General features: G+C 66.5%; 46 protein-coding genes, 2 tRNA genes and 1 pseudogene. 26 read left to right on the top strand and 23 right to left on the bottom strand.

The annotated features are described in order from the left end of the window. The 11 genes from P24_RS16105 to P24_RS16055 all read right to left on the bottom strand — a co-directional run. Positions 1-621: outer membrane protein (locus P24_RS16105; protein WP_008945805.1), on the bottom strand; the 621-nt coding region annotated here is incomplete at its 3' end. 190 nt (positions 622-811) lie between these two features. After that, positions 812-1,327, bottom strand: a complete 516-nt coding sequence (locus tag P24_RS19435) for a periplasmic heavy metal sensor (protein ID WP_192813257.1) — start codon at positions 1,325-1,327, stop codon at positions 812-814. Then, positions 1,320-1,817, bottom strand: a complete 498-nt coding sequence (locus P24_RS20315) for a hypothetical protein (protein WP_008945803.1) — start codon at positions 1,815-1,817, stop codon at positions 1,320-1,322. Before P24_RS20315 ends, P24_RS19435 begins: the two co-directional genes overlap by 8 nt. Then, positions 1,814-2,422: an RNA polymerase sigma factor gene (locus P24_RS16090; RefSeq protein WP_083859832.1), complete on the bottom strand. Its 609-nt coding sequence runs from the start codon at positions 2,420-2,422 to the stop codon at positions 1,814-1,816. Before P24_RS16090 ends, P24_RS20315 begins: the two co-directional genes overlap by 4 nt. A 32-nt stretch (positions 2,423-2,454) precedes the next feature. After that, entirely contained in the window at positions 2,455-3,045 is a 591-nt protein-coding gene (locus P24_RS16085; RefSeq protein ID WP_008945801.1) for an EF-hand domain-containing protein, read from the bottom strand. Positions 3,046-3,149: 104 nt separating this feature from the next. Next, on the bottom strand, positions 3,150-4,970 hold the full coding sequence (gene mutL / locus P24_RS16080) for a DNA mismatch repair endonuclease MutL (RefSeq protein ID WP_008945800.1): 1,821 nt from the start codon (positions 4,968-4,970) through the stop codon (positions 3,150-3,152). A 7-nt stretch (positions 4,971-4,977) separates the two neighbouring features. Next, entirely contained in the window at positions 4,978-6,279 is a 1,302-nt protein-coding gene (locus P24_RS16075) for a hypothetical protein (protein WP_008945799.1), read from the bottom strand. A gap of 270 nt (positions 6,280-6,549) precedes the next feature. Beyond that, complete coding sequence (locus P24_RS16070) at positions 6,550-7,902, bottom strand: M16 family metallopeptidase (protein WP_008945798.1); 1,353 nt, start codon at positions 7,900-7,902, stop codon at positions 6,550-6,552. A 33-nt stretch (positions 7,903-7,935) separates the two neighbouring features. Continuing rightward, the gene (locus tag P24_RS16065) at positions 7,936-9,294 is read right to left on the bottom strand and encodes a M16 family metallopeptidase (RefSeq protein WP_008945797.1); all 1,359 of its coding nucleotides are present in this window, start codon (positions 9,292-9,294) and stop codon (positions 7,936-7,938) included. A gap of 258 nt (positions 9,295-9,552) precedes the next feature. Then, on the bottom strand, positions 9,553-11,130 hold the full coding sequence (serA, locus tag P24_RS16060; RefSeq protein ID WP_008945796.1) for a phosphoglycerate dehydrogenase: 1,578 nt from the start codon (positions 11,128-11,130) through the stop codon (positions 9,553-9,555). Between the two features lie 30 nt (positions 11,131-11,160). After that, positions 11,161-12,324, bottom strand: coding sequence for a phosphoserine transaminase (locus P24_RS16055; RefSeq protein ID WP_008945795.1), 1,164 nt, complete (start codon positions 12,322-12,324; stop codon positions 11,161-11,163). 447 nt (positions 12,325-12,771) lie between these two features. Here P24_RS16055 and P24_RS16050 point away from each other — a divergent pair, with 447 nt between their 5' ends. Next, entirely contained in the window at positions 12,772-14,013 is a 1,242-nt protein-coding gene (locus P24_RS16050; protein ID WP_008945794.1) for an MFS transporter, read from the top strand. A gap of 2 nt (positions 14,014-14,015) precedes the next feature. Here the strand turns inward: P24_RS16050 and P24_RS16045 are convergent, their stop codons facing one another. From P24_RS16045 to P24_RS16025, 5 genes are all read right to left on the bottom strand, one after another. Then, a complete protein-coding gene (locus P24_RS16045) occupies positions 14,016-14,492 on the bottom strand; it encodes a universal stress protein (RefSeq protein ID WP_202802408.1) in 477 nt (158 codons plus the stop codon). Positions 14,493-14,539: 47 nt separating this feature from the next. Then, complete coding sequence (locus P24_RS16040) at positions 14,540-15,313, bottom strand: TIGR02186 family protein (protein WP_008945792.1); 774 nt, start codon at positions 15,311-15,313, stop codon at positions 14,540-14,542. Between the two features lie 10 nt (positions 15,314-15,323). After that, a complete protein-coding gene (locus tag P24_RS16035) occupies positions 15,324-16,244 on the bottom strand; it encodes a sulfite exporter TauE/SafE family protein (protein WP_008945791.1) in 921 nt (306 codons plus the stop codon). Between the two features lie 122 nt (positions 16,245-16,366). Beyond that, positions 16,367-16,705 carry a rhodanese-like domain-containing protein gene (locus tag P24_RS16030; RefSeq protein ID WP_008945790.1) on the bottom strand — a complete coding sequence of 113 codons (339 nt, stop codon included), beginning with the start codon at positions 16,703-16,705 and terminating at the stop codon, positions 16,367-16,369. Between the two features lie 20 nt (positions 16,706-16,725). Continuing rightward, positions 16,726-17,037 (bottom strand): ArsR/SmtB family transcription factor, encoded by a 312-nt coding sequence (locus P24_RS16025; protein WP_008945789.1) that lies wholly within the window; start codon positions 17,035-17,037, stop codon positions 16,726-16,728. A 139-nt stretch (positions 17,038-17,176) separates the two neighbouring features. Here P24_RS16025 and P24_RS16020 point away from each other — a divergent pair, with 139 nt between their 5' ends. From P24_RS16020 to P24_RS16010, 3 genes are all read left to right on the top strand, one after another. Continuing rightward, complete coding sequence (locus P24_RS16020) at positions 17,177-17,431, top strand: sulfurtransferase TusA family protein (RefSeq protein ID WP_008945788.1); 255 nt, start codon at positions 17,177-17,179, stop codon at positions 17,429-17,431. A 144-nt stretch (positions 17,432-17,575) separates the two neighbouring features. Then, positions 17,576-18,640, top strand: a complete 1,065-nt coding sequence (locus tag P24_RS16015) for a tartrate dehydrogenase (RefSeq protein ID WP_008945787.1) — start codon at positions 17,576-17,578, stop codon at positions 18,638-18,640. Beyond that, a complete protein-coding gene (locus tag P24_RS16010; protein WP_008945786.1) occupies positions 18,637-19,083 on the top strand; it encodes a MaoC family dehydratase in 447 nt (148 codons plus the stop codon). Before P24_RS16015 ends, P24_RS16010 begins: the two co-directional genes overlap by 4 nt. A 348-nt stretch (positions 19,084-19,431) precedes the next feature. Here P24_RS16010 and dusA read toward each other — a convergent pair whose 3' ends face one another. Continuing rightward, on the bottom strand, positions 19,432-20,433 hold the full coding sequence (gene dusA, locus P24_RS16005; RefSeq protein WP_008945785.1) for a tRNA dihydrouridine(20/20a) synthase DusA: 1,002 nt from the start codon (positions 20,431-20,433) through the stop codon (positions 19,432-19,434). A 129-nt stretch (positions 20,434-20,562) separates the two neighbouring features. On the opposite strand from dusA, the gene P24_RS19885 reads away from it, so the two are divergent. After that, positions 20,563-21,165 carry a hypothetical protein gene (locus P24_RS19885; RefSeq protein ID WP_083859828.1) on the top strand — a complete coding sequence of 201 codons (603 nt, stop codon included), beginning with the start codon at positions 20,563-20,565 and terminating at the stop codon, positions 21,163-21,165. A 48-nt stretch (positions 21,166-21,213) separates the two neighbouring features. Here the strand turns inward: P24_RS19885 and P24_RS16000 are convergent, their stop codons facing one another. Beyond that, on the bottom strand, positions 21,214-21,870 hold the full coding sequence (locus P24_RS16000; RefSeq protein ID WP_008945784.1) for a DUF2971 domain-containing protein: 657 nt from the start codon (positions 21,868-21,870) through the stop codon (positions 21,214-21,216). Between the two features lie 232 nt (positions 21,871-22,102). Here P24_RS16000 and P24_RS15995 point away from each other — a divergent pair, with 232 nt between their 5' ends. Continuing rightward, positions 22,103-23,518 (top strand): ABC transporter ATP-binding protein, encoded by a 1,416-nt coding sequence (locus P24_RS15995; RefSeq protein ID WP_008945783.1) that lies wholly within the window; start codon positions 22,103-22,105, stop codon positions 23,516-23,518. Here P24_RS15995 and P24_RS15990 read toward each other — a convergent pair. Beyond that, a tRNA-Leu gene (locus P24_RS15990) sits at positions 23,519-23,603 on the bottom strand. Positions 23,604-23,678: 75 nt separating this feature from the next. On the opposite strand from P24_RS15990, the gene P24_RS15985 reads away from it, so the two are divergent. The 5 genes from P24_RS15985 to P24_RS15965 are packed head-to-tail and all read left to right on the top strand — an operon-like array spanning position 23,679 to position 26,022. After that, positions 23,679-24,290, top strand: a complete 612-nt coding sequence (locus P24_RS15985) for a YqaA family protein (RefSeq protein WP_008945782.1) — start codon at positions 23,679-23,681, stop codon at positions 24,288-24,290. A 17-nt stretch (positions 24,291-24,307) separates the two neighbouring features. Then, on the top strand, positions 24,308-24,796 hold the full coding sequence (locus tag P24_RS15980) for a disulfide bond formation protein B (RefSeq protein ID WP_008945781.1): 489 nt from the start codon (positions 24,308-24,310) through the stop codon (positions 24,794-24,796). 14 nt (positions 24,797-24,810) lie between these two features. Beyond that, positions 24,811-25,374, top strand: coding sequence for a demethoxyubiquinone hydroxylase family protein (locus tag P24_RS15975; RefSeq protein WP_008945780.1), 564 nt, complete (start codon positions 24,811-24,813; stop codon positions 25,372-25,374). 43 nt (positions 25,375-25,417) lie between these two features. Continuing rightward, on the top strand, positions 25,418-25,717 hold the full coding sequence (locus P24_RS15970) for a type II toxin-antitoxin system RelE/ParE family toxin (RefSeq protein WP_322095730.1): 300 nt from the start codon (positions 25,418-25,420) through the stop codon (positions 25,715-25,717). Between the two features lie 14 nt (positions 25,718-25,731). Beyond that, the gene (locus tag P24_RS15965) at positions 25,732-26,022 is read left to right on the top strand and encodes a HigA family addiction module antitoxin (protein ID WP_008945778.1); all 291 of its coding nucleotides are present in this window, start codon (positions 25,732-25,734) and stop codon (positions 26,020-26,022) included. 21 nt (positions 26,023-26,043) lie between these two features. Here P24_RS15965 and P24_RS15960 read toward each other — a convergent pair whose 3' ends face one another. Together P24_RS15960 and P24_RS15955 are read right to left on the bottom strand one after the other, a co-directional pair. Then, entirely contained in the window at positions 26,044-26,964 is a 921-nt protein-coding gene (locus tag P24_RS15960) for a cobalamin-binding protein (RefSeq protein WP_008945777.1), read from the bottom strand. Between the two features lie 4 nt (positions 26,965-26,968). Continuing rightward, positions 26,969-27,598: a LysE family translocator gene (locus P24_RS15955; RefSeq protein WP_008945776.1), complete on the bottom strand. Its 630-nt coding sequence runs from the start codon at positions 27,596-27,598 to the stop codon at positions 26,969-26,971. 222 nt (positions 27,599-27,820) lie between these two features. Here P24_RS15955 and P24_RS15950 point away from each other — a divergent pair, with 222 nt between their 5' ends. Beyond that, positions 27,821-28,498: a sulfite oxidase-like oxidoreductase gene (locus P24_RS15950; RefSeq protein WP_008945775.1), complete on the top strand. Its 678-nt coding sequence runs from the start codon at positions 27,821-27,823 to the stop codon at positions 28,496-28,498. Continuing rightward, on the top strand, positions 28,491-29,063 hold the full coding sequence (locus P24_RS15945; protein ID WP_008945774.1) for a glutathione peroxidase: 573 nt from the start codon (positions 28,491-28,493) through the stop codon (positions 29,061-29,063). The genes P24_RS15950 and P24_RS15945 overlap by 8 nt, the downstream gene beginning before the upstream one ends. A 181-nt stretch (positions 29,064-29,244) precedes the next feature. Here P24_RS15945 and P24_RS15940 read toward each other — a convergent pair whose 3' ends face one another. Next, a complete protein-coding gene (locus tag P24_RS15940; protein ID WP_008945773.1) occupies positions 29,245-30,966 on the bottom strand; it encodes an adenylate/guanylate cyclase domain-containing protein in 1,722 nt (573 codons plus the stop codon). A gap of 205 nt (positions 30,967-31,171) precedes the next feature. Here P24_RS15940 and P24_RS15935 point away from each other — a divergent pair, with 205 nt between their 5' ends. From P24_RS15935 to P24_RS15880, 12 genes are all read left to right on the top strand, one after another. Continuing rightward, positions 31,172-32,110, top strand: a complete 939-nt coding sequence (locus P24_RS15935) for an ATP-binding cassette domain-containing protein (protein ID WP_040708097.1) — start codon at positions 31,172-31,174, stop codon at positions 32,108-32,110. 4 nt (positions 32,111-32,114) lie between these two features. Then, complete coding sequence (locus tag P24_RS15930) at positions 32,115-32,846, top strand: ABC transporter permease (RefSeq protein ID WP_008945771.1); 732 nt, start codon at positions 32,115-32,117, stop codon at positions 32,844-32,846. A gap of 3 nt (positions 32,847-32,849) precedes the next feature. Next, positions 32,850-34,811: a GldG family protein gene (locus P24_RS15925; RefSeq protein ID WP_008945770.1), complete on the top strand. Its 1,962-nt coding sequence runs from the start codon at positions 32,850-32,852 to the stop codon at positions 34,809-34,811. After that, positions 34,808-35,842 (top strand): DUF4340 domain-containing protein, encoded by a 1,035-nt coding sequence (locus tag P24_RS15920; protein WP_008945769.1) that lies wholly within the window; start codon positions 34,808-34,810, stop codon positions 35,840-35,842. Before P24_RS15925 ends, P24_RS15920 begins: the two co-directional genes overlap by 4 nt. After that, entirely contained in the window at positions 35,839-36,516 is a 678-nt protein-coding gene (locus tag P24_RS15915) for a glutathione S-transferase family protein (protein ID WP_008945768.1), read from the top strand. Before P24_RS15920 ends, P24_RS15915 begins: the two co-directional genes overlap by 4 nt. A 132-nt stretch (positions 36,517-36,648) precedes the next feature. After that, complete coding sequence (locus P24_RS15910) at positions 36,649-37,425, top strand: hypothetical protein (RefSeq protein WP_008945767.1); 777 nt, start codon at positions 36,649-36,651, stop codon at positions 37,423-37,425. Between the two features lie 103 nt (positions 37,426-37,528). Further along, positions 37,529-38,659 (top strand): efflux RND transporter periplasmic adaptor subunit, encoded by a 1,131-nt coding sequence (locus tag P24_RS15905; RefSeq protein WP_008945766.1) that lies wholly within the window; start codon positions 37,529-37,531, stop codon positions 38,657-38,659. Between the two features lie 12 nt (positions 38,660-38,671). Further along, entirely contained in the window at positions 38,672-41,755 is a 3,084-nt protein-coding gene (locus tag P24_RS15900; protein ID WP_008945765.1) for an efflux RND transporter permease subunit, read from the top strand. 115 nt (positions 41,756-41,870) lie between these two features. Then, on the top strand, positions 41,871-43,001 hold the full coding sequence (locus P24_RS15895; protein ID WP_008945764.1) for an ABC transporter permease: 1,131 nt from the start codon (positions 41,871-41,873) through the stop codon (positions 42,999-43,001). Continuing rightward, positions 42,985-43,740 carry an ABC transporter ATP-binding protein gene (locus tag P24_RS15890; RefSeq protein ID WP_008945763.1) on the top strand — a complete coding sequence of 252 codons (756 nt, stop codon included), beginning with the start codon at positions 42,985-42,987 and terminating at the stop codon, positions 43,738-43,740. Before P24_RS15895 ends, P24_RS15890 begins: the two co-directional genes overlap by 17 nt. Positions 43,741-43,750: 10 nt before the next feature. Further along, positions 43,751-44,731, top strand: coding sequence for an MlaD family protein (locus P24_RS15885; RefSeq protein ID WP_008945762.1), 981 nt, complete (start codon positions 43,751-43,753; stop codon positions 44,729-44,731). A gap of 5 nt (positions 44,732-44,736) precedes the next feature. Then, positions 44,737-45,285, top strand: a complete 549-nt coding sequence (locus P24_RS15880; RefSeq protein ID WP_156816347.1) for a PqiC family protein — start codon at positions 44,737-44,739, stop codon at positions 45,283-45,285. 71 nt (positions 45,286-45,356) lie between these two features. On the opposite strand, the gene P24_RS15875 is transcribed toward P24_RS15880, so the two are convergent. Further along, positions 45,357-45,433 (bottom strand) — tRNA-Arg (locus P24_RS15875). A 497-nt stretch (positions 45,434-45,930) separates the two neighbouring features. Between P24_RS15875 and P24_RS15870 the strand changes: the two are divergent. Further along, positions 45,931-46,687 (top strand): annotated as a pseudogene (locus P24_RS15870) (hypothetical protein); the annotation flags it as partial.

Raw genomic sequence — 46,687 nt, 5'->3', positions numbered from 1 at the left:
CGGCGGGTTGAAGGCCCAGCGCAGGCCGACCAGCACGGTGTGCGCGGCATACTCGCCATCGACGCTGGCACCGGTCGAGGTGGTGTAGCTCGGATCGCGGGTGGCGAAATAGCGGTAGTCGGCGAACAGGCTCAGCTGCTCGCTGACGTCATAGCCCACACCGGCGATGCCCTGATAGGCCAGCACGATGTCGGAGTCGTTGAGGCTGCCCGCACCGATCGGGGCGATGCCGTCATACTTCACGGCCGCGCCGCCGATACCGACGCCGAGATAGGGGGTGAAGCCGCCCATATCGAAATCGTACAGCAGGTTCAGCATCAGCGCCTGGGCGCGGGTGTTGCCGGCGCCGTTCACGCCGCCAACGGTGTCCGCATCGTTGCCGCGGTAGGAGAACTCAAGCTCCAGGCGCGGGGCGCCAAACTTGTAGCCCAGCGCGGCGGCACCCAGCGCGCCGGTGTCGAAATCGGCCTCGCTGCTGATGCCGGAGCCGCTGATGTCGGCGTCTTCCTGCAGGTTGACGCCGGCGCCCAGGCCCAGATACCAGCCATCCGGCTGCGCCAGGGCGGCGGTCGGGAGGCCGACCAGCAGCGCCGCGGCAATGATTGGCGCATTGAACTTCATGGTGTGTACCCTCTTCTTTTTGCAGAAGGAATTATTCGGCGGCCGCGAAGTCCCGTCCGGTACCGCGATGGCCAGCTCCTGTTAAGCAATAACAAAAAACTGTGCCGGCTTCACGGGATTCACAGGGACTGTTGCTAGAAGGCTAGGGTTGTGGCCAAAAAGTCACGAAATCCTATTGAAATACCGCGAATCAGCGCTCCGGGCCGCGTTCGGGACTCCGTTCGGGGCCGGGGCCGGGCTTCTTCAGCGGGCGTTCCAGCGCTTCCAGGAACTGCCGGCGCTCCTCCGGCGTCAGCTTTTCGTTGATCGACAGCAGCAGATTATGCAGCACATCCTGCATCGCCGCCGACCGGTCGCGCACCTCTTCCAGCGCCCGCGCTGCCGCATCGGGATCGTAGGGCTGCTTCAGCATCGCCTCGTGCATGCTGCCACGGGCACGGCGCAGGTCGCGGAAGGCATCGCGCATATTGGCGCGCTCGCGCTCGAACACAGGCTCCAGCTTCTGCCGCGCCTGCTGCGGGACGGCATATTCCAGCGGACCGAAGCCGAAGCGGCGCTCCTTCGGGCCGCGATCACCATGCCAGTGCGACAGCGCGCTGCCGGCGATGATGCCGGCCAGCAGCAGGTTCAGCACCAGCGAGGCCGGCAGCAGCCAGCGGCGCAACCGGGATTTCCCCGAAGACCGGTTTTCCGGGGCGTCAGTCATAGCTCGTGTCTCCCGTTCCGTTCTGGCCGGCCAGCGGGCCGAACGCCAGGGCGGCGACATCCTGTTGATCGATGGCGGCAAGATCGATGGTGGTACTGCCGCCGGAGGTGAAGGGGCTGGTGACCGGGGCAGCGGCGAAGCCCAGCCAAAGGCCGATGACAGCGGAGGCGGCCAGTGCTGCCGTGAAGCGCCAGGGCGAATTCGTATTGGCCGGTGCCGGCACGGTAATGGCCGGCGCTACCGGCTGCCGTGCCGCATTCCGGATGCGCGCCGCGAGATCGCCGGCCGGGGCCGGGGCGGGCGGCAGCGCGTCCAGCGCGCGGTCCAGAAGGCGCGCCTGTTCCAGCCGGGCCTGCGCCGCCGGGTCCGACGCCAGCAGGGCCTGCGCTGCGTTGCGTTCCGCCGCCGGCCAGCGCGCCGGGTCGGCGCCATAGGCGTCGAGCAGCGCGTCCAGCCGCCGCTTATCCATATCCTTGTGTCCTTCGGTCATGACAAGCCCTCCAGCAGATCGCGCCCTTGCGCGCCCAGCAGTTCCCGCAATTTGCGCCGGCCCCGCGCCAGCAGCGATTCCAGCGCTTCCTCGCTGATCTCCAGCAAGGCGGATGCCTCGGCCTGGCTCAGCCCTTCGTAGTAGCTCAGCACCAGCGCCGCGCGCTGGCGTTCCGGCAGGCTGTCGAGGGCGTGGCGCACGGCCAGCCCGCGTTCGTCCTCCTCCATCGCCTCGCCGGGGCGGGGGGCCGGGTCGATGCTCTCCGGCGGTTCGTCCATCAGTACCAGCCGGCGGCGGCGCAGCCTGTCGTGGGAAAGGTTGAAGGCGACGCGGTAGAGCCAGCTCTTCAGCCCGGCCTCACCGGGCCGCCAGGATGACGCGTTGTTCCACAGCCGCAGGAAGCTTTCCTGCGCCACATCCTCGGCCTCCGCCCGGTCGCCCAGCAGACGCCAGGCGAGCCGGTGGATCATGCCGAGATGGCGGTCGAGCAGCAGGGCGAAGGCGGCATCGTCACCGGCGGCGAGACGCAGGATGAGGTTGTCGTCTGAAGGTTCGGACTCGTCCGTCTTCTGCACACGCCATCCCCATTCCGTCGTTCGCCGCACGGCGCCGTTCCTGCCTGATGCCTTGGAAGGGATCAGTCGCGCGTGCCGGGCGCTTCGCCCTGCGGGCCCTTCATGAAGCGCCCGGCACGGAACTTACCATGATGCGGCAGCCCGTCATGCTTGTGCTCGAACCGGGCCTGGCGCAGTTCCTCCGTGGTCACCACGCCGTCCCAGTTGGCGTCGAGACGCCCGAACATCGGGGCGGGGGAATGGCGCTGCTCGTCCGGCCCGATCTTGCCGTCCTTGTTGCGGTCCATCCGCGCGAAGCCGCGCTTGGCCATCTCGTCCAGCCGCGCGGCCATCATCGAGCGGAACTCGTCGGGCGACAAGGCGCCATCCTTGTCGGTATCGAACTTGGCGAGCCGGGCCGCGTGTGCGGCCTCGACCTCCGCGCGGGTGATCTGGCCGTCCTTGTTCGCATCGAAGCGTTCCAGCATGTGCTGGACGCGCTGCTCCCGCTGCTCGGCGCTCATCCTGGGGGCGCGCATGTCGTTCACCGCATGGGCGATGCCGGGCAGGGCGGCGAAGCCGCCGAGCGTGATGCCCAGTGCTGCCGCGCCCAGCAGGGCGACTCGCAGGGTGGGGGGCAGGTTCCGCTTGCGGCTGTTGGTTTGTGTGGTCATGGGGGTCATCCTTTCGTGTAAGGGGCGGTCCGTTTCTTCCGGACCTGCCCTATACACGCAGGGGCGGCGGATTTCCGTCGCGGCGCTTTTTTAGCGCCTTAATCTCAACGCCTGCCGAACAGCCTTTCGATATCGGCCAGCTTCAGCTCGACATAGGTGGGGCGGCCATGGTTGCACTGGCCGGAATGCGGCGTCGCCTCCATCTGGCGCAGCAGCGCGCTCATCTCCTCGGCGTTCAGCCGGCGCCCGGCGCGCACTGATCCGTGGCAGGCCATGGTGCCGCAGACATGCGCCAGCCGGTCCTCCAGCGTCAGCGCCTGATCCCATTCGGCGAGGTCGTCGGCAAGGTCGCGGACCAGCCCGGCGGCGTCGGTCTGGCCGAGCAGCACGGGCACCTCGCGCACCACCACGGCGCCGGGCCCGAAGGCCTCGATGACGAGGCCGAGCCTCGCCAGATCCTCGGCGCGCGCGGTTAGCCGCTCGACGGCGGCCTCCTCCAGCTCCACCACCTCGGGCAGCAGCAGCGCCTGGCGCTTCACCCCGTCCCGGGCCAGCGCCTCCTTCATGCGCTCATAGACCAGCCGCTCATGCGCCGCGTGCTGATCGACGATGACGATGCCGTCGGCGGTCTGCGCGACGATATAGGTGCCGTGCAGCTGCGCGGTCGGCACGCCCAAAGGCAGGTTGGCGGGCGGCGGCGCGTCCGGCACGGGCATCGGCCTTGCGGCGGGCTGGGCCTCCAATCCCGGAAGCGAGGAAGAGGGAAGAGGCGCATGATAATCATGCAGCGCTTCCGCCAAAGCCCCGCCCTGCGCGGGATAGGCATAGGCAGGACCGGGCCTGTATTGCGGGCGGAAGCCCGATGCCGGCCCGTCATTCCGGAAGGCGCCCAGCGCGGCCACCGAGACGGTGGTGGAGGCACGGTGCCCGGCCTCGGCCAGCGCATGCTTCAGCGCCGAGACGATGAGGCCGCGTACCAGCCCGGATTCGCGGAACCGCACCTCCGCCTTGGCCGGGTGCACGTTCACATCCACCGCTTCCGGCGGGATGACCAGGAACAGTGCCAGCAGCGGATGCCGGTCATGCGACAGGAAATCCTGATAGGCCCCGCGCACCGCGCCGAGCAGCAGCCGGTCCTTTACCGGGCGGCCATTCACGAACAGGAACTGCATCTGCGCATTGCCGCGATTCAGCGTCGGCAGCCCGGCATAGCCGGTGAGATGCAGCCCCTCGCGCATGGCATCGATGCGCAGCGCATTCTCCGAGAAGGAGTCGCCCATGATCGCGGCCAGCCGGCGCAGCCTGATATCGAACAGCTCGCCCTGTCCGGCGGCCAGCTTCACCGAGGTCCGCGCGCCGTCGCCCAGCGTGAATCCCACATGCGGATGCGCCATTGCCAGCCGGTTGATGGTGTCGATCGCCTGGCTGTATTCGGCGCGCGGCGTCTTCAGGAATTTCAGCCGCGCGGGCGTGGCGTAGAACAGGTCGCGCACCTCGACCCGTGTGCCCGGCGGATGGGCGGCGGGTTCGACCGGCAGCTTGCGTCCGCCCTCGATGGATATCTTCCACGCACTGTCCGAGTCCCGCTTGCGCGAGGTGATCGAAAGCCGGCTGACCGCGCCGATGGAGGGCAGCGCCTCGCCCCGGAACCCCAGCGAGGATATCCGCACCAGATCATCGTCCGGCAGCTTGGAGGTGGCATGGCGTTCGACCGCCAGCTCCAGCTCGTCCGGCGTCATACCGAAACCGTCATCGCTGACCGAGATCAGCGACTGCCCGCCATCGCGCAGGATCACGTCGATGCGCGTCGCCCCGGCATCCAGCGCGTTCTCGACCAGCTCCTTCACGGCGCTGGCCGGACGCTCCACCACCTCGCCGGCGGCGATCTGGTTGACCAGTATGTCGGGCAGGCGGCGGATGGCCATGGCGGCGTCAGCCCATCGCGCCGAGATAGTCGCGGGTGAGCACCTTTCCCTCCTCGACGGCGGGCTGGTCGAACGGGTCGATGTTCAGCAGATGCGCGGCGATGATGGTCTCCAGCATGAAATGCATCATCAGCGCGCCCAGCGTGCCCTCATCCACCGTGTCGATATGGATCAGCCGGGTCGGGCGCTGGTTGCGGATCAGCGTCTCGGCGGTGGCGCGCTGCTCGGCATCCAGCAGATCGCCCATGGTGCGGCCGCGCAGATAGGCGGGTGTTGCCTCCCCGGCCACGCCATCGGCGATGCGCGGGCCGGTGCCCGCCACCTTACCCAGGATCACGGTGAACATCTTGTCGGCCGGGCCGGCGAGATAGAGCTGCAGCTGGCTGTGCTGATCAACCGTTCCCAGCGCGTTCACCGGCGTCGTGCCATTGCCGTCCTTGCCCAGGCTTTCCGCCCAGAGCTGCCGGTACCAGAAGCTGAGGTCGTTCAGCTGGTCGAGATAGGGCATCAGCACGGTCTGGCCTGCCCCCCGGCTGTCGGCCAGCAGCAGCGACAGGGCGGCACCCACCGCCGGCGGGCAGTCCATCGGGTCTTTTGCGGCGAAGGCGGTATCCAGCACCGACTGCGCGCCCCGGCGCAGCGCGCGTACATCCAGCCCGGCGATCAGCGCCGGCAGCGCGCCGACACAGGACAGCACGGAATAGCGCCCGCCGACCTTCGGATCATGGGTGACCGTCGGGATGCCATAGCGCTTTGCCAGCTTGCGCAGCGGGTTGTCGGTCTGCTCGGTGATCGCGGTCACATGGGCGGCGACATTCTCCTCGCCGACTGCCAGCACCAGCGGTTCCAGGCAGGTGAGGAACTGCATCAGCGTTTCCGCCGTGCCGCCCGACTTGGAAATGACGATGATGCCGGCGCGCTTGAAATCCACGGCGGCGAACAGCGCCTGGAAGGTGGCCGGATCGACATTGTCCATGAAATGCAGGCGCGGCGTGCCCTCGGGCGGGCCGAAGCCCTTGTCGGTGAGGCGGTAGAGCGTGCGCCCGCCAAGGCTGGAGCCGCCGGTGCCCAGCACGATCACATCGTCGAACCGCGCGCGGTAATCGGCGGCGATGGCCTCCAGCTCCGGCAGGTCATCCTCGCGCGCCGGCAGGCGCAGCAAGGGCAGGCTGCCCTCCTTGTGCCACTGGCGCAGCGCCGCCAGTGCCGGGGCCGCCAGCGCCACGCGGCGCGCCAGCTCGCTCTCGCGCGGACCCGCCGCGCCGATCCGGCCTGACAGGCAGCCCGCTATATCTTGTGTATAATACATAAACAAACACCATTAATGGGTAAGCTTCAGGGTAGCAAGCCGCCGCCCCTCCGCCAAGGGGGCTGGGGCGGCGGAGGGGGTACTCGATCATGGGCTACCCCACCTTACGTCATTCCCGGCCTTGTCCCCCATGGGCGTCCGGGGAATCCAGGGTTCAGCTTACTCGACCGACGATCCAGTAAGCGGAAGCCTGGACCCCCGCAATAAATGCGGGGGTGACGGTTACAGGAACCCGCCTATAACGCCGCTGACGCTCTGAAAGCTCCCGGCTCAGGAATCCTGGCCCGGTGCCGGCTTTGTCGCGGTAACGCCCTCGGGCTGGCCGACGATGACGAAGGTCAGGGCCTTCGGGTCGAACAGGCTGGCGGAGAGGCGCTTCAGATCGTCCATCGTCACCGCTTCGATCAGGCCGGCGCGGCGGTCCAGATAGTCGATGCCGAGATTCTCGCGCTGGATCGCCACCAGCATGGAGGCGATGCGGCCCGAGCCATCAAGCGACAGAAAGTAGGACCCGGTGAGATAGGCCTTGGCATCCGCCACCTCCTCGGCGGTCGGCCCGTCGCTGGCCATGCGCTGCCATTCGGCGCGCACAAGGGCGATGGATTCCGCGACCCGCGCATTGGCAGTGCCGACACTGCCGGCGATGGCCGCCGAATGATCCATCGGCGCGAGGCCGGCGGAGACGGAATAGGCGAGGCCGCGCTTTTCGCGTATTTCCTCGGTCAGGCGGGAGCCGAAGCCACCGCCCATGATCTCCATCAGGATGGCGGCAGCGAAATAGTCGGGATCGTCGCGCTTCAGCCCGCGCTGGCCGAACAGCACCGTGCTCTGCGGCATGGTGCGGTCGATCACCATCACATCGCCGGCGAAGGCCGGCTGCACATCGGGAATTTCCGGCAGGCTTGCCGTGGCCGGCAGGGTGCCGAAGATGCGGTCGAGCGCCGGGGCCAGCTCTTCCGCTGTGATGTCGCCGACCACGCCGACCAGCAGATTGGCGCGGGAGAAGCGCTGGCTGACCACCTGTTTCAGGTCGGCAGGGGTCAGGGCGGCGACCGACTCCGGCGTGCCGCTGCCGCGCCGGCCATAGGGATGGTCCGGATAGGCGCTGGTCCAGAAGGCGCGGCTGGCGATGCTGCCCGGCCGTTCGCGCTCGCGCTTCAGCCCGACCAGCATCTGGCCACGCACCCGTTCCAGCGACTCGGGGTCGAAACGCGGCTGGGTCAGGGCGAGGCGCAGCATGTCGAACGCGGTGTCGCGGTTCTCGGTCAGGGTGCGCAGCCCGCCGCTGATCCCGTCCTGGCTGGCGGAGAAACCCAGCGAGATCGACAAATCGGCCAGCTTCTTCTGGAAGGCCTGGCTGTCCATGTCGCCGGCGCCCTCGGTCAGCAGGCTGGTCGTCATGCTGGCCAGCCCTTCCTTGCCGTCAGGATCGGCGGTGGCACCCGCGCCGCGGAAGCCGGCCTCCAGCGCGATGATCGGGTTGCTATGGTCTTCGACCAGCCAGGCCTCGATGCCGCCGGGGCTGACCACGCGCTTGATCTCGATGGCGTGGGCTGGGGAGGCGACGGCCAGCAACGCCAGCAGCGGGAGGATGACGAGCAGGCGGGTAAGATGGGTCCGCATTGTCTGATCCTTATTCGGGCTTAGCTGGCGGGCTTAGCTTGCGGGTTTCGGGCGCAGGATGCCGGTGACCGACTGTTCGGGCTTCAGCACGGCGCGGGCGGCGGCCTCCACCTGGTCACGGGTCACGGCCTCGATGCGCGCCGGCCAGGCCTCAACATCCTCCAGCGTCTGGCCGGTGGCCAGCGCGCGGCCAATGACGTTGGCCGGGCCGCGGATACTGTCGCGGGCGAACACCGCGTCGGCGCGCAGCCGCTGCTTGGCGTCGGTGATTTCCGCATCGGTCACGCCCTTTTCCAGCAATGCCGCGATCTCGGCATCAATGGCGGCCTCGACCTTCTCAATCTTCACGCCGGGCTTGGGCGAGCCATAGAAGCCGAAACCGCCCGGCCCCAGCGCATCGGCGCTGTAATAGGCGCCAGCCGAGACGGCGAGGCCATCCTCGATCACCAGCTTGCGGTAGAGCCGGCTGGTCGGGCCGCCGGACAGGATTTCCGCCAGCACATCCAGCGCATAGGCATGCTCCGTCTCGCCCCAGACATAGGAAGGGGCAAGATATTGGCGGGAGACGCTGGGCTGCTGCACGCGGGCGTCACTCAATTCCAGCCGGCGGGCAGCCTGCTGCGGCGGCTCGTTCACGCGGTCGCGTGGCGCAATCTCGCGGCGCGGGATCGGGCCGTAATATTTCTCCGCCAGCGGGCGCACCTGCTCCACCGTCACATCGCCGGCAATCACCACGAAGGCGTTGTTCGGCACATACCAGCGCTGGTACCAGTCCAGCGCGTCCTGGGTCGTGAGCGTGCGCATCTCCGATTCCCAGCCGATGATCGGGATGCGGTAGGGGTGGTGCAGATACTGCGCGGCACGCATCTGCTCGCCCAGGATGGCGCTGGGGTTGTTGTCGATGACCTGCCGGCGTTCCTCCAGGATCACGTCGCGTTCCGGCAGCACGACCGCGTCGGTCAGTGCCAGATTGGCCATGCGGTCGGCCTCCAGCTTCATCATCAGCTCCAGCCGGTCGGCGGCGACGGTCTGGAAATAGGCGGTGTAGTCCCAGGATGTGAAGGCGTTGTCCTGGCCGCCATTGCGGTTGACGATGCGGCTGAACTCACCGGGAGCCAGCTCGCCGGTGCCGCGGAACATCAGATGCTCTAGGAAATGCGCGATGCCCGACTTGCCGCGCTGCTCGTCGGCCGATCCGGTGCGGTACCAGACCATATGGGTGACGACCGGGATGCGATGGTTCTCCACCACCACCACCTGCAGCCCGTTCTCCAGCGTGAAGCTCTTCGGATTGAAGACGGCGGCCTGGCCTGGCGTCGCGGCGAGCAGCAGCGCCAGTACGGCGCAGAGGGAGGCAATCGAGCGGAAGAGGACGGATCTCGGCAGGGTCATGGCGCCTGTTCCTCGGGGGTCGGGACGGTAGAGTAATCCAGCCCGATCAATATGGCCCGATGATGGCGCGGCGGCGAGGTGTGCGTACTAGGTTGGGGGAATATTTTCCGCCCCTCCCCCGATGTCCTTCGAGACGCCCGCTGAAGCGGGCTCCTCAGGACGAGGGGAGAGTTGGAATACCGGCGGTGCTTCCTGGTGACCTCATGCTGAGGAGGGCCGCCAGGTCACCTGGCGGCCCGTCTCGAAGCATAGGGCGGCTTAAAAGGTCAGCAGCTCGGCGCGGATGACGCCGGGCAGGGCGCGGATGCGCTGCAGCACCGCATCCTCGACCGTGCCGTCGATATCGACCAGCGACAGGGCGACGCCGCCCTTCTCGGTGCGGCCGAGATAGAAGCTGGCGATGTTGATGCCGGCTTCGCCCAGCGTGCTGCCCAGCTTGCCGATGAAGCCCGGCTCGTCACGGTTGCGAACATACAGCATGGTGGCGCCGAAATCGGCCTCCATGCTGATGCCGCGCACCTCGACCAGGCGCGGCGCGCGGCCGCCGAACAGGGTGCCGGCGACGGTGCGGGTCTGCGAGCCGTCGGTGGTGGTCACCCGCACCAGCGTCTGGTAGTCGCAGTCGCGGTCATGCGCGGTCAGGCTGACGGCGATGTCGCGCTGGCGGGCGAAGCTGGGCGCGTTCACCATGTTCACGCTGTCGCTGATCGGCTTCATCAGCCCGGCCAGCGCTGCCGCCAGGATCGGCTTGCTGTTCAGCGTCGCGGCATGGCCTTCCAGCTCCACCGTTACCTGGCCGATGCCCTCGACGGTCAGCTGGCCCAGCATGCTGCCCAGATATTCGGCCAGCTGCATGTAGGGCTTCAGCTTCGGCGCGTCCTCGGCGGAGACCGAGGCCACGTTCACGGCGTTGGAGATGGCGCCGGTCAGCAGATAGTCGGCCATCTGCTCGGCGACCTGCAGCGCCACATTCTCCTGCGCTTCCGAGGTGGCGGCGCCGAGATGCGGTGTCACCACCACATTCTCCATGCCGAACAGCGCGTTCTCCTTGGCCGGCTCGACCTCGAACACGTCCAGCGCGGCGCCGGCGACATGGCCGGATTCCAGGGCTGCCTTCAGCGCCGCCTCATCGATCAGGCCGCCGCGCGCGCAATTGACAATGCGCACGCCCGGCTTGGTCTTGGCGATGTTCTCGGCGTTCAGGATGTTGCGGGTCGAATCGGTCAGCGGCGTGTGCAGCGTGATGAAGTCGGCGCGGGCCAGCAGCTCGTCCAGCTCCACCTTCTCGATGCCGATATCCTGCGCGCGCTCCTCGGTCAGGAAGGGATCGAAGCCGATCACCTTCATCTTAAGCCCCTGCGCCCGGTCGATGACGATCGAGCCGATATTGCCGCAGCCGATGACGCCCAGCACCTTGCCGAACAGCTCCACGCCCATGAAGCGGTTCTTCTCCCACTTGCCGGCATGGGTGGAGGCGTTGGCTTCGGGAATCTGCCGGGCCAGCGCCATCATCATCGAGATCGCGTGTTCGGCGGTGGTGATGGAGTTGCCGAACGGCGTGTTCATGACGACCACGCCCTTCTTGGTCGCAGCCGGCACATCGACATTGTCGACGCCGATACCGGCGCGACCGATCACCTTCAGGCCGCCGGCCTTTTCCAGCACGGCTTCCGTCACCTTGGTGGCGGAGCGGATGGCGAGGCCATCGTAATTGCCGATGACGGACACCAGCTCGTCGGCCTTCATGCCGGGCTTGTAGTCCACCTCGATCCCGCGCTCGCGGAAAATATCGACGGCGCGCTCCGACAGCGCATCGGAGATCAGAACCTTGGGCATCGTCTTCCTATTCTTTCAACAGCAGGGGGATCAGGCGGCCTTGGCGGCCTCATTCTTCACCTGGGCGTAGGCCCAGTCGAGCCAGGGCAGCAGGGCCTCGATATCGGATGTCTCGACCGTGGCGCCGCCCCAGATGCGCAGGCCTGCGGGGGCATCGCGATAGGCGCCGATGTCGTAGCCCACACCCTCGGCCTCGACCAGCGCGGCCAGCTTCTTGGCGGCCGCGGCCTGCGCCTCGGCGGACAGGCCGGTGAACCAGCTGTCCTTGATGACCAGGCAGATCGAGGTGCTGGAGCGGGTTTCCTTCGTCTCCGGCAGGAAGGCTGCCCAGTCGCTTTTCTCGACCCAGGCCTCGACGGCCTTCAGGTTGGCCTGGCTGCGCGCGATCAGCCCCTTCAGCCCGCCGAGGCTCTCGGCCCAGCGCAGCGCGTCGATCTGGTCCTCGACGCAGAGCATGGAGGGCGTGTTGATGGTCTCGCCCTTGAAGATGCCCTCGTTCAGCTTGCCGTTCTTGGTCATGCGGAACAGCTTGGGCAGCGGCCAGGCCGGCTTGTAGCTCTCCAGCCGTTCGACGGCGCGCGGGGAGAGGATCAGCATTCCGTGCTGCGCCTCGCCGCCCAGCACCTTCTGCCAGGAATAGGTGACGGCATCCAGCTTGTCCCAGGGCAGGTCCATGGCGAAGGCGGCGGAAGTGGCGTCGCACAGCGTCAGCCCCTCGCGGTCGGCGGGGATCCAGTCGCCATTGGGCACGCGCACGCCGGAGGTGGTGCCGTTCCAGGTGAACACCACATCGCGCGAGAAATCGACCTGGCCGAGGTCCGGCAGCTTGCCGTAATCGGCCTCGATCACCCGCACATCGGTCAGCTTCAGCTGCTTCAGAATGTCGGTCACCCAGCCGGAGCCGAAGCTCTCCCACGCCAGCGCATCGACGCCGCGCGCGCCCAGCAGGGTCCACATCGCCATCTCGAAGGCGCCGGTGTCGGAGGCCGGCACGATGCCGATGCGCCAGTCGGCCGGCACGCCGAGGATGGCGCGGGTGCGGTCGATCACCTCGGCCAGCTTGGCCTTGCCCAGCTTGGCGCGGTGCGAGCGGGCTACGGCAGCGTCGGACAGCGCGGCGGGCGACCAGCCCGGACGCTTGGCGCAGGGGCCGGAGGAAAAGTACGGGACGGCGGGGCGCGTATTCGGCTTCATGGCGGGGTTCCCCTATTTTCGGTGCCGCTAATGGAGGCGGTGGCGGGCGATACTAAGCGCATAATGCTGCATCGCGTCAATGCACAGCTTGACGCAGGGGGCATGCCATCGGACGGCCTGTAAAGGGCGCTTACAGGCCAGCATTTCCGCCGCTTTCACCCTGCGGAAGGCATTTCCGCCACGCAGAAGGGGGAGGTTTGTCGGAACGACACTTCCGTCCGCTCGTCCGTCATTCCCGGGCTTGTCCCAGGAATCCAGAGTTCAGCCTCCTCCGGCAGGCATCCAGCAAGCGGAAGCCTGGACCCCCGCAATAAATGCGGGGGTGACGGGTGGAGATGGAACGGCAACCACCTCCCATAATGCCGCCGCCGCCCGCCGATCCGGGTTGCATCCGCCGGCGATATGCAGCATGCAGGCATCAGGTGAGGAAAGCCAAGGGGCCGGCCCATGTTCGGCATGCTGAAAACGGTCGCGGCGCTGCTGGTCAGCGTTGCCCTGCTGCTGCTGGCGAACGGGCTGTTCTCCACGCTGCTGGCGGTGCGCATGACGGCCGAGGGGTTCTCGACCGGCCTCGCCGGCCTGGTCGGCGCCGCCTATTTCGCCGGTCTCGTCGCCGGCAGTCTGATCGCCCACAAGCTGGTGGAGCGGGTCGGCCATATCCGCACCTTCGCCGCCCTGGCCTCGCTGATCTCCGCCTTCGCCATGGCGCATGCGATCTTCGTCGATCCGCTGGTCTGGGCGGTGCTGCGCGGGCTGACCGGCATCTGCATGGCCGGCGTCTTCGTGGTCACCGAAAGCTGGCTGAATGGCGCCGCGACCAACCAGAACCGCGGCCAGATGCTCTCAGCCTACCTCATCACCACCTATCTGGCGCTGGGCCTCGGCCAGTTCCTGCTGACCGCCTATGACCCGACCAGCTTCGTGCTGTTCAGCCTGGCCTCGATCCTATTCTCGGTCTCGCTGGTGCCGCTGGCGCTGGACCGGCAGGCCAGCCCGACGCCGGTGCAGCCGGCGCGCTTCAGCTTCGCCAAACTTTACCGGATATCGCCGCTGGGCGTCATCGGCTGCCTGGCCAGCGGCGTCCTGACCGGCGCCTTCTACGGGCTGGGGCCTATCTTCGCGGCCGAGATGGGGCTGTCGCTGGCCGGCATCTCCGCCTTCATGAGCGCCACCATCCTGGGCGGGCTGGTGCTGCAATGGCCGGTCGGCAAGCTGTCCGACCGGTTCGACCGGCGCAGCGTCATGGTCGCGGTGCTGGTGGCCGCCGCCCTGGTCAGCCTCGCCGTCGTGCCGGCGCTCGGCCTGTCCTTCGAGCTGCTGCTGGCGGTAGCCGCGCTGCAGGGCGGCCTCAGCTTCGTGGTCTATCCGCTGAGCGTCGCCCATACCAACGACCATATTTCCGCCGACGATCTGGTGCCGGCCTCGGCCGGTCTGCTGATCGCCTATGGCGCGGGGGCGGTGATCGGCCCGCTGGGCGCGTCGCAGGCGATGGAGATCGCAGGGCCGGCGGCGCTGTATTACACGCTGGCGGTGACGTCGCTGCTGGTTGCCGGCTTCGGCCTGTACCGGATGACCCGCCGCGCCGCGCCGACGGTGGAGGAACAGGGGCCGTTCGTGCCGCTGACCCGGATGACCGGCGTGGCCTCGGAACTCGACCCGCGCGGCGAAGAAGACGCCACCGCCAGCTGAACTCAGGTCAGCGCCTCGATATCGTCCGCCGACAAATTGCCCGGCACCACGGTGATCGGTACGCGCATCTTGCCGGCGACCTTGCCGACCAGGTGATTGACCAGCGGCCCCGGCCCTTCCGGTCCGGTACTGGCGGCCAGCACCAGAATGGAGATGCCGGGTTCCTCGTCGATCAGCTGCAGGATCTGGTCCCGCCGCCGCCCCTCGCGGATATAGACGACCGGGATCTTGCCGGTGATCGCCGCCGCCTGGTCGGAACAGCGGGCGACACTCTCCTCCGCTTCCTGGCGCTTCTCCTCGCGGATCAGGTCGCCGACCGACATCCAGGGCTCGATATCCTCCGGCTCGATCACATAAAGCATGGCCAGGCGGCCGCGCGAATTGCGTGCGCGGTGGGCGGCATAGCGCAGCGCCGCCGCCATCTCCGGCGTATCGTCCACCACCACCAGGAAGACGCGTTCGTGCTGCTTTGCAGGCATGTCGTCCTCCGCTCCGGGGTTGCTATCAGGCATATCGGTCATCGTCGTCAGCTCTTTCGGAAGATGAGCGAGGCCAGCCATCCTGCCATCACCGCGATGATGACGGCAATCGCGCCGTAGGCGGCCGAGTGATTGTAGGCGAATTCGTACACATCGGCGCCGAAGCCGGCCTTGCTGACCAGCAGCGGCGTGGTCTGGGCGCTGACCACTTCCTGCTCGCGGATCAGATAGACGGTCACGGTATAATTGCCGGTCGGCACGTTGGACGGCAGGAACAGCCGGGTACGGAACAGGGTGCGGCCGACGAAACCGACCTGCCCGACGGTCGGCGGATACAGCCCGCGCGCCTGCTTGCGGCGGATCAGCGCGGTGCGGAAATCAGTCTCGTCGGCAGGGGTGACGGATTGCCCGTCGGCCAGCGGCAGGCGCAGATTGCCGGTGCCGATCTCCAGCCGCGCGCGGACCGCCTCGTTGGCGATCTCGTCGAGCGGCCGGCTGCTGGCGATGGCATAGAAGGAGGGCACGCCGGAAAAGCCGATGGAGCGCGCGTTCAGCCAGATGCCCAGCAGCTTATCCTTGCGCCGTACGATCACGTCCTGCGTCGGGCCGGTCACCGAGACCACCACATCGCCCTCGCCCTCGATGGCGCCGAACAGCAGCACCTCGGTGCCGGTGAAGCCGGCGGTGATCGCCACCAGATGGTTGGACAGGTCGGCTACCAGCTCCTGCGCCGAGGCGCGACCGGCCGGCAGCAGCAGGATCAGCGCCATCAGGATCGGCGCGATGGGGGCGGGCAGGCGGTTTGCCGCGGCGCTATTCATGGCCGCCCCCTCATGGCCGCCCCGGGAACTGCAGGGAATAGAAGTCGCCCGGCACCGCCACCAGGTCGAACAGCAGCTTGCCGCAGACGACCAGCACCAGCAGCGCCAGCAATGCCCGCAGCTGCTCGCCGCGCAGGGCGGCACCGAAGCGCGCGCCGGTCTGTGCCCCCAGCACGCCGCCGGCCAGCAGCAGCAGCGCCAGGAACACGTCCACCGTCTGGTTCTGGTAGGCCTGCAGGAAGGTGACGTTGGCAGTGACGAAGATGACCTGGAACAGCGAGGTGCCGACCACGATGGCGGTCGGCATACCCAGCAGATAGATCATCGCCGGCATCAGCATGAAGCTGCCGCCGACACCCATGATCGCCGACAATATGCCGACCACGGCGCCGATGGCGAAGGGCAGCAGCGCGCTGATATAGAGCTTGGACTGGCGGAACCGCATCTTCAGCGGCAGGCCGTGCAGCCAGTTGTGCTCGTGCAGCTTGCCGCGCCGGGCGACACCGCGCCGGCGGCGCACGATCGCGCGCAGCGATTCCTGCAGCATCAGCAGGCCTACGATGCCGAGCAGGAAGACGTAGAGCAGCGAGATGATGAGGTCGATCTGGCCCAGCGTCTGCAGCCAGCTGAACACCCAGACGCCGATGGTAGAGCCGAACAGGCCGCCGGCCAGCAGCACGGCGCCCATCTTGAAATCGACATTCTTGCGCCGCCATTGCGCGATGACGCCGGAAACCGAGGCGGCTACGATCTGGTTGGCCTGGGTGCCGACCGCGACAGCGGGGGGAATGCCGATGAAGATCAGCAGCGGCGTCATCAGGAAGCCGCCGCCGACGCCGAAAATGCCGGAGAGGAACCCCACCACCCATCCCATCCCGAGAATCAGGATGACGTTCACCGACATTTCGGCGATGGGCAGATAGACATGCATGGGTCGCGTGGGCCGCCAGAATAAGGACGCGCGCCGATCAAGGGCGCTTATAGTGTGGCGCTAACCACAACGGTACGCAATGGATAGTGTCGGTATCGCGGTATTTTTAACGCCTGGCCTGCTTAGCCCTGCTCAATCGGCAGGCCGGCCTGCGCCCAGGCGATGATGCCACCGCCCAGCCGGTGGATCGGCGCGCCCTTGGGCGCCAGTCCGGATGCGGCCAGCATCTCGGCCGCGGCACCGCAGCGCACGCCGCTGCGGCAGTGGAACACCAGCTTCTTGCCCGGCGGCAGGTCTATCGCCGCCGGGTCGAAGGAAGAGAGTGGCAGCAGCATGGCGCCGGGAATGCGGGCCTGCGCCCATTCCTGCGGCTCGCGCACATCGACCAGCAGCACCTCGTCGCGGCTCATCCAGTCCTGGATGGTTTCCGGCGATTCGATGCGGATGTCGGGGGCGCTCATGCCGGCCGCTCCGTCAGGCCTCAGGCCGCGTCGGCCTGCTGCACCGGGGCAGAGTTGTAGAGGCCGTACAGCGTGTTGAGGATGGTGGTCACCTCCTCGGTCGAGACCGAGTAGAAGATGGTCTGGGCCGAGCGGCGGGTCTTCACCAGCCCGTCGCGGCGCAGCCGGGCCAGATGCTGGGACAGGGCGGACTGGCTCAGCTTCACCAGCTTTTCCAGCTCGCTGACGGACTTCTCGCCCTCGCTCGCCAGGAGGTGGAGGATGAGAAGGCGGCGCTCGTTGCCCATGGCTTTCAGTACGGCGCTGGCACGTCGGGTGTTCTGCTTGAACATCGCGATTTCCTAGATAAACCCTATATGGTGAGAAGCCGGTAACAGCTTGCGGGACGGTCCGCATACCCTGCCACCGCTAAGGATGGCGTATTGCGAACCAGTTGCTGCGCTTATCTAGTGGAAAAAACAGGAAATGCCAATGAATAAGGAAGCGTGCGGCGGAGCGACGCAGGCGGTCGAGCTGGATACGACGGGTCTGAAATGCCCGCTGCCGGTGCTGAAGGCCCGCAAGAAACTGCGCGAGGTACCGCCCGGCGGACAGCTGAAGGTGCTGGCCACGGACCCCGGCGCGGTCAAGGATTTCGAGGCTTTCTGCGAGGCAACGGGTACCCGCTACCTGTCCTGGGACCAGGCCGGCGAGGTCTATACCATCCTGCTGGAACGCCCGGCATAGGAGCGGGGCTCACCTGCGTTTTGTGCATAGCAGCAATCAGGGCGGTTTCTTGCGGGTTTCGCACCTTGCGGGATAGAGTGCCGCCCAATGGAAAATACCTGGTTAACAACCCAGCACTGAAGACCGCATAAGAGGAAGAGGCCCATGGCTGCCCACAAGATCGCGATCATTCCCGGCGACGGCATCGGCACCGAGGTGGTGCCCGAGGGGCTGAAGGTGCTGGACGCCGCCGGCCGCAAGTTCGGCATCGACTACGAGTTCACCCATTTCGACTGGTCGTGCGAGCGCTACAAGGATACCGGCGAATTCATGCCGAAGGACGGCATCCAGCAGCTCTCCGGCCATGAGGCGATCTTCCTGGGCGCGGTCGGCTGGCCCGGTGTGCCGGACCATGTCTCGCTGTGGGGCCTGCTGATCCCGATCCGCCGCGAGTTCGACCAGTATGTGAACCTGCGCCCGGTGCGCCTGTTCGAGGGCGTGCGCAGCCCGCTGGCCGGCCGCAAGCCGGGCGATATCGACTATTACGTCGTGCGCGAGAATTGCGAGGGCGAATATTCCTCGATGGGCGGCCGCCACAATCGCGGCACCGAGCACGACATGGCGATCCAGGAATCGGTGTTCACCCGGCGCGGCGTGGACCGCGTGATGAAGTTCGCCTTCGAGCTGGCGGCCCGGCGCGGCAAGCACGTCACCTCGGCCACCAAATCCAACGGCATCATCCACACCATGCCGTTCTGGGACGAGCGGTTCGAGGAAATGAAGAAGGCCTATCCGGGCTTCAAGACCGACCAGTTCCACATCGACATCCTGACCGCGCATTTCGTGCAGCACCCGGACTGGTTCGACGTGGTCGTGGCCTCCAACCTGTTCGGGGACATCCTGTCCGACCTCGGGCCGGCGACCACCGGTACCATCGCCATCGCGCCCTCGGCTAATCTGAACCCGGAAGGCAAGCATCCCTCAATGTTCGAGCCGGTGCATGGCTCCGCCCCGGACATTGCCGGCAAGGGCATCGCCAACCCGATCGGCCAGATCTGGTCCGGCGCGATGATGCTGCAGCATATGGGCCATCAGGACGCGCATGATGCCATCCTGAAGGCCATCGAGACGGTGCTGAAGGACGGCGGACCGAAGACGCCGGACCTGGGCGGCCAGGCCAGCACCGCCGATCTCGGCTCCGCCATTGCCGAGGTCGTGGCGTCGTCATGACCATGTGGTTCGAGGATTTCGCCGTCGGCCAGCGTTTCGAGACGCCGGGCGTCACGCTGTCGGAAGCGCAGATCCTCGACTTCGCCTTCCAGTACGACCCGCAGCCCTTCCACATCGACAAGCCGGCGGCGGAGGCCGGTCCGTTCGGCGGGCTGATCTCCAGCGGCTTCCAGACGCTGGCGGTCAGCTTCCGGCTGACCTACCAGCTGGGGCTGATCGCCGAGTCCGGCATGGGCGCCTTCGGCATGGACGAGCTTCGCTGGCAGCAGCCGGTGCGGCCGGGCGACACGCTGAAGGTGGTGCTGTCGGTGCTGGAGGTGCGCGCCTCCGGCTCCAAGCCCGACCGCGGCTTCGTCACCTTCGGCTACGAGACCTTCAACCAGAACGGCGAGAAGGTGATGAGCTTCAGGGCCGCGCAGATCGTCCGCAGAAGGCCGGGGTGAGGAGGCACTTCTTTTTTCGTCACCCTCGGGCTTGACCCGAGGGTCCAGAGAGGCGGTTCCGTTCGCTGGATGGTCGGGTCAAGCCCGACCATGACGAAGGGGAGGATTGTTTTCCAACCCACCCTCTCCCCTCGCGGGAGAGGGTGGACGCGCAGCGTCCGGGTGAAGGGGGTTTTCTTTTTCTGTCATTCCCGGCCTTGTGCCGGGAATCCAGGGTTCAGCTTACTCGGGCGGATATCCAGCGGGCCGAGGCCTGGACCCCCGCAACAAGTGCGGGGGTGACGGGCCGAGAGGATGGCTCGGCTTGGGCGTCTCGAAGGGCATCGGGGGAGGGCTGGCGAGAGAGTTTCAATCCGCCGCGTCGGGCATGGCGGGCCTTTCCCGCACCTTCGCCGCCGCTTCGAGGATCAGGCTGGCATCCGCGCCCGCCCGGTGCGCATTCTCGGCCAGGTGGCGGCGGAAGGCGCGCGCGCCCGGCAGCCCGTTATAGAGGCCCAGAATATGCCGGGTCATGTGGGCCAGCGGCGTGCCCTGGGCCAGTTCGCGCTCGACATAGGGGAGGAAGGCTTCCAGCACTTGCCGCCGGCTGGGCGCGGGCGCGGAGGCACCGAAGAAGCGCCGGTCCGCATCCGCCAGCATATAGGGTTCCTGATAGGCCGCCCGCCCGATCATCACGCCATCGACATGGGCCAGATGCGCCGCCGCCTGGTCCAGCGTGGCAACACCGCCATTCAGCACGATGGTCAGTTCCGGCAGCTCCTGCTTTAGCCGATAGACCAGCTCGTAGCGCAGCGGCGGAATCTCGCGGTTCTCCTTCGGGCTCAGCCCCTTCAGCCAGGCCTTGCGGGCATGCACGATGAAGCTGCGGCAGCCGGCATCCGCCACGGTCTCTATGAACCGCTTCAGGTCGGCGTAATCCTCCATCTCGTCCACGCCGATGCGCGACTTCACCGTGACCGGCAGGGAGGTGGCGGCGATCATCGCCTTCACGCCGGCGGCGACGGTCTCCGGCTCGGCCATCAGGCAGGCGCCGAAGCGGCCCTTCTGCACCCGGTCGCTGGGGCAGCCGCAATTCAGATTGACCTCGTCATAGCCGAACCCCTCGACGACCTCCGCCGCGCGCGCCAGATCGTCCGGCTCCGACCCGCCCAGCTGGCAGGCGACCGGATGCTCGGCCGCGTCGAAGCGCAGCAGCCGCTGGCGGTCGCCATGCAGCACCGCGCCGGTCGTCACCATCTCGGTATAGAGCAGCGCCTGCCGGCTGATGAGCCGCAGGAAGAAGCGGTCATGCCGGTCCGTCCAGTCCATCATCGGGGCGACGGAGAGCCTATGCGCGGGAAGTGCCTTCATGGCGCATCAGGTACGTCTTATCCGCGCGTACGTCAATGTGGGGGAGGGCGATTCCTGAAGTCATTTAACCGCACCTTACGTAATAGTATATTATAGTTTCACTTATATAAAGTGTTTGCGGGGGTAGCGATGGTGGAGATTTGGATTCGAACGAATGAGGCGGAGGATGTCGCGGGATCCATTCGACATGCGATCCGCGCTGCTAATTTTGTCAGTGAAGACCCGCAAGCTTGGAAGTGGGTCGCACTGTCGCTGCATTCGGCGCTACAAGGTGCCTGCATATGCCATCTCACTACGACTTTCGCTCCGTTAGGTGCGGTCACTGATCGAAACGCCAGCGAATGGGTAGCTTATATTGAGGATCAACGTACTGACCCTGACGCAAAGCCTCCGAAGACCAATTTGATGGCGCTTCCAGACCTGCTTAAAGCTGTGAGAAAACCTAATTCGGCTGGGGATTCCAGTAACAATCCAGGTGTTGGAATAAGTGATTCAGAGTTGAATTGGTTGTGCGGTTTTCACAAAACCATCAGGAATGAGTTTGTGCATTTTGAACCGAAGCAATGGTCGATTGAAGTTTCGGGAATACCGGAACTTGCAAAATTAATAGCGCGGATTATTGAGGATATTCTTGAGCAAGGTTGGGCTTTTCGGCATCAAGATTCTGCATGGTTTGAAGAGACTCGGCAAAATTTGCAGACCCTAGCCTCTCTTGCTTGGCCGAAACCATAATGCAGCTCTAGCAGCGACACTAAAACTGCGAAGCCCGAGTCCCAATTTTCAGGGCCACATGCTCTTTTGTCTCTGTCGGACCATCTTGAATTTCTCGAACGATCCGCGTGCCATATAGACGTCGACGCTCGGGTCGTTGACGGCGGCCACCATTTCGGCTCGCGGGCCCTTGTAGCGTGAGCCTACGATTACCTCTCGCAGCTTCATGTTCTCGGAAAAGGGCATGAAATAGTGCACCTCATCGTTGATCTCGATCCCATCATTGAGCTCGACGTAGGCACGATATTCTTGCTCATAGGCCCATCCGGCGGCCTTGGTCAGGATCATACGCTTCATGCCTTCGGGAGTTATGTCACCCAGAATGCTGAGGCCCATGTCCCCGAGTGTCGGACGCTTTTTTACGTAGCAGACTTTGTAGAATGTCTCGTCGGGCACGTCGAAGCCGAGGACAATGCCCTTATGGCTGTTGGCGTAATGTGCCCACATGAGAGGGCTTTCCCACTTTTTGCTCATGCATATCACGCCCTTAGTGATGCTGAGGCGTTGGCGCATGTTTCGCAGCGCGAGCCGTTCGGCCTTTTCAGACAGCGCCACGCCGATGAACTCAAAGTCGTCATTGAGCTCTTCGATGCGCCCGATCCTTATCTGGCGATCCAAGATCGAGCACATTCCGTACTCGGCACTAAAGAATCGATAGAGCCTCATTCCGCGTCCCCCATGGCCGACTAAGTCTACCCGAACCTTCAGCCTTGCACCGCCCTTTTCCTCACAAAGCCGAGCACCCCCTTCCCCACTCCGGGATGGATTTTCGGGGCGGATCGTACTAGAGGTCAGGGCCGCGCGCTCCGGTGAGGGGTGCTGCTGTTGCCCGTCCGCCAGGCCGGTCCTCTGGCCTGGCCCGTAGCCTGTAGCCGGGCCGGTTCCTCATGGGAGTCGCATGACCCAGACCCGCATCGCCGTCTCGCATGTCACCAAGCGGTATTTCCTGTACCGCACGGCGCTGGAGCGTCTGCTGCATGCCGGCTTCGGCGTCAAGGCCAAGCCGGTGCGCGCCTTCGAGGCGCTGAACGATGTCTCCTTCGAGGTAAAGGCCGGGGAATGCGTCGGGCTGGTCGGGCGCAACGGCTCGGGCAAATCGACGCTGCTCTACATCATCGCAAATACGCTGGCGCCGACCTCCGGCGATGTCGCGGTGACCGGGCGGCTGGCGGCGCTGCTGGAGCTGGGGTCGGGCTTCAACCCGGAATTCACCGGCCGCGAGAACATCTTCTTCTATGCCGCCATGCTGGGGCTGAAGCGCGAGGAGATCGCCGCCCGCTTCGAGGAGATCGTGGAATTCGCCGGCATCCGCGACTTCATCGACCAGCCGGTGAAGACCTATTCCTCCGGCATGACTGTGCGGCTGGCCTTCTCCGTCACCACCTGCATCGAGCCGGAAATCCTGATCGTGGACGAGGCGCTGGCGGTCGGCGACGAGGCGTTCCAGCGCAAATGCATCGCCCGCATGGCGGACCTCCGGTCGCGCGGCACCACCATCCTGTTCGTCAGCCACAATGCGCGCAGCGTCATCGAGCTGTGCGACCGCGCCATCCTGCTGGACCGCGGCGAGAAGCTGGTGGACGGCAAGCCGGACGAGGTGATCGTCGCCTATCGCCGCATGCTCTATATGGAGGGCGCGCGCTACGAGGCCTACCGGCAGGAGCTGAAGGCGCATAATGGCGACCCGAAGCCGCTGCTGCTGGCGCGCGAGACGGAGAACGGCTCGAACGGCAATGGCGCGCCCGAAGCGCAGGGCGAGCGGCAGGCGGATGCTGCCTATTTCGACGAGTCGCTGAAGCCCGAGAGCATGCTGATGCATGAGCCGGCGGGGGCCGTCATCTCGGAACCGGCGATCTGCCTGATCGGTTCTGATGGTGCGCCGGGTTCGCGGGTGAACATGCTGAAGCGCGGCGAGGACTATATCGTGCGCTACCGCGTGCGCTTCGAGGAGGATGCGCGTGATGTCGGCTTTTCGGTCAGCATGCAGTCGATGAACGGCGTCATGCTGGGCGGCGGCTCGCTGGTGCTGGCGGAAGACACGATCCCCGTCGTGCCGGCCGGCAGCGTGATCGAGGCGCGGCACACCTTTTCCTGCCGGCTGCTGGCCGGAACCTATTTCGCCAGCGTCGGCTGTTCGGCGGTGAAGGAGGGTGCCCGCCAGCCGCTGCACCGCATCGCCGACGCGCTGATGTTTTCCGTCCTGCCGGAGAAATCCTATAACGGGCGCGGCATGGTGGATTTCGCCTTCCGCAGCGGCCATGCCGTGATCTCGGGCGGCGCGGAACGGGATATGAAGGCGGGAGATCAGGAATGATGGTGCGGGCGGTCGGACTCGAACCGACACTCCTCTCGGAACCGGATTTTGAGTCCGGCGCGTCTACCAATTCCACCACGCCCGCACGGCAGAGGCGTCCTCAGACGGGTCGGCATATTAGTCGCGGACGGCCCGCCGTCAATCTCGGTTTGGAGCCTGCATGAGCAGCGATACCGTTTCCCGGCCCTCGGCGCTGCGTCGGCTGTATGACTGGACGCTGCGCTGGTCCGCCCACCGCCATGCGGAAAAGGCGCTGTTCGGCGTCTCCTTCGCGGAGAGCAGCTTCTTCCCGATCCCGCCCGATGTGATGCTGATCCCGATGGTGCTGGCCGACCGCAGCCGCGCCTTCCGCTTCGCCGCGATCTGCACGCTGGCCTCGGTGCTGGGCGGGGCGTTCGGCTATGCCATCGGCCTGTTCCTGTTCGAGAGCGTGGGCCGCGCGGTGCTGGATTTCTACGGCTATGCCGCCAAGTTCGCGGAATTCTCCGCGCTCTATAACGAACAGGGCTGGCTGATCGTCGCCGGCGCCGGCTTCACGCCCTTCCCCTACAAGGTCATCACCATCGCCAGCGGCGTGACGGCGATGGATTTCGGCATCTTCATGCTGGCCTCGGCAGTGTCGCGCGGCGCGCGCTTCTTCCTGGTGGCCGCACTGCTCTGGCGCTTCGGGCCGCCGATCCGCAAGGTCATCGAAGCGCATCTCGGCAAGCTGACCGCTGCCTTCTTCATCCTGCTGGTGGGCGGATTCGTCGCCTTGAAATATCTGCTGTGAACGCGGAGTTTCCCTTCATGAACCGCATTGATCTCCGCCTCGCCAGCCTGGCGACCGCCCTGCTCAGCGCCGCCATCCTGGGCACCGCGCTGCTGTCGCAATATGTCGGGGGCTTGCAGCCATGCGTGCTGTGCGTCTATCAGCGTTGGCCCTATGTGGCGACGATCCTGCTGGGGCTGGCCGGCTTCGCGCTGGCAAGGCGGCATCCGGGGGCGGCGCGGATTGCGCTGGGGCTGGCCGGCCTCACCTTCCTCGTCGGTGGCGGCATTGCCGGCTTTCATGTCGGGGTGGAGCAGGGCTGGTGGCAGGGCACATCGGGCTGCGGCGCGCCGGCCGGCGGGGCGATGACGCTGGAAGATTTGCGCGCCCAGGTGCTGGCCGCCCCGGTGGTGCGCTGCGACGAGGTGCCATGGTCCCTGCTTGGCATTTCCATGGCAGGCTATAACTTCATTCTCTCGCTGGCGCTGGCCGCTGCCACCCTCTGGCTCGCCGCGCGCCGCAGGTAAGACGGAGACGAGGCATGAGCAAGCATCCCCGCGTTACAGCTGAGGATCGGCTGCCCGGAGACCTGACGCGCGAGGAGCTGATCGCCCGCATCATCCGGGTCGATCAGGCCGGCGAGTATGGCGCGCGCCGCATCTATGAGGGCCAGCTCGCGGTGCTCGGCAAATCCCCCTCCGCCGCCACCATCCGCCACATGCACGAGCAGGAGCTGGAGCATCTCGACACCTTCAGCCGGATGATGGTGGAACGCCGGGTGCGCCCGACCGCGCTGCAGCCGCTGTGGCATGTCGCCGGCTTCGCGCTGGGGGCGGCGACCGCGCTGATGGGGGAGAAGGCGGCGATGGCGTGTACCGTCGCGGTCGAGGAGACCATCGACGAGCATTACCGCCAGCAGGCCGAGAAGCTGGGCGAGGACGAGGCGCCGCTGCGCGAGACCATCGAGCGCTTCCGCGCCGAGGAGCTGGAACACCGCGATATCGGCTATGAGCACGGCGCCGAACAGACGCCGGGCTTCGAGCTGATGCGCGGCGCGATCAAGGCGGGCTCCCGCCTCGCCATCTGGCTGTCGGAGCGGGTGTAGCAGACAAGCTGCGCCTGTTTTCCTACGCTTGCCAATTTGATAGGTGTCACGTTACACTTTTCACGTGATCCGCAGCTTCCGACATAAGGGCCTGAAGCTTCTCTATGAGAAGGGAGAGAGGCGTCGGTTGCCGCCGGAACAGGCCGATAAGATCGAACGCGTGATCGCCCGTCTGGATCAGGCGCGGAATGCTTCGGAGATGGACCTACCCGGATGGCGGTTGCATGCGCTGAAAGGCACTCTGGAAGGATTCTGGTCCGTTACAGTGACCGGTAACTGGCGGATCATATTCCGGATGGAGGGTGGCGACGCCCACGATGTTGATCTGGTCGATTACCACTGAGGAAGGAGGCCGCCATGTCGATGAAGAACCCACCGCACCCCGGTCTGTCCGTGCGGCATGATTGTCTGGAGCCGCTCGGCCTCACAGTGTCCGAGGCGGCGAAGCGCCTTGGGGTCAGCCGTAAGCAGCTTTCCGATCTGGTGAACGGTCATGCCGGCATTTCCCCGGAAATGGCGATCCGGCTCGACAAGGCGTTCGGCGGCGGTGCCGAAACCTGGTACCGGCTGCAGGCGGCCTACGATCTGGCGCAGGCGATGAAGCGTGCCGATGAGATCAAGGTGGACCGGATCGCGCAGGCCGCCTGAAGTCGGTTCCCACTGCGCTGGTTACAGCCTGACCCAGCCGGTGCCTTCATGGGCGAAGGCGAAGCGGCCCGGATGCAGAATCTCGGTCAGGATTTCCAGCGTCTCCAGGATGCGCGGTCCCGGCCGGTTGAAGAAATGGTGGCCGTCGGCGACGAAGACGCGCCCGTCCCGCGCCGCGCGCATGTCGGCCCAGCCGGGCTGGCCGGTGAGGCTGGTGATCTCCGACAGGGTGCGCGGAATCTCGAACCCGCACGGCGCGATCACCACCACATCCGGATCGATCCGCAGCAGCGCCTCCAGCTCCAGCCAGGGCGAATGCTTGCCGGCCTCGCCGAACAGGCTGACGCCGCCGGCCCGCGCGATCAGCTCAGGCACCCAGTTGCCGGCCGCCATCGGCGGGTCCAGCCATTCGATACAGGCCACGGTCGGTTTCGGCTCGATCAGCCGCGTCTGCGATTCGATGCCCTCGATGGCGAGCGTCAGCCGGTCGATCAGCGCCTTGCCCTGACGGATGGCTCCCAGCGCGCGGGCGACGCGGCGGATGTCGGTCCAGATATCCGCGAGGCTGGCCGGGCTGCAGGAGACGATGCGCACCGGCCGGCCGGTCAGCTCGCAGGCCGCCTGCTCCACCTCGCCCAGGCTGACCGCGCAGACCTTGCACAGATCCTGGGTGACGATCACGTCCGGCTGCAACTCGGCCAGCATCGTCTCGTCCACCTCGAACACCGACAGTGCGTTGCGCGCCGCCTGCTTCACCTGACGGTCGATCTCGGCCGACGGCACGCTGATGTCGATACGCGGCCGGCTGACGACGGGCAACTCGCCGAGGCCGCCAGGAAAGTCGCATTCGTGGCTGCGCCCGACCAGATTGCCGGCATGGCCGAGGCCGGCCACGATCTCGGTGGCGCTGGGCAGCAGGCTGACGATGCGGGGAGCGGCCATGGCGTTACAAGGCCAGGTCGATCAGCGCGGCGGCGCCGAAGATGAAGATCAGCGCGCCGGAAATCTTGTTCATCCATTCCAGATGGTGGATGTCCAGCCGGCCGCGCAGCAACCCGGCCCCCAGCGCGATGCCGAACCACCACAGGCACGACCCGATAAACACACCCAGCACCACCAGGATCGGGTCGAGCAGCGCCTTGTCGGCATCGATGAAGACGCCCAGCGCCACGAAGATGCCGGCGAAGGCCAGGATGGTGATCGGGTTGATCAGTGTCAGCACGAAGGTGGTGCAGAAATCCCCCAGCAGCGAATGCATGCGCAGCGGCTCCTGCCCCTTCGGCAGGGTGGCGGTCCTCTTCAGGTAGGTCTTTACCCCCATGCCCAGCAGAAGGATGCCGCCGGCCAGCTGCATCTCCGCCGTATGGTCCAGCAGCAGATGCGCGATGGCGGCCAGCCCGAAGGCCGCGACCACGCCATAGAGCGCATCCGCCACCGCCGCTCCCAGCCCGGAGACCAGCCCATGCAGCCGGCTTTCCAGCACGGTGCGGTGCACGCACAGTACACCGACCGGACCGACCGGGGCGGCGATGGCGAGGCCGGCCAGGATCGACTTCAGGAACAGCCAGTCATGCATTGTGCTGGCAGGTCAGGGCTGTTGGCGGAAGGAACAGAACGGGCATGGCTTTTTGTTGCTTCTGGTAGGATGGAGCCGTGTCCCATGAATACACGATGCGGGGCGGGCCTTCTACCGCATGTCGGGATATGCCAGCCTCGCGCAGGCGTGAACGGGCGGGGGCTTCGCCAGGCGGGGCGGACGTCTTATGTTTAGGCACCAATTCTCATGAAAGAGACGGCGATGCCCCAGGATGGCGATAGCGGCGGCGATATCTTCGGGCCGATCAAGCGCAAGCTGATCGAGACCAAGCAGAAATGGGCCCGTGACGGCCGGCTGCTGACCGGCGAGACGGCGAGCCCCGCGAAGCGCAAGCTGCCGCCCGGCCAGCGCGAGGTGAAGAACTGGCCGGTGCTGGACCTCGGCTCCCATCCGGTGGTCACGCAGAAGGAATGGAAGCTATCGGTCACCGGGCTGGTCGAGAACCCGGTCAGCTGGGACTGGGCGACGCTGATGGCGCAGCCGGTGTTCGAGGATACCTCCGACATGCATTGCGTGACCGCCTGGTCGCGCTTCGACAATCGCTGGGAGGGCGTGTCGGCGCGGCATCTGCTGTCGGTCGTGAAGCCGAAGCCGGAGGCGAAATTCGTCATCCTGAAATGCTATGACGGCTATGCCACCAACATTCCGCTGTCGGCCTTCGACGATGCGGATGTGCTGCTGGCGACCAAGTGGGAAGGCAAGGCGATCACCCGCGAACATGGCGGACCGGTTCGACTTATCCTGCCGAAGCTCTATCTCTGGAAGAGCGCCAAGTGGCTGCGCGACATCCGCTTCGTTGACCGGGACGCCCCCGGTTTCTGGGAAGTGCGCGGCTATCACAACAATGGCGACCCGTGGAAGGAGGAACGATATGGCTAAGAAGGGCCTCGCCAGCTTCGCCGGCATGCTGGTCGCTGCTGCCGTCAGCACGGTATTGCCGCAATCGGCCCCGGCGACCGGGACGGGAAGCGGCTTCGATTTCAGCTTCGAGTCCATTGATGGCGGTGCCTTGCCGCTGGACCAGTATCGCGGCCGCCCGGTGCTGGTGGTGAACACCGCCTCGCGCTGTGGCTTCACGCCCCAGTATGAGGGGCTGCAGGCGCTGTGGGAAAAGTACCGCGACCGCGGCCTCGTCGTGCTCGGCGTGCCGTCGAACGATTTCGGCGGGCAGGAGCCGGGCAGCACCGATGAGATCAAGCAGTTCTGCGAGGTGAATTTCGGGATCAATTTCCCGATGACCGCGAAATATCCGGTCACCGGGGCGGACGCCCATCCCTTCTATCGCTGGATCGCCGACACGCTGGGCGAGTCCAAGGCGCCGCGCTGGAACTTCTACAAATATCTGCTGGCCCCCGACGGCACCATTGCCGCCGCCTGGCCCTCCACGGTGAAGCCGGACAGCCGCACCGTCACCGACACGGTCGATACGCTGCTCGCGAAGTAGGGGGGCGGCCAAGTTTTTTCCTACCCCCTTTTCGTCATTCCCGGCCCCAAGCCCCATGGGTGCCGGGAATCCAGGGTTCAGCTTACTCGGGCGGGCATCCAGCAAGCCGAGGCCTGGACCCCCGCAACAAGTGCGGGGGTGACGGACAGAGAGGCGGAGGGTGTAGGAGAGATAAATCCCCTCACCTTGGCAGGTCGGCGGCGCGGGCGACGAGGCGCACCGGCATCGGCTCGCGCTTGCCGCGGATCGCGACATCCTCAAGCGGGTGGGCCTCTAGCCCGGCGCCGGCCTCCATCACGGCAAGCGCGACCAGCGCCTGCGAAACAGCCAGCTGCGCGTCGCGTTCCTTGGCGATGCTTTCCAGCCGGCTGGCGGTGTTCACCGCATCGCCGATGGCGGTCAGCGCCATCGCCGGGCCATAGCCCATCACGCCGACGATGGCCGGCCCGACATGCAGCCCCATGGCCAGGCGCAGCGGTTCCTTCAACTCGTGCGACAGTGCCTGGTTCAGCCGGTCCAGCCCCTCGCCGATGGCGCGCGCGGCGGCCAGCGCCTGGCGGCAGGCCAGCGCCGGGTCGGCGCCGTCTTCCGCGCCGAACAGCGCCATCACGCCATCGCCGATGAATTTGTCGATGCGCCCGCCGGCACTGGTGATGGCCTGTCCGGTCTCGGCGAAATAGCGGTTCAGCAGGAACACCGTGTCGAAGGGCAGCCGGTCCTCCGACAGCTTCGTGTAGCCGCGCAGATCGGCGAACAGGATCGCCACCTGCTGCTCCCGCCCGCCGGACTCGCGTCCGGCGCGCAGCGCATCGCGGGCGCTGGCGGCGGCCGGCAGCAGCGGCGTCACCTGCACATCGCCGGCGGGCTTCGCCTGGCAGGCCAGCCGCACCTTCGGCGGGGCGGCGATCCGGCGCAGCACGCGCGCCTCCTCCGGTGCCGGCGGCGGCAGGCACTCCTCGCCGGCATCGATCCGCACCCGGCAGGTGGAACAGCGTCCGCGCCCGCCGCAGACCGAGGCATGCGGCCGGCCGGCAATGCGGCTTGCCTCCAGGATCGTGGTGCCAGGGGCGATGTGGCAGACCCCGCCATCGGGATAGCGCACGCTGGCCCCCTTGCGGCGCAGCCCCGCCAGCCGCCGCGCGCCTCGTCCCAGCAGCGCCAGCGCGATGCCGCCGAGGAACAGTTGTTGACCGGTCTCCGCCGCATTGCGGATGCGCGCCCAGCCTGCCGCATCGGGATAGTCGATGGTCTGCTTGTAGCTTTCCAGCCACATCGGCGTCTCGGCCAGCGCGATCACCTGCAGCCCGCCCTGCACGAAGCCCAGCAGCGCCAGCACCGGCAGCAGCAGGGCGATCGTATAGAGCGCCGGAACGGCCCTCGGATACCAGGGCCGGATGCGCAGCCAGTAATGCAGGCCGATGCAGGCATGCAGCCAGGCGGTCAGCAGCAGCGCGATCTGCAGCACCGCGCCATAGGGCCGCTCCACCCACAGCAGCAGCAGGACATAGGCGTAGGTATCGTCCACCCCGGCCAGGGTGAAGCCGAAATGCGTGTCGAACACATGGCCGACCAGGATCGGCGGGATCGACAGGCCCAGCGCCATCTGCGCCAGCTCCCAGGGCGGCACGCGCAGGATCGGCCGGCGCTTGTAGAGCGACCAGAGGCCGAGCGCCAGATGCGTCAGCAGCGCGCCATACAGCACATACATCGCGGTCTTGGCGCGCCAGAACGCCATGAAATAGAGTCTGCCCTGCTCCATCGCCTCCAGCGAGATCAGGCCGAGGGAATGGTTCAGGAAATGCGTGATGACGAAAAACGCCAGCACGAGCCCGCTGCCCAGCCGGATACGCCGGACCAGCGCGGCGCCATCGATGGCTTTCTTTGTGGCCTCCGCCGCCGCCATGTCCTAGGGTCTCCGGCTTAAAAGCCCTGCCGGTTGCGGGGCTGTCGCCAAGATTTTGCCACAAGCTCTTGAAAAATAGCGCTGCATTCGTAAATCAGCGGGTCGAAAAGTGAAGGTCGCCGTCCCGTGGGGGGAAGCAGGTACGGCCGGGAACGAAACGCTGAAGGCGCAAAAGGCGGAACAGGGGGAGCGGTCAGTGACCGAGATGATCAAAGTCAGCGGATTGGCGAAACATTTCGGGCCGATCCGCGCCGTTGACGGCATTTCCTTCGCCGTCGCCAGGGGGGAGGTGCTGGGCTTCCTCGGCCCCAATGGCGCCGGCAAATCCACCACCATGAAGATGATAACCGGCTTTCTGGAGCCGACCGGGGGCAGCGCCGAGGTGTGCGGCTTCGATGTCGGCCGCCAGCCGATCGAAGTGAAGCGCCGCATCGGCTACCTGCCGGAAGGTGCGCCGGCCTATGGCGACATGACGCCGCTAGGGTTCCTTGGATTCTGCGCCGATGTGCGCGGGCTGAAGGGCGCCGACCGCAAGGCGAAGATCGAGGCCGCCATCGACCGCACCACGCTGGGCGGCGTGCTGTATCAGCCGATCGACACGCTGTCCAAGGGCTTCAAGCGCCGCGTCGGGCTCGCGCAGGCGCTGCTGCATGACCCCGAGGTGCTGGTGCTGGACGAGCCGACCGACGGTCTCGACCCCAACCAGAAGCATGAGGTGCGCACGCTGATCGGCAGCATGGCGAAGGACAAGGCCATCATCATCTCGACCCACATCCTGGAGGAGGTGGACGCGCTGTGCAGCCGCGCCGTCGTGATTGCCGGCGGGCAGATCGTCGCCGACGGTACCCCAGCTGAGCTGGAAGCGCGGTCGCGCCTGCATAACGCGGTCACGGTGCGGCTGAAGAAGAGTGCTCTGCCCGCCGCCCGCAAGGCGCTGGCGGATATTCCGGGCGCGGCCGGCCTGGAGGAGGGGGATGGCACGCTGACCGTGCTGGCCCAGCGCCGCAAGACCATCCTGCCGGCGGTCAGCCAGGCGCTGCGCGATGCCGATATCGCGGCGGACGAAATCCGGCTGGAGCGCGGCCGCCTCGATGAGGTGTTCCGCGACATCACCAATCCGAAAAAGACCGGGGAACAGGGCTAAAGCGATGGGTGTCTGGGCAATCTTCAAGCGCGAGCTGGCGAGCTATTTCCTGACGCCGCTGGCCTATATCTTCATCGTCATCTTCCTGATGCTGACGGCGACCTTCACCTTCTTCGTCGGCAGTTTCTTCGAGGCCGGGCAGGCCAGCCTGCAGGGTTTCTTCGGCTTCCATCCCTGGCTCTATCTCGTGCTGACGCCGGCGGTGGCGATGCGGCTGTGGGCGGAGGAGCGCAAGAGCGGCACGCTGGAGCTGCTGCTGACCCTGCCGGTCTCCATCGGCAGCGCGGTTGCCGGCAAGTTCCTCGCCGCCTGGGCCTTCACGACAATCGCGTTGGCGCTGACCTTCCCGCTGTGGATCACCGTCAATTATCTGGGCGATCCGGATAATGGCGTGATCCTGGCATCCTATATCGGCAGCGCGCTGCTGGCCGGCGCCTATCTGGCGCTGGGCTCGGCCCTGTCCGCGCTGACCCGCAACCAGATCATCGCCTTCGTGCTGACGGCGGCAGTCGGTGTCCTCTTCGTCTCCGCCGGCTCCTCGCTGGTGCTGTCTTTCTTCACCGGCTGGGCGCCAGCGCCGATGCTGGAGGCGCTGCGCTCCTTCAGCTTCCTGGCGCATTTCCAGGACATCACGCGCGGCGTCATCGATCTGCGCGACGTCATTTTCTATCTCTCGGCGATCCTGGCCTTCCTGTGGGCCACGGCGCTGCTGGTCGATCTGAAGAAGGGGCGCTGAACCATGGCCAAGACCCCGCAAACCCGTTCCTCTCTTGTGCGTCCTTCCTATGCCTGGCTGTCGCTGGCGCTGGTCGCGCTGCTGTTCGTCGCGGTCAATGTCTATTCCAGCGTCACCTTCACCTCGGCCCGGCTCGACCTGACTGAGGACCGGCTCTACACCCTGTCGTCCGGCACGCGCGAGACGCTGTCGAAGATCGAGGAGCCGATCACCCTGCGCTTCTTCTTCTCCGAGCGGCTGGGGCGCGAGCTGCCGGCCTATGCCGCCTATGGCCAGCGCGTGCGCAACCTGCTGCAGGAATACGCCAATCTGGCCGGCGGGAAGATCCAGCTGGAGATTTTCGACCCCGAGCCCTTCTCGACCGTGGAGGACCGCGCGGTCAGCTTCGGGCTGCAGGGCGTGCCCATCGACCAGTCCGGCGAGCAGGTCTATTTCGGCCTGGTCGGCACCAACCTGACCGATGACGAGCAGGTCATCCCCTTCTTCCAGCCGGAGCGCGAGCGCTTCCTGGAGTATGACCTGACCCGCATCGTGAACAATCTGGCCAACCCGGAACGCAAGGTGGTCGGCATGATCGCCGGCCTGCCGCTGGAAGGGCGCTTCATGCCCGGCGGGCAGGTCGCCCCGCCCTGGACGATCCTGCAGCAGATGCGACAGGTCTTTCAGGTGCGCACCATCGGCACCGCCATCGACCGGGTGGCGCCGGATGTCGATGTGCTGTTCGTCGTGCATCCGAAGAACCTGCCGGAAAAGACGCTCTACGCCATCGACCAGTTCATGATGGCCGGCGGCCGCGCGATCTTCTTCGTCGATCCCTATTCCGAGGCTGACGCCACTATCCCCGATCCGTCGGGCCAGCCGAAGCTGGATACGGCCAGCGCGCTGCCCGCCCTGTTCGATAAATGGGGTGTCACCGTCTCGCAGGGCGAGGTGGTCGGTGACCGCCGCGCCGCGCGCCGGGTGAATGCCGGCGCCGGCAGCCAGGTGGTGCCGGTCGATTTCGTGGTCTGGCTGAATCTGCAGCGCGGCAACATCAATCAGGATTTGCCGGTCACCGGTGAGTTGCAGCGCCTGTCCATGGCCAGCGCCGGCGCGGTCGGGCTGGCGGAGGGTGCCGGCCTCACCATGACGCCGCTGATCACCACCAGCCCGGAATCGATGATGATCCCGGTGGACCGGCTGCGGCCGCGCCCCGATCCGCAGGGGCTGCTGCGCGAGTACAAGCCGGGCGGTGAGGCGAAGGTGCTGGCCGCGCGCTTCCAGGGCCGGCTCGCGACCGCCTTCCCGGACGGCCGTCCGGTGCCCGAAGGCGAGACCCCAGGAGATGCTGGGGCGCCGAAGGAGCTGCCGGAGTTCCGCACCGAATCGCAGGGCGAGGCGATGTTCGCGGTAATCGCCGATACCGACCTGCTGGATGACCGATTCTGGGTCCAGGTGCAGGATTTCTTCGGCCAGCAGGTGGTCACGCCGTTCGCCAACAATGGCGACTTCGTCATGAACCTGCTGGAGAGCCTGTCAGGCAGTTCGGCGCTGGTCGATCTGCGCGGGCGCGGCATGATCGCCCGGCCCTTCACGGTGATCGAGGAAATGCGCCGCGAGGCCGACCAGCGCTTCCGCGCGCAGGAGGAGGCGCTGCAGGAACGCCTGCAGGCCTCGCTGGCCCGGCTGGAGGAGCTGCGCTCCAAGGACGCGCCCGGCGGCGGTGCCATCCTGACCAACGCGCAGCGCGCCGAGATCGCCAAGATTCAGGAGGATATTCTGGAGGCGCGGCGTGAGCTGCGCACCGTGCAGCGCTCCCTGCGCGAGGATATCGACGCGCTGCAGACCCGCCTGCTGTTCCTGAATATCGGTCTGGTGCCGCTGCTCGTGGTGCTGGCCGCTATCCTTGTCGGCCTCGCCCGCGCCGCCCGGCGCCGGCGAGGGGCGATTTCCGCAACGCCTTCGGGGAAAGGAGCATCCGCATGACCGCCCGCGGCTTCTGGATCCTGTTCGTCGTGACCCTGCTCGCGGTCGGCGCCGCCGGCCATGCCGCCTGGCAGCGCCACGCTGCGGCCATCGGCAGCGTCAGCGCCGAGCCGGTGTTCCCCAACCTGACCGACCGGCTGAACGAGGTTGCCGCCATCCAGCTGGAGGATCGCCGCGACAGCGTGACGCTGGTCCGGGCCGGCGAGGGCTGGGTAGTCGAGAATGCGCATAATTACCCGGCGCGCGGCGAGGCGGTGCGCGCGCTGCTGCTGGCGCTTGCCGACATGCGGATTGTCGAGGCCAAGACCGAGCGGCCGGAGATGTTCGCCCGGCTGGAGGTCGAGCCGCTGGATGCGGAAGAGGCGCGCTCCCGCCGGGTCACCGTGCTGGATGGCGCCGGCAAGGTGCTGGCGGAGCTGATCGTCGGCAAGAAGCGCTTCGGCCAAGGCGGTCAGCCTGACGCGCATTATGTGCGCCGGCCCGATGGCGGGCAGGCCTTCCTGGCGGAAAGCCGGCTCGACCCGCGCACCGAGGCCATCGACTGGCTGGACCGGCGCATCGCCGACGTGTCGCGCGGCCGGGTGAAGCAGGTGGTCATTGATCATCCTGAGGGTGGCAGCCTGACGGTCGCCAAGGACAGCCGCGAGGGCAATGAGTTCCGCATCGTCGATCTGCCCGAGGGCATGAAGGTGGAGAACCAGTTCACCGTGAACGCCACCGCCGGCACGCTGGACAAGCTGGTGTTCGACGCCGTGATGCCGGCCGAGGGGATCGCGCTGCAGGAGGCGGTGACGCGCTACACCACCTTCGACGGGCTGGCCGTGACCATCGGCTTTGCTGAGCGCGATGGCAAGCTGTGGACACGCTACACCGCTGCCGCGCTGCCCGATGCCGCGGACGAGGTGAAGGCGGAAGCCGCCGAGATCAATGCGCGGGCTGAGGGCTGGGCCTACCGGCTGGCCGACTTCAAGAACGAGCAGCTGCGCCGCAAGCTGGAGGACCTGGCGAAGAAGCAGGAAGGCTCCTCGTGAGCGACCAAACTGGGCTCACCATCTGGGGCCGGCGCAGCGCCTTCAACGTGCAGAAGGTGATGTGGCTGATTGGCGAACTGGACATCCCGCACACCCATATCGATGCCGGGGGCGATGCCGGCGGGCTGGATACGCCGGAATTCCGCGCGATGAACCCGCATGGCAGGGTGCCGGTGATCCGCGATGCTGCCCGTGATGGGGGTGGCACGGTGATCTGGGAATCCCACACCATCCTGCGCTATCTGGCGGCGGTGTACGGCAAGGAGTCCTTCTGGCACGACGATCCGGCGGCCCGGTCCCGTGACGAGTGCTGGATGGACTGGTCGGCCACCGCCCTGCAGCCGGCTTTCCTCTCCGGCCTGTTCTGGGGCTATTACCGCACGCCGGAGGACAGGCGCGACTGGACCGCGATCCGGGTGAAGCAGGATGCCTGCGCCCAATATATGCGCGTGCTGGACGCCGAGCTTGCGGACCGGCCCTATCTCTCCGGCGACCGGCTGGGGCTGGCCGACATCCCGGCGGGGGCCTGCCTGTTCCGCTATTTCGGCATGGGGCTGGACTATCCCGAGGTGCCGAATGTCCAGGCCTGGTTCGCCCGGCTTCAGGAGCGCCCGGCCTATCGGGCGCATGTCATGCTGCCTTTCGATAACCTCTACGGACGGCTGGCGTTCTAGCCCGGCACGCATCGCCACGCCACCATAGGTGGTGGAGCAACCGGGTATGGCCGCAAAATACCGCTGGATTGCCGGGGGCGCTGCTGGCATTCTCTTGCCCGCCCTGTCCGGGCGTTGCGCAAAGGGTTCCGCATGCCACCCTACAACAGTGTGATCGCAGCACTTTCCGCGTTCTACATCACCGTTCTTGCGCTCGCCTTCTGGAATCTGGGCCTGCATGTCTATGCGACGATGGCTGGCTATGACGCCATATTCGATGGCGATGCCCCCTTCATCCTGCTGTTCGGCAGCTATCTGCGCCCCTTCGATCTGGAAGGCATGGCGATCCGCGACGCGGTGATCGCCACCACCGGCTTCGTGATCGCCGTCACTGCGCTGTTCGTCGTCGTCATGGTGATGCTGGCGCAGCTCGCCCACCGGCGGCGGCGGCTGATGGTGCTGGGCCAGTTGAACATCGTGCGGCCGGGCAGCCCGCTGATCGTGCCGCTGGGCGACGAGGCCGAGCCGGACCGGGTCTATCAGCTGGAGATCGACCTCGAAGTGCCGCGCCCCGGCCATACGCAGATGGTGCGCGATCTGCTGCCCGACCTGCGCCCGGCATTGGAGGGGGAGCTTTCCGCCCTGGCGCAGGGCCGGCTCGTGCAGCTGACCAAGGGCGAGGTGGAAGTCTTCCTGACGGCGACGGCGCAGGAAATCTCCGACGGCATGATCAACCGGGTGCGGGTGCGCCGGGCGAATTTCGTGATCGCGCCGGAACTGGCGGCGAGCCGGGCGAAGGCGCAGGAGAACGCGGCGGAGTCTGACACGGTCGCGGCTGGCGCTTTGGCCGGATCGACCCCCGCCATGCCGATCCCCGGGGCACTATCCTGCGTGGCGGCGGCCGAAAGCCCGTCGAGCGCTGCCGCATAACGGCCTTAAGCCTGTAAGGCGCCTTGACTCTTTGCGACCCGGCCTCATTATCAGGAAGCGCGGAAATGCGGATTTCTGCCCTTCGACATGGATACGGAAAGCGATGAGCGCAGGCTGGAAGATTCTGGCGGGGCTGCTGGTACTGGCTGCCGCAGGCGGCGGGGTGGCCTATCATCTGAAGGCTGAGCGGTCCGCCGCGGTAGCCCAAAGTGCGAATGGCCAGACCGCAAAACCCGCGCCGCAGCAGAATGCCGGCCCGCCAGTCGAGGTCGCCGAGGTGACCGTCGATACGGTGCGTACGGAAATCACTGCCGTCGGCTCGCTGCTGCCGAACGAGGCGGTGACGATCCAGCCGGAAATCTCTGGCCGAATCTCGCGCATCCTGTTCGAGGATGTGCAGCGCGTTGAGCGCGGCGCCCCGCTGGTCGAGCTGGACAAGGATATCCTCCAGGCCGAACTCGCCCAGGCGCAGGCCAACCTGTCGCTTTCCAAGGCTAATTACGACCGGGCCGACACGCTGTTGAAGCAGGGCACCGGCACGGTGCGCGCGCGCGACGAGGCGGTTGCCCGGCTGCGCTCCGACGAGGCCGGTGTCGATCTCGCCAAGGCGCGGCTGGACAAGGCGACGATCCGCGCGCCCTTCTCCGGCGTGCTGGGTCTGCGCAGCATCAGCCTCGGCCGTTATGTGACGCCGGCTGATACTATTGTAACCTTGCAGCAGATCGATCCGCTGAAGGCGGAATTCCGGGTGCCGGAAGTCTATCTGACGGCGGTCCGCGTCGGCCAGAAGATCGAGATGACCGCCAACGCGCTGGCCGGCCAGAGCTTCACCGGCGAAATCTACGCCATCGACCCGCAGATCGATGTGAATGGCCGCTCGCTGCGCATCCGCGCGCTGGTGCCCAACCCCGATCTCGCCCTGTCGCCCGGCCTGTTCATCCGCCTGACCATCATTGCCGAGACCCGGCCGGATGCCGTGCTGGTGCCGGAATCCTCGGTCACGCCGGTCGGCCAGAAGCGCTTCGTCTATCGGCTGGTCGAGGATAAGGCGGTGCTGACCGAGGTGCAGCTTGGCGAGCGCCGGCCCGGCCTGGTCGAGGTGCTGTCCGGGCTGAAGCCGAAGGACGTCGTGGTCGTCGCCGGGCAGCTCCGGCTGCGCGATGGCATCAAGGTCGATGTGGTCGGTCGTGGCGCGCCGGTCGCCGGCACTGGCCGCACCGCCCCCGGCAGCTAAGGGGAGCGGCCCTTGAACCTGTTCGAGCTTTGCGTCAGGCGTCCGGTCTTCGCGACCGTCATGAGCCTGATGATCCTGCTGGTCGGCATGGTCAGCTACGACCGTCTGCCGGTCCGCGAATATCCCAACATCGACGAGCCTGTCGTCTCCGTGCGTACCGATTATCTGGGCGCCAGCGCGGAGATCATCGAATCGCAGGTGACGCAGGTGCTGGAAAGCTCGATTTCCGGCATCGAGGGCATCGAGACCATCATCTCCCGGAGCCGGCAGGAACGCTCCGACATCACCATCCGCTTCCGCCTCGGCACCGACCCGGATGTCGCGGCCAGCGACGTGCGCGACCGGGTGAGCCGCGTGCGCGGCCGCCTGCCGGAGGAGATCGAGGAGCCGGTGATCTCCAAGGTGGAGGCCGATGCCTCGCCGATCCTGTTCGTCGGCTTCTCCGCGCCGGGCCGCTCCTCCATGGAGCTGACGGACTATGCCGACCGCTTCTTCGTGGACCGGCTGCAGACCCTGCCGGGCCTCGCCGAGGTGCGCATCTATGGCGAGCGCCGCTTCTCCATGCGGGTGTGGATCGACCGCGCCAAGCTGGCCGGCTACAACCTGACCGTCCAGGATGTCGAGAACGCGCTGCGCCAGCAGAATGTGGAAATCCCGTCCGGGCGCATCGAGAGTCTCAGCCGCGAATTCACCGTGCTGTCGCGCACCAACCTGGTGACGCCGGAGCAGTTCGAGAACATCGTGCTGAAGGAGGCGAACGGCTTCCAGGTGAAGCTGCGCGATGTCGGCCGTGCGGAGCTGGGACCGGCCGATAACCGCCGTGTCTCGCGCTATAATGGCGTGAACTCGCTGACGCTGGGCATCGTGAAGCAGGCGACCGCCAACCCGCTGGAAGTCTCCAAGGCGGTGCGCGCCGAACTGCCGAAGATCGTCGCCGACCTGCCGCCCGACATGCAGGCGGAAGTGGCCTTCGACACCTCGGTCTTCATCGAGCGGTCGATCGACAATGTGTTCACCACCATCATCGAGGCGGTGGTGCTGGTCGTGCTGGTGATCTTCTTCTTCCTGCGCAGCCTGCGCGCGACCATCATCCCGATGGTCACCATCCCGGTCTCGCTGATCGGCGCCTTCATCTTCATGTTCGCCATGGGTTTCAGCATCAACACGCTGACCCTGCTGGCGATGGTGCTGGCCATCGGCCTGGTGGTGGACGACGCCATCGTCGTGCTGGAAAACGTCCACCGCCATCTGGAGATGGGCAAGACGCCGTTCGGCGCCGCCATCGTCGGCACCAAGGAGATCGCCTTCGCGGTCATCGCCATGACGATGACGCTGGCCGCCGTGTTCACGCCGGTGGCCTTCGCCGAGGGCCGCACCGGCCGGCTGTTCATCGAGTTCGCGCTGGCGCTGGCCGGCGCTGTCGTGGTGTCGGGCTTCGTGGCGCTGACGCTGACGCCGATGATGTGCTCCAAGATGCTGAAGGCGCACGAATCGCACGGTCGCCTCTATAATCTGCTGGAAGGGGCGTTCAACAGCTTCGCCAATGGCTATCGCCGGCTGCTGATCGGCTCGCTGAAGGTGCGCTTCCTCGTGGTGCTGGTCGGCCTGGGTGTCGCCGGGTCGAGCTATTTCCTGTTCACGAACCTGAAGTCGGAACTGGCGCCGACCGAGGATCGCGGCACCATCAACGTGTTCTCCAGCGCGCCGGAAGGGGCGACGCTGGAATTCGCCGATCACTACGCCCAGAAGTTCGAGAAGATGCTGCTGGACACGCCGGAGGTGGAGGGCGCCATCGTCATCACCGGCTTCCCCGATGTCACCCAGTCGGTCTCCTTCGCGCGCCTGAAGAACTGGGAGGATCGCGACCGCAAGCAGCAGACAGTGGTGGAGGAGCTGCAGAAGAAGCTGGCGAAGATTGCCGGCATCCGCGCCTTCGCCATCAACCGCCCGGCCTTTGGTCAGAATTCGCGCGAGCGGCCGATCCAGTTCGTGCTGCAGACGACGGCCAGCTATCAGGAGCTGGAAGGCTATCTGGAACTGGTGATGAAGGAGGCGCGGGAATATCCGGGCTTCGTCAACCTCGACGACGATCTGAAGCTGAACAAGCCGCAGCTCGATATTGATGTGGACCGCGAGAAGGCAGCCGATCTCGGCATCCCCATCTCGGTCATCGGGCGCACGCTGGAAACCCTGCTGGGCGGGCGCCAGGTCACGCGCTTCAACATGAATGGCGAGCAGTATGACGTGATCGTCCAGGTCGAGGATGCGGACCGCCGCACGCCGGGCGATCTGTCGGGCATCTATCTGCGAACGCCGCGCGGCGAGATGGTGCAGTTTTCCAACCTCGCGAAGGTGGAGGAGGTGGTCGCCCCGCGTGAGCTGAACCGCTTCAACCAGCTGCGCTCCGCCACCATCACCGCCAACCTGGCGCCGGGCTACGCGCTGGGCGAGGGGCTGGTGTTCCTGGAGGAGACGGCGGCGCGCGTACTGCCGGCCAATGTGCAGACCGACCTGAATGGCCAGTCGCGCGAATTCCGCCAGGCCGGCCAGGCGCTCTATGTCATCTTCCTGCTGGCGCTGGCCTTCATCTATCTGGTGCTGGCGGCGCAGTTCGAGAGCTTCGTCGATCCGCTGATCATCATCCTGACCGTGCCGCTGTCGCTGACCGGCGCGCTGGCAGCGCTGTATTTCACCGGCAACACGATCAACATCTACAGCCAGATCGGATTGATCACGCTGGTCGGGCTGATCACCAAGCACGGCATCCTGATCGTGGAGTTCGCCAACCAGCTGCAGGAACGCGGCATGAAGCTGCGCGAGGCGGTGGTGGAATCCGCCGTGCTGCGGCTGCGCCCGATCCTGATGACGACGGGCGCCATGGTGCTGGGCGCGGTGCCGCTGGCGGTGGCCACCGGTGCCGGCGCGGAAAGCCGCCAGGCCATCGGCTGGGTGATCGTCGGCGGCATGACCTGCGGCACGATCCTCACCCTGTTCGTGGTGCCGACCATCTATACGCTGCTGACCCGCCAGCGCGGCGGCGAGGCGCCGGAAATCCTGGCCGATCCACAGAAGCCCGTCCCCAGCCCGGCAGAGTGACCGGGGGCGTAAGGGAAGCGGAAATACCCCGCACGGTTGATCCTGGCCCATCCGCATTGTAGCACTGTCGGAAAGCGTGCCGCGCCGATGGCGCCAGAGGAGGGCTCTCCAGGCCATGCCCGCCAGGGACAACCGCATTGCCGTGTCGCGGGACGGCCGGACTGTCGTGCTGACCCTGTCCGGCAGCTGGACCATGACGGGACAGCCGCCGCGCCTGCGCGACCTGCTGGCCCAGCCCGCAGAGGCCGAGGGCACCACCCTGACCGTCCGGGTGCGCGATCTGGAGCGCTGGGACGCAACCCTTCCCGCTTTCCTCTATGCGCTGAAGGCGGAGGCCGCCCGCCGCGGCCAGAAGCTCCGCCTGGACGGGCTGCCCGAATCGCTGACGGCTGCCCTTGAACTTGCCGACAAGTCGGACCGGCCCGCGCCCCGCAACAAAGCATCGGATGGCGGCTTCGCCAGCCGGGTCGGCCTCGGCACGCTGGCTGAACTGCGCCGCCTGCGCACCGTCGTCGGATTCCTCGGCGATGTGATGCTGGAGCTGTTTGCGCCCCGGCGTGGCGTACGCCAGCGCCCGCGCGCGGCGGAGACGCTGGCACTGTTCCGCGATGCCGGTGCCGGCACGCTGGCCATCGTTTCCATCGTCACCCTGCTGGTCGGCGCCATCCTTGCCTTTGTCGGCGCGGTGCAGCTGCGCAATTTCGGCGCCGGCATCCTGGTCGCCGATCTGGTCGGCATCGCCATGGCGCGCGAACTGGCGGCGGTGATGACCGCCATCGTGGTGGCCGGGCGGACAGGTGCTTCCTATGCCGCGCGGCTGGCCGCCATGCAGGGCAATGAGGAGATCGACGCGCTGAAGACGCTGGGCATCTCGCCTGTCGCCTATCTGGTGGTGCCGCGCGTGCTGGCGCTCTCGGCGATGATGCCGCTGCTCTACATCTATGGCACTGCGATGGGCCTGCTGGGCGGCATGCTGATCGCCATCGGCGTGCTCGACCTCAGCACCGTTGCCTATCTGGAGCAGACGCGCGGCGCCATCGGGGGCGCCAATTTCGCGCTCGGCTTCGTGAAGAGCATCACCTTCGGGCTGCTGGTCGCCGCGGTCGGCTGCCGCTGCGGGCTGGCGGCGGGGCGCAGTGCCGCCGATGTCGGCAAGGCGGCGACGGATGCCGTGGTCATCTCCATCGTCGGCATCATCCTGCTCGATGCCGTCTTTGCGGTGTGCGCCAATGCGCTCGACATCTGAAACCGGCGTGAAACCCGCCCTGTCGGTGCGCGGCCTCACCATGGCCTATGGCGATGTGGTGGTGCAGCGCGCGGTGGAGTTCGATGTCGCGCGCGGCGAGATCTTCGTCATCATGGGCGGCAGCGGTTGCGGCAAGAGCACCCTCTTGAAGCATCTGATCGGCCTTCATCGTCCCGCCGCTGGCGAAATCCTGTATGATGGCGATACCCCGCTGGAGGGGCTGGGGGATATTGCCCGGCGTTTCGGGGTGCTGTTCCAGGGCGGTGCGCTCTGGTCGTCGATGACGGTGGGGGAGAATGTCGCCCTGCCGCTGGAGATATTCACGGGGCTGGGGAGGGAAGAGATCGCCGCCATGGTCGCCTTCAAGCTGGCGCTGGTCGGGCTCGCCGGGCGGGAGGATCTGTATCCTGCCTCGCTCAGCGGCGGCATGCGCAAGCGTGCCGGCCTGGCGCGGGCGCTGGCGCTGGACCCGGACATCCTGTTCCTCGACGAGCCGTCGGCCGGCCTCGACCCGATCAGTTCGCGCCGGCTCGATGACCTCATCCTGCAGATCAGGGACATGCTGGGGACCACCATCGTGATGGTGACGCACGAGCTGGCCAGCATCTTCGCCGTGGCTGACAAGGCGATCTTCCTGGACGCGGAAACCAAGGTGCCGTCGGCGATCGGCCATCCGCAGGCGATGCTCGACACATCCGACAACAAGACGGTGCAGGCCTTCCTGCGCCGCGAGGCCTGAGCGGGGCGCCATGGCAGTCGGAACGGAACGCAAGGGGGCGGTGCTGGTCGGCGGCTTCGTGATCGCCGCCATTGCCCTCGCCGTCGCGGCGGCACTGTTCTTCGGCGCCGGCCGGCTGTGGGAGCAGCGGCTTATCGCCGTCAGCTATTTCGATGGCTCGGTCGGCGGCCTCAGCATCGGCGCGCCGGTCAGCTTCCGCGGCGTGCCGGTGGGCCGGGTGGAGCGTATCCAGCTGCAGATATCGCCCGGCGAAGCCTCGGCCCAGATCGCCGTCTATATGTCACTGGAAACCGATGTGGTGCGCCTGCCGAACGGCAACCAGGCGATGCTGCAGGTGCCGGATTTCGACAAGCTGGGCGAACTGGGCCTGCGCGCCCAGCTGGTGACGCTCAGCCTGATCACTGGCCAGCTCGGCGTGCAGCTGGATTTCCGTCCGGAGACGCCGGAGCGGCTGTTGGCGCTGGATGATTCAGTGCCGGAGATCGCCTCGATCCGCTCGGAAATCCAGGCGGTGAAGGACACGATTGCGGAACTGCCGCTGCGCGAGGCGGTGGACAAGCTGATCGGCACGCTGACCGCCGTGCAGCGCCTCGCCGACATCGCTGCCGAGGAAATGGGCGGCATGTCCGGCCGGGTCGGCACGACGATGGACCGGCTGGATGACAGCCTCGACATGGCAACGGTGGTGCTGCTGGGGCTGGAGGAGGAGGTGCGCACCGCGCTGCGCTCCGTCACCGCGCTCAGCGATGGGGCGGGAGAGGAAGTCGGTGCCACGGCGGCGGATGTGCGCAAGGTGCTGGAGAATGCCGACCGCACCCTGGCGCAGCTTTCCGCCCTGACCGAGACGTTGAACCAGACCGTCGATGGCCGTTCGGTGCTGCGGCAGGATGCGGAATCGGCGATCCGCGATCTGGCGGTGGCCACGCGGGCGCTGCGCAGCTTCGCCGAAGCCATCGAGCGGGACCCCAACCTTCTGATCCTCGGGCGGTGAGCGAGATGCGGACCATGTTTCTGACCCGGCTTTCCTGCTTCTTCCTGCTGGTCCTGCTGCTGGCCGGCTGCACCGGCGGGCCGCGCCCCGATCCGCGCGTCGTCGTGCTGTCTAGCACGGCGGCCGCCGTACCGGCGACGGAGACGCGGATGGGGCGCATCGAGGTCGCGGAATATCTGCAGCGCCGCCATCCGGTCTGGCGGATGTCGGAAACCCAGCTGGTGGAGCGCCGTGGCCAGTATTGGGGCGAGCGCCTTGAGGCCGGCATCCGCCGCGTGCTGGAGGCGGAGCTGGGCGCGCTGCGGCCAACCATGCCGGCTGGCGCGCTCTATGATGTACGGATCGACAGGTTCGAGCCGGCGCCGGATGGCCAGGTGGCGCTGTGGGCCGGCTGGCAGCTTTCCGCTGGGGCAGGCGAGGCGCTGCGCAGCGGCCGGTTCCAGGCTTCGGAGGCGCTATCGCCCGGCACCGGCGATGGCGCGGAAGCCGCTGCCATGGCGGCGGCGATGAGCCGGCTGCTGGGCCAGCTTGCGCAGGAGATGGCGGCACGCTAGGCCGGAGATGGGCACAAAAAAAACCGGGCCTGTGCTCAGGTCCCGGTCCGGTTCGCTTCAACAGCAGAAAATGGCGCGCCCGAGAAGATTCGAACTCCTAACCTTCTGATCCGTAGTCAGATGCTCTATCCAGTTGAGCTACGGGCGCTTTGTCGTCCGGGAAGGCCGTGGTGGCGGGCCACCCCCCAGCGAGGCGCGCACACTACTCAAAGCCTCCGGTAAACGCAATAGGCTATTGCGCGGAAAATCGCGGGTCCTGCCCGGCGTCGGAAAACGCCGCTGGAGAGCAGTAATTCGCAGGCTCCGGGGCAGGAATATGCGTTTGTTCGTCAGCTTTTCCGGCCCGCTGGCGGTGTTGCGGGTTAAATCAGCTTGTGACACTGCCGGGCTTTCGGTAGTATCGACGCAAAATTAAGCGGTTAGCGCGCGTTGCTGCAAAGATTCGATTAATTCGGGACATTCGATTAAATCGGGACTGGGCAGGGCGGCGTTTCGGGGGTTACGGTCTGCTGACCGCAGTCGGGGACAATAGAAACAAGCATGTGGCAGTCTGGAATGACAAAGTCCCGTTCATGGACAGGTCTTGTGGGGGCAGCGCTGCTACTCTCTGGATGTTCCTTCACGTCGGACACGCTGTGGCCGACCTTGACGGGCGAAAATCCGGCGGGCGGTAGCCAGGGGCAACAGGTCGCGATCGAGCCGTCTCCCGCTGAACGCAACGCTCAGCCGGTTCTCGGCGCGCCACCGCCGGCGCTTGGCAGCACCGATTTCAGGATCGAGCCGCCGCGCCCGGGCCAGCCGACCGGCACCTATGTCGGGCAGAAGGTGCAGGAACTGCGCGAAGATCTGCGCCGCCTGCAAAGCTCGATTGCGCAGCACAATGATTCGCTGCAGCAGATCCGCAACACCATCGAGCAGAACGCCTCCGCCTATCACGGCATGGTCGCGGCGATCAATGCGCGCCTGCAGGTCGGCACCACGCCGGGCAACCCGGTGCTGGTCCAGCAGTGGGACCAGTCGCAGCGCCAGCTTGAGACGCTGAACAATGATGTCGGCCGGATGAACGAGCTGGCCAACCGCGCCGCTGCCGACAGCAACCTGTCGGCCTATCTGCTGCAATCCACGCGGGCGGCCTATGGCCTGTCCGGCGCGGTCGAGGAAGATCACCGCCAGCTGGGCATCCTGGAAGACGATGTGAACCGCACCGTGGTGCTGATCGACCGTCTGCTGAACGAGATGACCGACGATGTGCGCCGCCAGTCGGCCTATATCAGCAACGAGCGCGGCAATCTCCAGACCCTGGCGCTCGGCATCAAGAATGGCCAGCTCTACGGTTCCAGCCTCGCCAACCGGGCCTTCATACCGGCGATGGGCGTGGCCAGCACCGGCGGCCTGCCGGCGC

Origin of the sequence: Oceanibaculum indicum P24, from assembly GCF_000299935.1 — a bacterium.
In the GTDB taxonomy this organism is placed as follows: Bacteria; Pseudomonadota; Alphaproteobacteria; order Oceanibaculales; family Oceanibaculaceae; genus Oceanibaculum; species Oceanibaculum indicum.
The sequence above is the reverse complement of the archived record's forward strand: the minus strand, read 5'-3'. Positions and strand labels throughout refer to the sequence as shown.

Coding starts and splice junctions, on each gene's coding strand:
- P24_RS15935 (WP_040708097.1), top strand. CDS start 31,172: ATGATCAAAGTCAGCGGATTGGCGAAACATTTCGGGCCGATCCGCGCC.
- P24_RS16025 (WP_008945789.1), bottom strand. CDS start 17,037: ATGTTCAAGCAGAACACCCGACGTGCCAGCGCCGTACTGAAAGCCATG.
- P24_RS15945 (WP_008945774.1), top strand. CDS start 28,491: ATGGCTAAGAAGGGCCTCGCCAGCTTCGCCGGCATGCTGGTCGCTGCT.
- P24_RS15880 (WP_156816347.1), top strand. CDS start 44,737: ATGCGGACCATGTTTCTGACCCGGCTTTCCTGCTTCTTCCTGCTGGTC.
- P24_RS16010 (WP_008945786.1), top strand. CDS start 18,637: ATGACCATGTGGTTCGAGGATTTCGCCGTCGGCCAGCGTTTCGAGACG.
- P24_RS16045 (WP_202802408.1), bottom strand. CDS start 14,492: ATGCCTGCAAAGCAGCACGAACGCGTCTTCCTGGTGGTGGTGGACGAT.
- P24_RS16000 (WP_008945784.1), bottom strand. CDS start 21,870: ATGAGGCTCTATCGATTCTTTAGTGCCGAGTACGGAATGTGCTCGATC.
- mutL (WP_008945800.1), bottom strand. CDS start 4,970: ATGGCCATCCGCCGCCTGCCCGACATACTGGTCAACCAGATCGCCGCC.
- P24_RS16035 (WP_008945791.1), bottom strand. CDS start 16,244: ATGCATGTCTATCTGCCCATCGCCGAAATGTCGGTGAACGTCATCCTG.
- P24_RS16015 (WP_008945787.1), top strand. CDS start 17,576: ATGGCTGCCCACAAGATCGCGATCATTCCCGGCGACGGCATCGGCACC.
- P24_RS16055 (WP_008945795.1), bottom strand. CDS start 12,324: ATGAAGCCGAATACGCGCCCCGCCGTCCCGTACTTTTCCTCCGGCCCC.
- P24_RS16065 (WP_008945797.1), bottom strand. CDS start 9,294: ATGACCCTGCCGAGATCCGTCCTCTTCCGCTCGATTGCCTCCCTCTGC.
- P24_RS15960 (WP_008945777.1), bottom strand. CDS start 26,964: ATGGCCGCTCCCCGCATCGTCAGCCTGCTGCCCAGCGCCACCGAGATC.
- P24_RS15980 (WP_008945781.1), top strand. CDS start 24,308: ATGAACCGCATTGATCTCCGCCTCGCCAGCCTGGCGACCGCCCTGCTC.
- P24_RS16040 (WP_008945792.1), bottom strand. CDS start 15,313: ATGAATAGCGCCGCGGCAAACCGCCTGCCCGCCCCCATCGCGCCGATC.
- serA (WP_008945796.1), bottom strand. CDS start 11,130: ATGCCCAAGGTTCTGATCTCCGATGCGCTGTCGGAGCGCGCCGTCGAT.
- P24_RS16050 (WP_008945794.1), top strand. CDS start 12,772: ATGTTCGGCATGCTGAAAACGGTCGCGGCGCTGCTGGTCAGCGTTGCC.
- P24_RS15965 (WP_008945778.1), top strand. CDS start 25,732: ATGTCGATGAAGAACCCACCGCACCCCGGTCTGTCCGTGCGGCATGAT.
- P24_RS15910 (WP_008945767.1), top strand. CDS start 36,649: ATGCCACCCTACAACAGTGTGATCGCAGCACTTTCCGCGTTCTACATC.
- P24_RS19435 (WP_192813257.1), bottom strand. CDS start 1,327: ATGACTGACGCCCCGGAAAACCGGTCTTCGGGGAAATCCCGGTTGCGC.
- P24_RS16030 (WP_008945790.1), bottom strand. CDS start 16,705: ATGAGCGCCCCCGACATCCGCATCGAATCGCCGGAAACCATCCAGGAC.
- P24_RS20315 (WP_008945803.1), bottom strand. CDS start 1,817: ATGACCGAAGGACACAAGGATATGGATAAGCGGCGGCTGGACGCGCTG.
- P24_RS15985 (WP_008945782.1), top strand. CDS start 23,679: ATGAGCAGCGATACCGTTTCCCGGCCCTCGGCGCTGCGTCGGCTGTAT.
- P24_RS15940 (WP_008945773.1), bottom strand. CDS start 30,966: ATGGCGGCGGCGGAGGCCACAAAGAAAGCCATCGATGGCGCCGCGCTG.
- dusA (WP_008945785.1), bottom strand. CDS start 20,433: ATGAAGGCACTTCCCGCGCATAGGCTCTCCGTCGCCCCGATGATGGAC.
- P24_RS15955 (WP_008945776.1), bottom strand. CDS start 27,598: ATGCATGACTGGCTGTTCCTGAAGTCGATCCTGGCCGGCCTCGCCATC.
- P24_RS16085 (WP_008945801.1), bottom strand. CDS start 3,045: ATGACCACACAAACCAACAGCCGCAAGCGGAACCTGCCCCCCACCCTG.
- P24_RS15890 (WP_008945763.1), top strand. CDS start 42,985: ATGCGCTCGACATCTGAAACCGGCGTGAAACCCGCCCTGTCGGTGCGC.
- P24_RS15925 (WP_008945770.1), top strand. CDS start 32,850: ATGGCCAAGACCCCGCAAACCCGTTCCTCTCTTGTGCGTCCTTCCTAT.
- P24_RS15930 (WP_008945771.1), top strand. CDS start 32,115: ATGGGTGTCTGGGCAATCTTCAAGCGCGAGCTGGCGAGCTATTTCCTG.
- P24_RS15975 (WP_008945780.1), top strand. CDS start 24,811: ATGAGCAAGCATCCCCGCGTTACAGCTGAGGATCGGCTGCCCGGAGAC.
- P24_RS16075 (WP_008945799.1), bottom strand. CDS start 6,279: ATGTATTATACACAAGATATAGCGGGCTGCCTGTCAGGCCGGATCGGC.
- P24_RS15950 (WP_008945775.1), top strand. CDS start 27,821: ATGCCCCAGGATGGCGATAGCGGCGGCGATATCTTCGGGCCGATCAAG.
- P24_RS16070 (WP_008945798.1), bottom strand. CDS start 7,902: ATGCGGACCCATCTTACCCGCCTGCTCGTCATCCTCCCGCTGCTGGCG.
- P24_RS19885 (WP_083859828.1), top strand. CDS start 20,563: ATGGTGGAGATTTGGATTCGAACGAATGAGGCGGAGGATGTCGCGGGA.
- P24_RS15885 (WP_008945762.1), top strand. CDS start 43,751: ATGGCAGTCGGAACGGAACGCAAGGGGGCGGTGCTGGTCGGCGGCTTC.
- P24_RS15920 (WP_008945769.1), top strand. CDS start 34,808: ATGACCGCCCGCGGCTTCTGGATCCTGTTCGTCGTGACCCTGCTCGCG.
- P24_RS16020 (WP_008945788.1), top strand. CDS start 17,177: ATGAATAAGGAAGCGTGCGGCGGAGCGACGCAGGCGGTCGAGCTGGAT.
- P24_RS15995 (WP_008945783.1), top strand. CDS start 22,103: ATGACCCAGACCCGCATCGCCGTCTCGCATGTCACCAAGCGGTATTTC.
- P24_RS15905 (WP_008945766.1), top strand. CDS start 37,529: ATGAGCGCAGGCTGGAAGATTCTGGCGGGGCTGCTGGTACTGGCTGCC.
- P24_RS15895 (WP_008945764.1), top strand. CDS start 41,871: ATGCCCGCCAGGGACAACCGCATTGCCGTGTCGCGGGACGGCCGGACT.